Source organism: Rhizobium sp. M10, from assembly GCF_002531955.1.
Taxonomy (GTDB): domain Bacteria; phylum Pseudomonadota; class Alphaproteobacteria; order Rhizobiales; family Rhizobiaceae; genus Rhizobium; species Rhizobium etli_C.
In genome coordinates this window covers 55,635-112,131 of record NZ_NWTA01000006.1, presented here as the reverse complement: position 1 = coordinate 112,131, position 56,497 = coordinate 55,635, and the positions used below count along the sequence as shown (strand labels likewise).

Below are 56,497 nucleotides of genomic sequence, written 5' to 3'. Positions count from 1 at the left end.
ATGACGGGCAGCGGCACCTTGACGAAGGAGGGCACGTCCTTGCCTTGCAGCGCCTGCACGGCGGTATAGACGGAAAGCGCACCGAGCCAGTTCGGCTGCATCGTCGCCCAGCCCTTCAGGCCCTTCTCCTTCCAGAGTTCCAGGAACTGCCGGGCATTTTCGCCTGTCGTCGGTACCTGGTCGCGGCCCTGGCGCTCGAAGGCAAGGACGGACCCGGCCGACAGCGCGCCGCCGAGCGACAGCACGCCGTCGATTTCGGGATTGGCAAACAGCAGGCTGGTCATCGCTTCCTGTGCCGGCGCGACGTTATATTCGGTGTTGGTCTCGGTGATCACCTGCAGACCCGGATTGGCATCGAGCACCGGCTGGGCGCCCTTGCGGCGGTCGTCGCTGACCGAAATGCCGGCCGGGCCGTTCATGATGATGATCTTGCCCTTGCCGCCGAGCTGGCTGACCATCCATTTGGCCGCGGTCGCGCCCCATTCGTTGGAATCGGTGTTGATCTTCGCCGTCACCTTGTCGGTGTTCACAAGGCTGTCGAAATTGACGACGGCGATACCCTTGTCGCAGGCATCGGAAATGACGCGATCGAGCGCGTTGGAGGAGCCGGCGATGACGACGATGGCGTCGATATTCGCGTCGATCATCGACTGGATATGCTGGATCTGCGTCTGGGCGTTGCCCTGCGCGTCGGTGATCATCAGGTCCTTGACGAGGCCCGCCTTCTTCAGCTCCTCCACTTCGGCCGTGATGGTCCCTTCGGTCTGCTTCATCCAGGTCGGCACCGAATAGATGTTCGCCCAGCCGATCGTGTAGGGCGCCTTCCTGTCTCCCTTGATGCAATTGGCGGCGGCCGAGGCCGTGCCGGCCGAAAAGGCAAGCAGGGTGGCGGCAGCGGCAGCGCCGGCGAGAAGACGGCGGCGCAGTGAAACGGAAATGCTTTCTTCAAAAAAATTCTTCATGTCGATCCCCTTTTTGCGGCAGCGCTGGCGGCTTGCCATTTGTTATTGTCCGCTATATTGTACATATGATCTTTATACCGGACGAGCCGATCTTATGCCGATTTTTTTACCCCGCAAGAGGGGGTGGGAAGATTTCATTCGCGAGGCATGATGGGATCGATTGACAGATGCGGCAGACGGCTTGAAAAGCTTCGCCGGACAAGAACAGAGCCCGACAACAACAGGGCCTAACAAGCACGGGATTGACAGCGATGGATGCAGTTCAGGACGAAGCAGCCGGCAAGCGCGCCCGAGGGCTCGACCGCGCCTTCGAGATCCTCGACTTCCTGCGCCAGAAACGGCAGGCCTTGAAGCCGAATGAAATCGCCGCGCAGATCGGCGCGCCGCGCTCATCGGTCTACGAACTCGTCAACCTGTTGCTGAGCAATGGCATTCTCGAATTCACCGGCGGCGAGGGCCGCGTCTATCTCGGCCGCAAGCTTTATTTCCTCGGCGCCGCCTATGAGAACCATTTCGATTTTACCCGCGAATGCGAGGCGGCGCTGGACCAGCTTGCCGACGAGACGCGGGAGACGGCGCAGTTCTGCATGCTGGACGGGAACAAATATACGGTCGTGCGCATGCGCGAGGGCGCGCGGCCCTTCCGCATTTCGACCGATATTGGACAATCCGTGCCGATCCCGTGGACGGCGTCGGGCCGCCTGCTGGTTGCGCATCTGTCGGATCAGGACATCCTCAACTTCATTCCGCCGCAGGATTTCCGCCTGCCGGGCGGCGAATGGCTGGAGCCGCAGACCTTCATCGCCGAGGTGCGCCAGGCCGAGCGTGAAGGTCTCTTCACCTTCAACAGCATCGTCGACAGCTTCACCCATTGTTTTGCCGTGCCGGTGCGCGGCGAGGAAGGTCATGCAGCCGCAACGCTCTGCCTCGTTACGCCGCGCGACGACGGCATTGCCAACCGGGACCGCTACCTCGACTGCCTGAAGAAGGCCGCCGCCGGCCTGGAGCATGCCCCGGCCCGGCCAAGACGGGGCTGAGGCCTGGACAAACCAGGCATTGCCTCCGCCAGCGCGGACGTTGGTGGATGAACCGGTGCCCGGCGTCCGACATGGATATTTCCTGCTGCCGCTCCGATCGTCGATTTCCAGATTCACCCCGATCCCGCAAAACTATTCACTCCTCCCCCGAAATTACGAAATGAAGTTTCTCTATAAAATTTATAGAGAACGTAGGCTAGCGTCCTGAGAGCCAAACTGACCTCGGCCTTGAGCAGACCGGGCCATTGGCGGCAAACCGAAAGGACGCGAAATGACACGGAAAATCAGGCTTGGGGCATTTCTTCCGGGTGGCGGACAGCATGTTGCATCCTGGCGGCACCCCGACCAGCCGGTCGACGGCGCCACCAGTTTCGAGTTTCATAAACAACTCGCACTGACAGCCGAGCGCGGCCTCTTCGACGCCTATTTCCTTGCCGACAACCTGGCTGTCGGTTTCGGTGGCGCGCGTGAAGGCGGCAATGCCCGCGTTGCCGGCTTCGAGCCCGTCACATTGTTCTCCGCGCTCGCACCCCTGACCACCCATCTCGGCTTCATCGCGACGTCTTCGACCACCTACGAGGAGCCTTATACCACCGCCCGGAAATTCGCTTCGCTCGACCTGATCTCGGACGGCCGCGCCGGCTGGAACGTCGTCACCACGACAGGCGACCCGACGGCGCAGAATTTCAACCGCGATACCCAGCTTCCGCATGCCGAGCGCTATCGCCGCGCCGCCGAGCATGTCGACGTCGTCCGCAAACTCTGGGAAAGCTTCGAGGACGACGCCTTCATCCGCGACAAGGAGACCGGCGTGTTCTTCGACCCGGCGAAGCTGCACGACACCGACCATCGCGGCGAACATTTCAGCGTGCGCGGCCCGCTCAACGTGTCGCGCTCGCCGCAGGGCCATCCGGTCATCGTGCAGGCCGGCCAGTCCGACGACGGGCGCGGGCTTGCCGCGGCAACGGCCGAGGTGATCTTCACCGCCCATCAGCACATCGAAACTGCCCAGGAATTCTATCGGGATATCAAGGCGCGCGCCCGTGGGCTCGGCCGCAATCCCGATCACATCCTGGTCATGCCGGGCGTTTCCGCCTTCGTCGGCAGAACCGAAGCGGAGGCGCGGGAGAAGTACGACCGTCTGACGTCACTCATCGTCGAAGAGGATGGGATCGGCCTCCTCAATGGCCTGACCGGCGGCACGCTCGACCTGCACGGCTACGACCTCGACGGGCCGCTGCCGCCGGCGCCGCCGACCGAAGGCATGAAGAGCCGCCAGGCGCTCATCCGCCAGATCGCCGACGAAAACAATTTCACCATTCGCCAGCTCTATCAGTGGATCGCATCCGCCCGCGGTCACTACACCATCGTCGGCACGGCCGAACAGATCGCCGACACGCTCCAGCAATGGTTCGACAACGAAGCCGCCGACGGCTTCAACATTCTGCCGCCCTGGCTGCCGACGGCGCTCGACGATTTCGTCGATCTGGTCATCCCGGAATTGCAGCGCCGCGGCCTGTTCCGCACGGCCTATGAAGGCAGGACGCTCCGGGAAAATCTCGGTCTGCCCTTCCCGAGCAACCGACGGGCTGCCGGACGTGCAGCTCTCCAGGCAGCAGAGTGAGGAGCGACCCATGGCCTATGAAATCAACCAAACCCTCCCGAGAAGCCTCGGCCGCCTGAAGAGCGGCGAAAGCAATAGGCCCACTTTGGCGTCGCATGTGCGCGGTGTGCTGGCATCGCTTCTGCCGCGCTACGGTCTGCTCATCGCCTTCCTCCTGCTCTGGCAGCTGTCGAGCACCAGGGGCTGGATCAATCCGGCCATCTTCCCGCCTTTGAACGTGATCCTGTCGGCTCTCTGGACCAACCTCGCCAATGGCGCGCTGCTCGATGATATCGCCGTCAGCCTGCAGCGGTCCGGCACCGCCTTCGCCTTTGCCGTCGTGGTCGGCATTCCGCTCGGCCTGTTCATGGGCCAGTTTCGGGCCGTCGAGCAGGCGCTCGATCCGATCCTGCAGCTCTTCCGCCAGACCTCGGCGCTGGCGCTCTATCCGGTCTTCATCCTGCTGCTCGGCCTCGGCGAAACGTCGAAGATCTTCGTGATCTTCTGGGCGACGCTGTTTCCGGTGCTGCTCGCCACGATCGGCGGCGTCAAGGAGGTGGACAGGAAGCTTATCGAGATGGCGCGGACCTATGGCGCCGGACCGCTGACCATCTTCCGCCGCGTCATCCTGCCGGCCTCGGTGCCTGCGATCTTCGTCGGGCTGCGCCTCTCGGCGACGACGGCGCTTTTGCTACTGATCGCCGCCGAGATGATCGGCGCCAATAAGGGCATCGGCTTCCAGGTGATGAACGCCCAGTACAATTTCCAGATCCCGCTGATGTTTGCGGCGATCCTCCTGCTCGCCTTCCTCGGCCTTGCCGCCAATGCCTTGCTCGTCCTCCTGCAGCGCCGCCTCTGCCGCTGGTCGCAGCCGAACGCCTGATTTCTTCCTCCGATTTTTCTTTTCCGAAAGGACTTTCCATGACGTTCCATCCCCGCAACCTTCTCCTGCCGGCCGTGATCGCTCTCGGTCTTGCCACGCCGGCCGCTGCCGCCGACGCAGTGACGCTGCGCTACCTCGCGAGCCAGGGCGGCCTTGCCGCCCATGAACTTGCCGACGCGCTCGGCTATTTCAAAGACACCGGCATCACGTTTGAGAATGTCGGCTATGCCCAGGGCGGCCCGGCCTCGCTCATCGCTCTTGCATCCGGGGACGTGGAGATCGGCAGCGCCGCCACCTCCGCCGTGCTGAATTCGATCATCGGCGGCAATGATTTCGTCGCCGCCTATCCGTCGAACGGCATCAATGACGAGGTGCAGTCGACCTTCTACGTGCTGGAAGACAGCCCGATCAAAAGCATCAAGGACATTGCCGGCAAGAGCATCGCGGTCAACACGCTCGGCGCCCATCTCGATTACACCATCCGCGAAGCCCTGCATTCGGTCGGCCTGCCGAGCGATTCCGCCAACCAGGTCGTCGTTCCCGGGCCGCAACTCGAGCAGGTGCTGCGCTCCAAGCAGGTCGATATTGCCGCCTTCGGCTATTGGCAGACGACCTTCGAGGGCGCGGCGCTCAAGAACGGCGGCCTGCGTGCGGTCTTCGACGATACCGACGTGCTCGGCGACATTGCCGGCGGCTTCGTGGTCCTGCGCCGCGATTTCATTCAGCAGCATCCCGAGGCAGCGAAGATCTTCGTCGAGCAGTCGGCCCGCGCCCTCGACTATGCCCGCGAACATCCCGAGGAAACCAAGAAGATCCTGGCCAAGGCCCTGACCGAGCGTGGCGAGAACCCTGACATCGCGCAGTATTTCCGCGGCTACGGCGTGCGCGCCGGCGGTCTGCCTGTTGAACGCGACATCCAGTTCTGGATCGACGTCCTGGTTCGCGAAGGCAAGCTGAAGCAGGGCCAGTTGGCGGCCAAGGACATTATCTTCACCGCCGACGCCAAGCCGGCCAGCAATTGAGGATCCATGATGAGCCTCGCCCAGGACATTCGCCGCGGAGAGGTGACGATCCGTCACCTCTCCAAATCCTACAAGCTGAACGGCAGCCATCTGCAGGTTTTGAAAGATATCAACCTCCACATCCGCTCCGGCGAAAGCCTCGCCATCGTCGGCGCCAGCGGTTCGGGCAAGACGACCTTGCTCCGGGTTCTGGCCGGTCTCGAAGAGTCCGATACCGGTGAGGTGCTCGTCGACGGCAAGGCAATCCGCGGCGTCGGCGCGGAACGCGCCGTCATCTTCCAGGAGCCGCGCCTTCTTCCCTGGCTTGACGTCCTCGGCAATGTCGCCTTCGGGCTGGGAACAAGAGGTCTCAGTCGCGAGCAGGCGAGGGCGCGGGCGCGTCACTACGTCAAGCTCGTCGGCCTGCAGCAATTCGAGGCGGCCTATCCCCGGCAACTGTCCGGCGGCATGGCACAGCGCGTCGGTATCGCCCGGGCGCTTGCCGTCCAGCCTGAGATCCTGCTGCTCGACGAACCGCTCGGCGCGCTCGATGCGATGACCAAGATCGGCATGCAGCAGGAACTCGCCCGGATCTGGCGCGACGAGGACGTGACGACCATTCTCGTCACCCATGATCTCGAGGAGGCGATCTATCTCGCCGACCGGATCCTTATCCTGCCGCGGGAGAAGGGGGGCGAACCTCGCCTGATCGACATCGATCTGCCGCGCCCGCGCGACCGCAGCGCACCGGAATTTGTCCGGCACCGCGAGGAGCTGCTGAACCTGTTCGGGCTGCATTGAAGGCTGCTTGCCGCCGCCTTCGCAAGGGCTATACGATCCAGGGATCGATGAGTTCGATCCCGAACCCCTCGAAATCTCTGGTGTTGCGCGTGGCGAGAGTGAGATCGTGAGCAACTGCGGTTGCAGCGATCAGTCCGTCCATCGACGACAGGCCGCGGCCGCTCCGCTTCGCGCGGCCCATAAGGTCACCCCAGGCCAAGGCAACCGGCTCGTCCACCGGGATAATGCGGCGCTCGAAGCGTTGCGGCAGGTCCCGGGCAAGCCATTCGGCCAGCGCGTCGCGTTTTCGTCCGTTGTCCATCAGGGCGATACCACGCCGGATCTCCGCGATCGAGATGATGCTGACGAAGGAGCGATCCTCGTCCAGCTGATCCAGCCACGCCAGGACGCGCATATCGGGGTTCGGCCTCGTCACCTCGGACAGGACGTTGGTGTCCAGCAGAAGCCTCACAGCTCGGGATCACGCGGTTCGTCGCGTTGACGCTCGAGATCCAGATCGGCGCCACGCAGCGGCGAACTCATCAGGAATTCGGCAAGCGTTCCCTTGCGCGCAGTCTTGCGCTGCCATTCCTCGGCGGAGACGACGACGACGCTCGGCTTGCCGTTTCGGGTAATCGTCTGCGGCGCGGATTGGGCGCGTTCGATAACCTCGGAAAGCTTCGCCTTTGCGCTGGCAACGGTCCAGCTTTCATCGCCTTGTCGCGAGGGCTGCATGCTCAACTCCTGACTAGAATGACCATGCTGACTATATAAGCCGAAACTGCAAACCTGGCAAGCGGCGCGGCTATTTCGGCTTGCTTCTCGCTCCTGCGGTTAGATAGGGCCGGCGGTCCAGTTCCGCGGACCGCAAGGAACTGCGCAGCCGCAGCAGATCCTTGCGGGCGATCAGGCCGCACAGTTTTCCCGTTGCCGGATCGACGATCGGGATACGGCCACTGTCCGTCGACAGCATCAGGTCGGCGATGAAGGCGACCGTATCGTCAGGATGCCCGACGGGAACGGAATCATCCGTGACGGTTTCACCCAGCGTCTGGGCGGCGAGGTCGGGCTTGCCCTGCCAAAGAAGGGCATCGGCCCGCGAGACGATGCCGGCCAGTTTGCCCGTAGCATCGACCACCGGATAAATCCGGTGCGTCTTCTCTTGCGAGGCGAAGAAATCGCAGGCCTCGCCGACCGTCATGGTAACGGGAAGCGTATCGACATCGCTGATCATGATCTCCCTTGCTCGGGAAAGTTCGAACGGATCGACGCCATATTCGCGGGTGATGTGCTGTCCGCGGCGCGCAATTTTTTCGGTGAGGATCGAGCGGCGCAGCAGCAGCACCGTGACGGCATAGGCCACCACCGTTGCGGCGAGCAGGGGAACGAGCGTGCTGACGTCGCCGGTGATCTCCATCGCGAAGAAGGTCCCCGTCAGCGGCGCGCGCATGGTTCCGCCCATCATCGCCGCCATTCCGAGCAGCGCCCAGAAGCCCGGATCGTTGCCCGGCATGATCATCCCGACCAGCCACCCGAGCGCGCCGCCGAAGATCAGAAGCGGCGCAAGCACGCCGCCCGAAGTGCCAGACGAGAGGGCAAACAGCCAGATGATGGTTTTCACCAGCAGGATCGACAGTACTGCCGGCGCGAGCAGCCGGTTGTTGAGCAGGCCGTCGATGATGTCGTAGCCGACGCCCATCGCCCTGGGTTCGATCAGGCCGCCGAGGCCGATGACGAGACCGCCGAGCATCGGCCACCACATCCAATGGATCGGCAAAGCCTCGAACAGATCCTCGATCCGGTAGAGCAACGTCGTCAGCAATCCCGACTGCAGTCCCGATATGATGCCCATCGCCGCGCAGGCGAAGATTCCCCACCAGGGCAAGGTCACCTGGAAATGGGTCGGGAACAGGGGACCTGTGCCGAAGAGCAGCGGACGCCAGCAGATCGACACGCAGGCGGCAACCGCAACGGGGATGAAGCTGCGCGGTTTCCATTCGAACAGCAGCAGTTCGACCGCCAGCATGACCGCGGCGATCGGCGAGCCGAAGATCGCCGTCATGCCTGCGGCCGCACCGGCAACGAGCAGCGTCTTCCGCTCGGCGGCACTCATGTGAAAGAATTGCGCGAACAGCGAACCGATCGCCCCGCCGGTCATGATGATCGGCCCTTCGGCGCCGAAGGGCCCGCCCGTTCCGATCGAGATTGCCGAGGACAGCGGCTTCAGGACCGCGACCTTCGGCGACATCCGGCTGCCGCCGATCAGGATGGCTTCGATCGCCTCGGGAATGCCGTGGCCGCGGATTTTTTCCGACCCGAAACGGGCCATCAGTCCGATGGCGAGCCCGCCGAGCGGCGGCACCAGCACCACCCACAGCGAACGCGGCACGGTAGCCAGAGAGGCGGGCTCGATGCCGATCTCTCCGAACCAGACGATATTGGTCACAAGCGCGATCAGGCTGACGAGACACCAGGCCGCAAAGGCGCCTGAGGTGCCGACAATGACGGCCATTCCGACCAGCAGGAGAACCCGCCTGTCGGTGGTAAAATCGCCGGCCTCGCGCCGGGAAAGACCGCCGGTGAAATCATGCGGCCGGTTGCTTGGTTGATGCTGCGCCATGGAAGCCTCTGCTACGCGGAAACGGGTCGGTTTGAGCGAGGTCATTATATCGTAGTACGATATAAATCAATCGACGAATGTTGGAAGGCGAAAATGTCTCGGCAGGTGCCTGACTTGACCGGCTTGCGGCTGCCCATCTATTCGAGATCGGCAATAATGCGCGCAAGGATCGCCTCCTGCGAACCAAGCGGCAGAGGAGAATGAGTGTGAAGAAACCCCCGCCGCCGCTGAGACAGGAGGATTACGAGGCGCTCGCCGACCTCAGGTTCGCGCTTCGCCAGTTCATGGACTTCAGCGCCTCAGCCGCCCAGTCGGAAGGACTGCCCGTGCAGCAGCATCAGGCGCTGCTGGCGATCAAGGGGCAACGCGGCGGCGAAGCGATGACCATCGGCATGCTGGCCGAGCGGCTGATCATCGCGCCGCATACGGCGACCGAACTCGTCGGACGGCTGTCGGATGCCGGGCTGGTCGAACGCCATGCCGATCCGGCCGACAGGCGCCGTCAGACGCTGCTCCTGACCGAGAAGGCCGACGAACTTCTGACGAGGCTGAGCGCCGTCCACCTGTCGGAGATCCGGGTGATGGCGCCAAAGCTGATCGAGCTTCTGCTCGAGCTTCAGAAGACAGCGCCGAAAGCGGAATGAACGCGGCCGCGGCGCGGGCGGTCCTCACACACTCTCGACGACCAGCGGCTGAATCACGGGCTGGCCGCGGCGGTCACGCAAAACTTCGACATCCACGCCATAGGTCTGCGCGATCAGCGACGGCGTGACGATCGATTGCGGATGACCGCTCGCCTTCATCGCGCCATCCGCGATCACCAGCAGGTTGTCGGCATATTGGCAGGCCAGATTGAGATCGTGCAGCACGACCACCGTGATCCAGCCATTGGCGCGGGTTTCCCGGCGCACCAGGTCGAGCAGCGCGATCTGGTGCTTCAGATCCAGGGCGCTGACGGGCTCGTCCAGCAGCATGACCTTCGGGGCGCGCATCAACACCTGCGCAAACAGCGCCATCTGCCTTTGCCCGCCGCTGAGCGACGCGATGTCGCGCCCGGCGAGATGGGCGATTCCCGCCTGCGAAAGCCGCGTCATCGCCATGTCGAGCGTTTCGTCGTCGATGTGCAGCGACAGCCGGCCAAGCCGCCCGAGCACCACGACTTCGAGAACGGTGAGCGCGATATCGGCGGCCGTGTCCTGGGGCATATAGGCGAAGCCCTCACGCCACGACTTCAGCACCCGCGCGCTTGTGCGTCCGGCAGAAAGGCTGTCGCGCCCAAGCGTCAACCTGCCCTCGGCGAGCGGCAGGTCGCCGAAGAGCCCCCGCAGAAGCGTGGTCTTGCCCGTGCCGTTGGGGCCGATGACGGCGTGGATCTTGCCGGCCTCCAGGCTGGTGTCGATACCGGAGACAATTCTTTGACCGCTGCGCTCGATGGCGATGTTTTCGAGGCGGATCATGCGCCGGACCTCTTCGGCGCAAAGATCAGCCACAGCAGGAACGGCACGCCGACGATGGCGGTAACGATACCGACCGGAAACAGCGCACCTGGAATGATCGACTTCGACACGACGGAGGCTGCCGACAGCATCAGCGCGCCGCTGACCACAGACATCGGCAGAAAGAAGCGCTGGTCCTCGCCGACCGTCATGCGGGCGATATGCGGGGCGACGAGACCGATGAAACCGATCACGCCGACGAAGCTCGTGGCGGTCGCCGTCATGATCGCAACGATGACGAGGACCTTCATGCGCAAGAGCCGGACATTGACGCCGAGGCTGGCGGCCCGCATCTCGCCCATGCGCAAGGCCGCCAGCTTCCAGGAATCCGCCATCAGCATGGCGCAGCAGACGAAGGTGACGGCCGCGGTCAGGCCAAGCGTCGGCCAGGTCGCTTTCGTCAGGCTGCCGAACAGCCAGAACAATATCTGCTGCGACAGCTCCGGCGAGGACAGGAACTGGATGAGCGACAGAAGCGACTGGAACAGGAAGAGAAGGGCGATCCCGCCGAGAATAATGGTTTCCGCCGTCATGCGGCGCATCGAAGCGAGCGTGAAGAGGAAGAGCGCCGCCAGCATGGAGAAGACGAAAGCGCCGAGCGGCACGGCGATCATCGTATCGAGGCCGAAACCGCCGAGCGCCAGAACAAGTGCCGCCCCGAACCCCGCCGCAGCCGCCATGCCGAGCGTATAGGGGCTTGCCATCGGATTGTTGAGAAGCGTCTGCATCTGCGCGCCTCCGGCCCCGAGTGCCGCGCCGACGGCAAGCGCCATCAGCGCCATGGGCAGACGCAGGCCGCGAACGATGGCGTCCGTCATCGCCGCCCGCTCGCCAAGTCCCGTGAGCGAGCGCACCACTTCTGCCGGCGACAGCAGCGACGGGCCCGTGGCGATATCGAGAACGAGGCATACCGCCATCAGCAATACGAAAATCAGCAGGCTGCGCCAGCGCCTGCGCTCGCGCAGCCGGTGCGCGCCGATCGCTTCGGCATTGCGGGCGGTCACTGTCATGGGAAAACTCTCGATTGGAAACGAGCGCCATCGGACATGGCGCTCGCAGAGATTGGCCGGCCAGGATCAACCCTTGACGGCGATGGCGAAGGTGCCTTCCGGAGCCACCGGCAGATACTTCTTGTAATAGCCGAGATAGTCGGCAACCGGGTCGACGTCTTTGAACTGCTCCGGATAGAGCTGCTTGGCGATATACTGCACCATCGCAAAATCCGAGAGCGTGCGGGAGGCGCCCTGATAAACGCCGAAGAGCCGGCCGTCCTTGACGGCGGGCAATTCGCTCCAGCCCTGCCGGGTTTCGAAAGCCTTGAGCTTGGCGCGAGCCTCGTCGGCCTTCACGCCCTGTCCCATCGGCAGGGCGGTCTCGCTCTTGTTGTTCTCGCGGCCGGAAATGAAGATCGCATCGGGTTTGGACGCCAGGACCTGCTCCGGATTGATCGGCCCCCACCATTCGACGAAGGGCGCGGCGATGTTGTCCCCGCCGGCTGCGGTGGACATGGCGCCCCACATGTTCTTGCCATAGGTGAAGGAATATTCCGCCGGCCCCTTATTGCCGAATTCGACATAGACCTTCGGCTTCGGCTTGCCCGATGCGGCGACACGGGCCGCGATGTCCTTCAGCGCGCCGGCGTAGAAATCGGCGATCTCCTTGCCGCGGACATCCTGGCCGGTCAGTTTACCGAACAGCACGGTCGAGGCGACATGGCGCTCGATCGTCTGGGCGTTATAGTCGACCACGACAACAGGAATGCCTTGCTGTTCCAAGCGATGGGCGTCCTGACCGAGTGCCTGGTACTGCCAGTCGGCAAGGATGACCAGGTCGGGATTGAGGCTCAGCACTTTCTCGATGGAAAAGGTCTGCGCTTCCACTTCGCCGACATCGGCGATATCACCGAGCGAAGGGCGGTGGGCAAGGTGCATCTTCCAGTTGGCGGGAACCCAGCCCTCCCATGCCTCGCGGGAAATCCCGACGACGGAGTCATAGGCTTTCTCGCCGCCGACGGCCATGTAGTCCTCGAAATAGAAGCCGAGAACGACGCGCTTGGCCGGAAGATCGACCTTCACTTCACGGCCGATCACATCAGTGATCGTCTTCTGCTCCGCCATGGCAGAGGGGGCGAAGAAAACTGCGGAAATTGAAACAAACGAGGCAGCCAGCCAGCCGGTTGCGGATCTAAAATTCATGATGACCTTCCATCAGTTAAATACGAGGTCGAGTTATTAAAGGTGATGAAATAAATCAAGTTATTTATCGACCGGCCCTCACCAGGAAAAACATAAGTTCCGGAACTGGAAAATATCGGTGCGCATCATCCCGATCGGCACGCGGCGGCGACGTCATACTGACCGCCGCCGCCTGACGTTTCAGCGCAAAAGCACCTTGCCGAGACGATGGATATGAGCGGCACCGATGCCGCAGCAGCCGCCGATGATCGTCGCGCCGGCCTCGGCCCAGGAGCAGGCAAAACGCGAATAGGCGTCGTCGTTCAGATCGTCGCGGGTGTCGTGCAGGCCTTCATTGGCGGCCGATGCGCCCTGTTCCCCTTCGAAGGCGTTGGCATAGACGCCGATTTCGATCCGAGCCTCCGCCTTGCGGAACACGCGCGCCGCCGTCTCGACGGCGCCTCGCATGACTTCAGGCTTGCTGCAATTGAACAGGAAGGCTTCGGCACCTGACGAAACCGCCCAGGAGGCCGCCTCCTCGACGCTTTCACGGGAGCGGAGCTTCGGCTCACCGCTTTCGATGTCCGCCTCGTCATCCGCCAATGTGAACGAGATCCAGAACGGCTTGCCCGATGCCGCCACCGCCTTGCGGACGGCCTCGCCCTCGGCGATCAGGCTCAGGGTCTCGCCGAGCCATATGTCGACGAAGGGGTCGAGGTTTTCGACCAGCACCTTGAGATAATTCTGCACCCGTTCAGGCCGAAAATTCTGCGGCTCGTAGGAGCCGAAGATCGGCGGCAGCGAACCGGCGACCAGCACCTTGCGACCGGTGACGGAATCGGCCGCCTCGCGTGCTAAGCGACCGGCAAGACGGATCAGCGCCGCCCCCTCCGTCTGGAATCGGTCTTCGCCGATATGGAAGGGCACCAGCGCATAGCTGTTCGTCGTGATGATCTCAGAGCCGGCATCGATGAACTCCTTATGCACCTCGCGGACGATATCCGGCGAATTGATCAGCGCCAGCGCCGACCATTCCGGCTGCTTCAATTCGGCGCCGAGCCGCAGCAATTCGCGGCTCATACCGCCATCGAGAATTCGTGTGGTGCTCATGAAGAGATCTCCATTCAGGCTGTCGCGCCGTTACCGGCGGCGGGCTTTTAAAGACAAAGTGAGAAACGTCCGTCCGCCTAACGCCGGACCGGCACTTGCGCTTCGAGACCTCGAAAGACGCGGGCGATGACGGCGGTCAGGGCGAGATAGAAAAGGGTGACGACAAGCAGCGGCTCATAGACCAGCAGCGTGTCCTGGCGAACCTTGTTGGCCACGGCATAGAGATCCATCACCGTCACCGTGAAGGCGAGCGGCGTCGCCTTCAGCTGCATGACGATCTCACCGGCAATCGTCGGCAGGGCGATGCGGATGGCGCGCGGCAGCCAGATACGGCGGGTCAGCTTCCAGGGCGACAGGCCGAAGGCCCGGCCGGCTTCGAGCTCGCCCTTGGGAACGGCAAGCAGGGCGCCGCGCAAAACCTCTGCCTCATAGGCCGCATAGTTCAGCGTGAAGCTGACGGCGGCGAAGAAGAAGCCTTCGCGCAGGATCGGCCAGAACAGGCTCTGGCGGATGCCGGGAACCATCGGCAGCAGCGAGCCGACACCGTAATAGAGAAGCCACAGCTGGATCAGCAGCGGTGTGCCGCGAAAGAAGGTGCAGTAGCCGCGGGCAAGCAGCCGCGTCAGCCTGCCGCCGCTGACCTGCGCGAAGGCGAGACCGATGGCGATGATGAAGCCGAACGTCACCGAGATGACCAGCAGCGACACCGTCTGCCAGGCGCCGGTCAGAAGCAGCGGCCAGTAGGACGAGATCCAGGTGAAACTCATGGGGCGCGGCTTTCTTCAGGCAAGGCGCGGCTGTCCCCGCCGCACCCGCCCCTCGATCAGCTTGAAAGCGAGGTTGGAAACGAGCGTGATGGCGAGATAGAGAAGGGCGGACGCGAGGAAAAACACGAAGTAGTGTTTGGTGCTCGCCCCGGCGAGGCGGGTGGCGAGCGCCAGTTCCTGGTAGCCGACGACCGCGACCAGCGCGCTGTCCTTGGTGATCGACATCCACAGATTGGCAAGACCCGGCAGCGCGTTCGGCAAAAGCGCCGGCAGCAGGACGCGGCGGAACCGCAGCATCGGTCGCATGCCGAAGGCCTTGGCGGCTTCGATCTGGCCGGCGGGAATGGCGAGGATTGCGCCGCGCAGCACCTCCGTCATATAGGCGCCCTGCACGAAGCCGAGCACGGCGACGGCGGCGACGAAGCCGTTCACATTGACCGGCGGCAGCTCCAATGCCGCCAGCAGCCGGTTGAGGCCGTCGGTGCCCGCATAATAGAGCCCGACGATCAGGATCAGCTCGGGAACCGCGCGGATGACAGTGGTGTAGAGATCGAGCAGCAGGCGGAGCAGGCGATTGCCGGAAAGCTTTCCGAGCGCGCCGCCGGTGCCGAGCAGCAGGCCGATGGCGAAGGCGCAAGCCGAAATGGCAACCGTGGAGACTGCACCTGTCAAGAGAACGCCGCCCCATCCCGGAGGATAGGGAGACAGCAGGTCCAGAATGCCTTGTTGCGCGGTCGCCATCGCCGAGACTGCTTACTTCGCGCCGTAGATGTCGAAGTCGAAGTATTTCTTGGTGATGGCGTCATACTGGCCGTTGGCGCGAACCGCAGCGATCGCCGCATTCAGCTTGGCTTTCAGCTCCGTATCTTCCTTGCGCAAACCGCCCGAAACGCCGGCTCCGAGAATTTCCTTGTCGTCGGCGACATCTCCCATCTTGGCGCAGCAATCCTTGCCGCCGTCGCTTTTCAGGAAAGCGTCGAGCGCCAGCGAATCGCCGAAGACGTAGTCGATACGGCCGGAGGCGAGATCCTGGAACGCCTCGTCGAGCGTCTGATAGGTCTTTTCGTCGGCAGCCTCGGCGAAGTATTTCTTGTAATATTCAGACTGAATCGTCGACACCTGAATGCCGATCGTCTTGCCCTTCACGTCGTCGGCCGTGGCGCCCGCCTTCTGGTCCTTGGGACCGATCAAAGTGCTCGGCGTGTTGTAGTACTTGTCGGTGAAGTCGATCACCTTCGAGCGTTCCGCCGTATTCGACATCGACGACCAGATCACATCGAACTTCTTGCTCTCAAGAGCCGGAATGAGACCATCCCAGGAAATGTCGACGATCGCGCACTTCTCCTTCATCTCCGCGCAGACGGCGTTCATCAGGTCGATTTCCCATCCGTGCCACTGACCCGAGGCGTCCTTGGCGAAGAAGGGCGGATAGGATTCGTTCATGACGCCGAAGCGGACTTCAGCCTGCGCGGCGATCGCGGAAAGCGCAAGTGCCGCGCCGGCAAAAAGCGTGGGGAGCAGTTTCATTCGCAGGATTCTCCTGGTTCGTGTGTTGTCGATGATGGCTGGTGTGGATCAATGGGCGCTGAGGCGGGTGAATTCCCGGCAACGGGCGCTGGCCGGCGCCCCGAAAACCTGTTCAGGCGGCCCTTCCTCCTCGATCCGTCCCTGATGCAGGAAGAGGACGCGGCTCGAGACATCCCGGGCGAAGCGCATTTCATGCGTGACGATCAGCATGGTCCGGCCTTCCTCGGCGAGATCGCGGATGACCTTCAACACCTCGCCGACCAGCTCCGGATCGAGCGCCGATGTCGGCTCGTCGAACAGCATGACGGCGGGATCGACGCAGAGCGCCCGCGCAATCGCTGCGCGCTGCTGCTGACCGCCGGACAGGAAAGCGGGATAGGCGTCGCGCTTGTCGAACAGCCCGACCTTGTGGAGCAGGGCTTCCGCCTTTTCGATCGCCTCGCGCTTTGACATGCCCATGACATGCACCGGCGCCTCGATGACATTTTCCAGCACGGTGCGATGAGCCCAGAGATTGAAGCTCTGAAAGACCATGCCGAGCCCGGTCCGCAGCCTCTCGATCTGCCGCCAGCTCTGCGGCTGCAGCCGCCCGCCGCGGCCGACTTTCAGCGCGACGTCCTCGCCGTTGACGGCGATGCGGCCGCGATCCGGCGCTTCCAGGAAATTGATGCATCGAAGGAAGGTGCTCTTGCCGGAGCCCGACGAGCCGATGATCGAAATCACGTCGGACTTGTGGGCCTCGGTCGAGATACCCTTGAGAACCTGTTGCGAGCCGAAGCTTTTATGGAGATCTTCGACGCGAAGAGCAGGAAAGGGCTGATCCGACATGCATGGGTCCGGCTGAACTGAGTTTGCAAAGGATAATGATAAAATAACGCGGCTTTTTCGCGCAATTATCACCTCTTTTGCATATTTTGTGCAAAATAATCTTCCTCACGCATCGAATGCGGCAGAAACTATGAAATGCCATAATGGAATTGGACTGGACAATGGAACAGCTGGATCGTTTTGACCGTGACATTCTCGATATCGTTCAGCGCGACTGCCAGCTGAAGGCCGAAACGATTGCCGAACGGATCGGGCTGTCGGTCTCGGCCGTGCAGCGGCGATTGAAACGGCTGCGCGAAGAGGGGATCATCAAGGCCGAGGTCGCCATCGTCGATCGGAAGGCGACAGGAACATCGATGGTGTTCATCGTCGGCATGGAAATCGAGCGGGACAATTACGACGCGTTGGCGAAGTTCCGCGTCTGGGCCGAGAAGCAGGATCATATCCAGCAGGTCTATTACGTCACCGGCGCAGTCGACCTGATCGCGATCGTCACCGCCCGCGACGTCGAGCATTATGACGACATCGCCGCCCTGATCATGGCTGACAATCCGCAGATCCGCCGCATGCACACCAATGTCGTGCTGCGCGACGTCAAGCTCGGCCTGTTCGTGCCGCTCGAATAGCTCCGGACAAGCCGCTGGACTCGCCTTCGGCAAAGGGCATAATTCCGGGCGCAAATTTCGGGAGGAACGATCCTTGACGTTACGACACCAGATCATCGCATTGGCGATCGTCCCGCTCGTCATCTCAATCCTTGCGATCACCGCCTTCATCACCTGGCAATCGGCAAACCTCGCCAAGAACAGCATCGATACGTTCGAGCAGAACATGCTGAAGACCAAGGAAGCCGAGATCCTCAATCTGACCAATCTTGCCCTCTCCGCCATCCAGACGATCTACGAGAAGGCCGGGGCCGACGACGAAGCCGCCAAGCAGCAGGTGGCGGCAATCCTGACTTCGCTCGACTACGGCAAGGATGGCTATTTCTTCGTCTATGATTATGACGGCAACAATATCGTCCATCCGCGCCAGAGCTTTCGGCATGGGCAAAATTGGCTCGACCTGACCGATCCCGATGGCGACAAGGTGATTGCCGAGCTGATCGCCACGGCAAAGGCGGGCGGCGGCCTTCACCAGTACAAATGGCAGAAACCTTCGACCGGACAGATCGCCGACAAGCTCTCCTTCGTCGTCAGCCTCGACAAATGGCACTGGGTCGTCGGCACCGGCGTCTACCTGGACGACGTCTTCGCCCAGAGTGCCGCCGCCAACAAGGTGATGCGCGCCAATATCAAGCGAACCTTCGTGATCGTCGCGCTGATCGCCGTGCCGTCGGTGCTCGTTGTTTTCACCACCTGCATGCTGCTGACCTTCCACGAGCGCCGCATGGCCGACAGCCGACTCAAGGAGCTGACGCAGCGGGTGATCGACACCCAGGAAGAAGAGCGTACACGGCTGGCGCGCGAGCTGCATGACGGCATCTCCCAGACCCTTCTCGGCGTACGTTATGCGATGGATCTCGCCGGCCGCAAGGTCCGGACCAATGTCGACGAGGCGTCGCTGACCATCGATCGCGGCGTCGAGGCGCTGAACGGCGCCATCAAGGAAATCCGGCTGCTCTCGCATGATCTGCGCCCGCGCGTGCTCGACGATCTCGGCCTGACGGCTGCGCTGGAGGCGCTCTGTCATCACTTTGCCGAACGGACGGGGATCGAGACGAAGATCGACGCCTCGGGCTTCGCCGGCACGCTGAAGGCGGAAGCCAGCACCGCCCTTTATCGCGTCGCTCAGGAGGCCTTCAACAATGTCGAGCGGCATTCGGGCGCCTCGAAGCTCTCGGTCAAGCTCTGGAGCGACGGCGGCCGCGCCCGCATGACCATCTCCGACAACGGCACCGGCTTCGACGGCGCCAGGGATGGCGCCTCCGGCGGCTCGGGCCTCGGCCTGCGCAACATGCAGGAGCGGATGGCGCACTTCCGCGGCCTGCTGCTCATCAACAGCAGCGAGGCCGGCACGACGCTGACGGCAATGATGCCGAGATCGGCCAATCTGCCCGCCGGCAAGCAGGCGGAAGCCGCATGACGGAACGCCCGAAAATCAGGGTGCTCCTGATCGACAACCATCCGCTGGTGCTGGACGGGCTGAAAGCCGTGCTCGAAACATTCGATCATATCGAGGTCGCCGGCACCGCCGGCCTCGCGCAGACCGGGCTCGATATCGCCCGGCAGCTCCAGCCGCAGGTGGTGCTGATGGACATCAACATGCCGAAGCTCAGCGGCATCGACGCGATCGAACTGTTCAGGAACGAACTTCCGCAGACCCGCGTGGTGATGCTCTCCATGCATGACAGTCGCGAGTATATCTCCTCTTCAGTCATGCGCGGCGCCGCCGGTTATGTTCTGAAAGACGTCTCCACCGAGGAGATCGTCGCGGCGATCGAAACGGTCGCGGATGGCGGCACCTATTTCTCCTCCGGCGTCTTCGACGCGCTGATGGGGGAACGGGTGGAGGAGGGGAGCGACCCCTTGACGCCGCGCGAACGCGACACGCTCGGGCTGATCGTTGCCGGCCGGAGCAACCGCGAGATCGCCGAAGTGCTCGGGATAAGCTCTGCCACGGCGGAAACCCATCGCAAGAACCTCAAGAAGAAACTTGGCATTGCCACCACCGCGGGCCTCATACGCTATGCACTCGACCATGGCATCGCCTCGAAAATCGACGCGAATTCGCGCCTACCCACTTCTGGGTAGAGCCCGGTATTTCGGCTCTGTGCCCATCTTGTGGGGATAAAACCGACGCCCTAGGACTCCATTCGCGGCTTGCCAAGCGCCAAGCCGTTGGGAGGAATTCACATGCGTTACATCAGCTTCCGATTGGCCGGAAAAGCTCGAGCGACCCGAACGGGGTCTGCTGCCGCCGCCGGCTGACAGACCTGCCTTCCACGCCGACAACTGGAACATGGCGACCGCCCCGCGGCGCCTGAAAGGTACTCCGACATGGAAAAACCACGTAGCAAGGCAGCGCTCTGGCTGCTGATCATTCCGTACATAGGTCTGCTCTGGCCGCCATTTTACAATCTCCGCGAGCCGTCGCTTTTCGGCTTTCCCTTCTTCTACTGGTATCAGCTTCTCTGGGTGCCAATCACCGCGACGCTGACCTGGATCGCCTATCGGAGTGTTCGCCATGACGACTGACATCAACGGCACGGCGCTCGCCGTCTTCATCTTCTTTTTCGCCCTCGTCACCGTCATGGGCTTCGTCGCCAGCCGCTGGCGCAAGCCCGAGACGCTCGCCCATATCGATGAATGGGGCCTCGGCGGACGCAACTTCGGCACCTGGATCACCTGGTTCCTCGTCGGCGGCGATTTCTACACCGCCTATACCGTCATCGCCGTCCCGGCGCTGGTCTATACCGTCGGCGCCTACGGCTTCTTCGCGCTACCCTATACGATCGTCGTTTATCCCTTCGTCTTCATGGTCATGCCGATCCTGTGGAAACGCGCCAAGGATTTCGGTTATGTGACGGCCGCCGACGTCGTCCACGGCCAATATGGATCGCGCGGCCTCGAACTCGCGGTCGCGGCAACAGGCGTCATCGCCACCATGCCTTACATCGCCCTCCAGCTCGTCGGCATGACGGCGGTCTTGAAGGCGCTCGGACTGCATGGCGAACTGCCGCTGGCGATCGCCTTCATCGTGCTGGCGCTCTACACCTATTCGGCGGGCCTGCGCGCCCCGGCGCTGATCGCCTTCGTCAAGGACATCATGATCTATATCGTGGTGATCGCAGCCGTCGCACTCATCCCGTCGAAGCTCGGCGGCTATGCCAATGTCTTCGCCTCGGCCGATGCGGCCTTCCAGGCCAAGGGCTCCGGCAACCTGCTGCTCGGCGGCAATCAGTATGTCGCCTATGCCACGCTCGCTCTCGGTTCGGCGCTCGCGGCCTTCATGTATCCGCATACGCTGACCGGCATCTTTGCCTCCAACAGCGGCAAGACGATCCGCAAGAATGCGATCATGCTGCCCGCCTATACGCTGCTGCTCGGTCTTCTGGCGCTGCTCGGCTATATGGGCCATGCCGCAAACCTGAAGCTCGACAGCGCCAATGATGTCGTTCCGACCCTGTTCAAGACCTTGTTTTCGGGCTGGTTCTCCGGCTTCGCCTTTGCGGCGATCGCGATCGGCGCACTGGTGCCGGCGGCGGTGATGAGCATCGGCGCGGCCAATCTCTTCACCCGCAATTTCTGGAAGGCCTATGTCGACCCCAAGGTCAGCGATGCGGGCGAAGCCAAGGTCGCGAAGGTGACGTCGCTGGTGGTGAAGGTCGGCGCGCTGCTCGTCATCATCTTCCTGCCGACGCAGTTCGCCCTCGATCTGCAGCTGCTCGGCGGCATCTGGATCCTGCAGACGCTCCCGGCCCTGGTCTTCGGCCTCTACACCAACTGGTTCCGTGCACCCGGGCTGCTTGCCGGCTGGTTCGTCGGCTTCTGCGGCGGCACCTACCTGGTCTGGGACGCCGGCTGGAAGCCGCTGCACCTGATCAGCCTCGGCGGTGAACCCTTCACCGTCTATACCGGACTGCTGGCGCTCGCGGCAAATATCGCCGTTGCCGTCGTGGTCAACGCCCTGCTTCCGGCCAAGGTCCCGGCTCGGGCGTAAGATAAAAACACGAAGGGCAGCAAACGCTGCCCTTCGCTACTTTATTTTTCAGCAGAACCCTCTGCGGTTTAAAACTCTTCCCAATTGCCGGCCAATGCTGCGTTCCCCTGGGTCGCATTCCCCTGGAACGACTTGCTCACTCTGGCAACCATCTGGCGAGCCGGCGAAGCCACGGGCTGAGCATGCTGCGCCGCGGGGGCCGGCTGCGATATGCGCCTCGATGTCACCGCTCCGCCAATGTTGAACTGGCCCAGGAGCTGGAACAGCGCATCGGCTTCCTTGGCGAGTTTGTGAGCGGCGGCTGTGGCTTCTTCGACCATGGCGGCGTTCTGCTGCGTGCCCTGGTCCATCCTGTTGACGGCGGTATTGATTTCTTTCAGCCCGGTCGCCTGCTCCTGCGAGGCGCCGACGATGGCGCCGACATTGCCGTCGACCTGCTGCACCTGTACCGCAATCTCCTGCAGGGCCTTTCCGGTTTCGCCAACCAGGGCGACGCCGTTTTTCACATGGCCGTTCGACGCGTTGATCAGCTCCTTGATTTCCTTTGCCGCCTTGGCGGAACGCTGCGCCAATTCGCGCACTTCCTGGGCAACGACGGCAAAGCCCTTGCCGGCTTCACCGGCGCGGGCCGCCTCGACACCGGCGTTCAGCGCCAGCAGGTTGGTCTGGAAGGCGATCTCGTCGATGACGCCGATGATGCTGCCGATCTCGGTGGCCGACGATTCGATCTTGCCCATGGCATCGACCGCGTCACGGACGACGCTGCCCGAGCGCTCCGCATTGTCCTTCGTCTTGCGGACGAGCTGGCCAGCCTCCTGAGCCCTGCTGCTGGAGTCGGCGACGGTGGTTGTGATCTCTTCCAGGGCAGCGGCGGTCTCCTCGACGGAGGCGGCCTGCTGCTCGGTCCGCTTGGCGAGATCGTCCGAGGCAGAGCGGATCTCCTGTGCGCCGGCCGCAATGGCGCTGGCGTTCTCGGCCACCTTCTGCATGGCGGCGCGGAGCTTTTCGACGGCGGAATTGAAGTCGGCCCTGAGTTTTTCCAGGGATGGGATGAACGGCGTGCCGATCTGCTGCGTGAGATCGCCATCGGCCAACGCCTGCAATGCACTGCCAAGCTGGCCAACGGCCCGGTCCGTCTGCTCGGCAAGGGTGCGGCGTTCGTCGGCATCCTGTTCGAGCCGATGCCGTTCAGCGACGGCCCGCCTGGCTTCCGCATCGGCTTCCCGCTCCGCCTTTGCCGAAATGGCGTCGCGCAATCCCGCCACGGCGCGGGCAAGCTTGCCGATCTCGTCGCCGCGCGCTTCGAGGCGACGGTCGCCATCGAGATTGCCCTCCGCCATCGCTTTCAGCGAAAGCTGCAGTTTTGCCAGCGGACCAACGATCGTGCGTGCGGTAATGACCGCCGCCAGGACGGAAAGGAGCGCCGCGATGCCCAGCGCGGTCAGGACGATCGGCTTGAAGCCGCTCGCCGTGCTGCGGACGTCGCCGCCGATCGATTTGTTCAGTGCTTCCTGGTAGTCGATGAATTTGTTGATGGCGCCGAGCCAGGCAACGAAGTCCGGCCGGGCCTGTTCGAGCAGGATCTTGCGGGCAGCCTCGCCGTCGCCCTTCTCCTGCAGCGCGATGATCTGGGCGACCAGGGGATTGGTTTTCGCCTGGATGTCGGCGATCTCCTTCAGGATGGACTTCTCCTGGTCCGTTGCGCCGGCCGGCGATGCGACCATATCGGCCATGCGCTTTTCGTTCTCGGCATAGGAAGCCGCGAGCTTTTCGATCAGTGCCTCGGCCGCCTTGCGTTCATCGGCGGAGGTCACCAGGGTCACGTCGCGAATGGCAATCGCCCGGTCGTGCACGCTGCCGCGAAAATTGATGGCGAACCGCTGCTTGACGCTATTGACGTCGTTGATCGTTTCGAGATTGCTGTTGATCTCCGCGACCTTGACCGTCGAATAGATGCTCAGGCCGGCCATCAGCAAGATCAGGAAGCTGAAGCCAAGGGCGAGACGCACTGCGACCCCGAAATTCTGAATGCTCTTCATTACCGCTCTCCATCGTGTGGGAGGTTTATCCTAGATGTCTTGGCCGCCGGGATCGCTTGTCGCATCTCGTTCAGATGTGGATTCCGCTGTCCCGATCGCACCCTGCAGAAGCTCTCCGCCCGCGGAAACTTGCATGCCGACGCCCGCGCCTGTTCCGTGAACGGCGCCAACGCGTCCGAGATGCGAGGCCTGCGTCACGGGAACAACGTCAATTCATGCAAGATTTCGGGTGCCCGGCCCGCCGTCATGGCGCAGGTAACGCTCCCTTGGAACGTCGCTCCGATAGCTTAAAAATAAGGTGATATATTTTAGAGAATGTAAACGACGCCGAGAAGGCATGGTTCTGCTACGTTTTTTGGATATTTCATCTGCATTCTTGCGCAAAAGGACTAATTTTCGCACAGGGAAGAATATGCGAAGTTGCTGTATGGAAAAGACGCATATCGTCTGTTGCAAAAAAGACCGCTGAATGTTCGCGTAAGCGGTGCCCGAATAATGATTTGCGGAAGCGCGAGCCGATGTTCGTCGCTTGTTAAGCGAAACTCTTTGAGAATTTTTTAGAAGTTCTGATGGACGATACGCTCGGAAAAAATGGGGCAGAGGTGGCACCACAGGCGTCTTCCAAGTCACGGCAGAATGAGAACCTGACGGCGCGCTGGCAGGTGCTGCTCGAGAGTGCCGTGCGTCTGGATTGGGAATGCCGCACCGGCGAAGCGCTCGAGGTTGGCGAGGCCACCTATGAAGCCGCGCTCGAGGCAGGTGATGTTGCCGGAGCCTTGCGCGCCTCGCATCGGCTGGCGCTCATTCATTTCAACAAGGAGAGCTTGGCTGAGGGCCTGAAAATATGCATTCGCGCCGAAACTTGGCTCCGCTATTGCCAGGACCAGGCTGCCATCATTTCCCTGCAGTCGATCCATGGCGGCCTGCTGGTGGCCCTCGGCGATCTGGAAACCGGCTTCGCCCTTCTGACCGATTGCCAGAAGCGCACCAAGTCCTGCACGGATCCGCTCGCCAACTGGCGGGCACGCACGGCCTATGCGGTGGCATTGTTTGACACGAAGGACTTCGATCGCGCGACCGAGGCCGCCGCCGAAAGTCTGGGCTATGCGGAGACGAGCGGTCTGGCAAAAGGCTCCGTGCTGATTGCCCGCTCGATTGCCAGCCGCATGGCGGCACGCGCACTCGGCGAGCATCGCCTGGCAGGGCGGGAGATCGACAACACCCTTCTTGCCCGCACGGAAGATCAGTTGCGGTCGATTCTGACCGAGGCTCAGGCGGAAAACCTGCCCTATGAGATTGCCGAGTGCCATTGCTATCTCGGGCTCCTGGCATGGACGCGCGGCGAAGATGCCGCGGCGGCCGCCCATTATATCGCCGCCATCACCGCCTCCCGGGTCGCAGAGGACGAGGTGCTGCTGGCGGAAACTTCCTACTGGTACGCCTATCTTCTGGCCGGGCAGGGCGCTTTCGGCGAAGCCGTGTCGCTGCTTGCAGCCATCGAGGCGATGGAAGTCGCTCTGGCCACGCCCCGCATGAAACTGCGTCATTTCGACATGCGCTTCCGGATTGCCGAAATGGCCGGCGACTGGAAGGCGGCCTTCGACTATCACAAGATCTATCATGAGATGGTGATCGAGGATTATCGGCGACTTGCCTCGGCGCGTGCCTATACGATGAAGCTGGCGCTCGACCTAGAGACGATGCGCCGCAAGGAAGACAGCGCCCGGCTGGAGCGTGAGCGCCTGCTGGAGGAAAATCTGCGGCTTGCCGCCGAACAGCGCGAGGCGGTGCTGGCATCGCGCACCGATCCGCTGACCGGCCTCGGCAATCGCCGCGAATTGCAGCTCAGATGCAGGGATTGGGCCGAATCCGGTGTGACCCATGCGGCGTTGCTGCTGTTCGACATCGACCACTTCAAACGCATCAACGACATCTTTTCTCATGCGACGGGCGACATGGTTCTGCGTCAGATTGCCGGATTGCTGGGCGATATCGGACCGGAAGGCAGCCTGGCGATCCGCATGGGCGGCGAGGAATTCCTGCTTCTGCTTCCCGGCACGGCAGCCGGCGACGCCTTTGCCGATGCCGAGCGGTTGCGCCTGCGGGTGCAGGATCATGACTGGTCGGCGGTGACCCCGAAGCTTGAGGTCACCTGCTCCATCGGTCTGGCGGATTGGTCTTTGACCGACAGGCTAGAGGCTGCATTGCATATCGCGGACGCAAACCTTTACGCCGCCAAGAATGCCGGCCGCAACCGCTGCGTGGCGACGGTAGCGTAACGCTTGGTGCTCGCCGGTTGCTCCGCCTGATGTCAGGCGACGCGCGGTGGATATTCGTTGGCGGCGAAAACGTGATGATGCACTTTGCCGGTGAAAAGCTTCAGAAGCTCGCCAGTGACCTCCCGGCTCTGAAACCGCACGTCGGAGAGAAGTGCTGCGTTCACGGCCTCCATGTGAGGATAGCGAATGGCCAGAGCCATGGCATAGACCGGCGCGCCTTCGTCGCGTTCGACCCCGTCCAGCACGCGGATTTCTTCGGCTCCGGGAAATTTCGTCCACAAAGGGACAAGCCGCTGTCTCACAAAGTCGCGAAATTCCTCTTCCCGGCCGGGATGGATTTCGCCTTCAAACAAAGCATAACGAATGATCATAGGTTCTCTTTTCCAAAACTCGAGGGAGCTGGGTCGATGTCGGGTGACTGAGGGGAGGGAGGGCGTATCGGTCGATACGCCCTCGGGAAGGCTTATTTGCCCCAGATTTTCTTATATTGATCGCGGTAACCGTTATCGGGATCGAAGCTGTTCTTCGGCCCGCCGTCGAATTCGACATTCTCACTGGTTACCACGTGCAGCGGCGACACATAGCCCGACCATGGGGCGCCGGCGAAAGCGCGGTTCAGTTCGTCGACCAGCTGCCAGCCCTGCAGGTTGAGCGGCTCGGCGACGGTGACGGCCTGGAACTGCTTGGCGCGGATACGCTGATAGGCGCTCTCCGAACCGTCGCCGGCCGCGACATTCACCGGCTTGCCGTCACCGGCAATGCCGGCCGACGCGAGCGAAGGTCCCATGAAATCGTAATAGAGGTCGTTGATCGCCAGGGAATGCGTCCACTTGGCGCCGTATTTCTGCAGCAGCGACGTCGTCAGCTGCGGCATGCGTTGGGAGGTTTCGGCGATCGGCGTGTCGACATATTCCAGCACGGTGCCGCCGAGATCCTCGATCTCCTTCTTCATGCGGTCGGCCTTGGCGATCGCGATCGCATAGGTCGAGTCGGTGAAGATGATGACACCCGGCTTGCCGCCGGCATCGGCGAAGGCCCAGTCCGCCGCGGACTTCGAGACTTCCATCGCATCGGTGGTCACATTGGCGAATACCCCGACCTCGGGAACCGGGCCGACCGCCGAGGCGGCGTGCCAGGACACCATCGGAATGCCGGCCGCCTTGGCCGCTTCCATCGCCGGCTTCTGCTCGACGGCGTCGAAACCGTTGATGATGATGCCGTCGGGCTTCAGCGCCATGGCTTGGCCGAAGGCCGCCGTCCGTCCGCCGATCGAGCCGGCGCCGTCAAGCGCCTTCACCGTCCAGCCCAAGGCGCCCGCCGCTTCCTGAACGCCGTTGACCACGCCGAGGATGCCGCCGTTCTTCATATCGGCGGCAAGAATAACGATGTTCTTGCCGCTCGCACCCTTCGGGCCGCTCGTCGGGCCATCCCAAGCGCTCACCTTGGACGCATACTTGTCGACCACGGCCTTGGCGTCGGCCATGGAATCGGCCATTGCCGGCACGCTGAGCAGAAGGGCGACGGTTGCGACCGTTGCCTGCATTAAAGTCCTGCGCTTCATGTTCACTCCTCCATTTTGTTTGTTCTGGAACACCGGCTGAGCCGGCATCCTCATTTGGATGCGGGTGTGATCCTCCTCACAGCTCCGCGCTTGCGCTGGGCGTAACCTGCTATGCCAATGGCAATCAGCAGGGTTACGCCGTTGAACAGCGGTTCGACGAAGAACGATCCGCCGAATTGCTGAATCCCCGATATGCCGACCGCCAGGATGATGACGCCGATCAGGGTGCCCCAGACATTCACCCGCCCCGGCTTGATCGTCGTCGATCCGAGGAATGCGCCGACAAGCGCCGGCAGCAGATATTCGAGGCCGACGCTCGCCTGGCCGATGCGCAGCTTCGAGGCGAGAAGGACACCGGTCAGAGCCGCCAGCAGACCCGAGGTGATGAAGGCCCCCATCACGAATTTGCGGACCGGAATGCCGTTGAGGGCCGCGGCCTTGGGATTGGCGCCGATGGCGTAGAGATAGCGGCCGATCGGCAGGTATTCGAGCACGATCCACATGCAGATCGCGATCAGGAGCACGTAGAAGCCGGTGATCGGCAGGCCGAACAGCATGGTGCCGTTCAGCGCATAGAAACCTTCCGGCAGGACGCCGACCACCTGTCGGCCGCCGGTGTGCCAGAGGGCAAGCGCGTAGAGCACCGTTCCGGTGCCGAGCGTGGCGATGAAGCTATCGATCTTGGCGACCTCGACCAGCAGACCGTTGATGAAGCCGGTGAGAACGCCGAGTGCGAGCACGATGACGACGGCGACCGGCCAGGGCAGGCCGTAGACCGTCTGCAGGCTGATGGCGAGAATGTGCCAGAGCACGATGCCGTAGCCAACGGTCAGATCGATGCGCCCCGACGCCATCGGGATCATCGCGGCGAGCGACAGCAGCGCGATGATCGCCTTGTCGGAGACGATCGAGCGGACGTTCAGCACGGTCGGGAAGGTATCGGGCAAGAGGATCGAGAAGAGCACGATCAGGCCGACAGTCAGGATCACCAGCCCGTAAACCGGGATCAGGCGTCCGATCTTCTGGCCGGTGGACAGGCCGGCCATTTCGCTCTTGGTCGGCTCCAGCGCAGTGGATTCAATGGATTGCATGGCTGTTCTCCCGATGGCTCAAGCCGCTTCCGAGGCGGAGGCGGCGGTGATGACCGCCTCCGTCGTCAGAGCGCTTCCACTCAGTTCGCTGACGATTTTGCCGCGCGAGAAAACCAGCGCGCGGTGGCAGATATGGGCAATTTCCTCGAAATCCGTCGAGACCACGACGACCGCCAGACCGGCTTCCAGCGCCTGGGTGATCAGGCGGTAGATCTCGGCGCGCGCGCCGATGTCGACGCCGGCGGTTGGGTCTTCGGCAACCAGCAGCTTGCGGCCGGTCGCCAGCCAGCGGCCGACGACCACCTTCTGCTGGTTGCCGCCCGACAGCGCTTCCGCCGGCAGATCCGGATCGTTCGGCCTGAGGCCGACGGAATGGCCGATCGCATGGGCAAGATCGGCTTCGCCGCGCGGCGACAGGAAGGAGAAAAGCCCGCGGCCGACGGCGGCCGGATTGAGGTAGGTGTTTTCCCGAATGGAAAGCGACAGCGCGACGGATTCCTCCGTCCGGTCACGGGCGATCAGACCGATGCCCGACGCCATGGCCTGTCGCGGGCTGGAAAGATCCGGCGCCTGGTCATGCAGCAGAACCGAGCCGTTGAAGGGCTCGCAGCCGAACAGCGCCCGGCCGATCCGCTCCTGGCCGGCGCCGCGCAGCCCGGCCAGGCCCAGCAGCTCGCCCTGACGGATCTCGAAGGAGATCGGGCTCGTGCCGGCGCAGACGAGGTCGCGGACTTTGACGATCGCTTTGCCGGGCTTGATCTCGGTCTTCGAAAACAGACTGTCGCCGCTGCGGCCGATGATCATCGTCACCAGTTCGTCGGGGGTGGTCTCGCTGACCGGCTTCTGTCCGACCATGCATCCGTCGCGCAGCACGGCGACTCGATCGGCGATGCGGAAAATCTCGTCCAGCCTGTGGGAGACGTAGATCATGCCGACGCCGCGCTCCTTCAGGGGGCGGATCGCATTGAAAAGCCGATCGACTTCGTCGGCGGGAAGGCTCGCCGTCGGCTCGTCGAGCACCAGAACATCGGCTTCGACGGCAAGCGCGCGGGCGATGGCGACGAGCGATTTTTCGGTGCGCGACAGGGCCGAGACCCGCGTCGTCGGATCGAAGTCGCAGCCGACCAGTTTCAGCGCTTCCTTGGCCCGCGCCTGCGTCCTTCCCCAGTCGATCAGGCCGCCGCGCATCGAGAAGCCCTGCGACAGGCCCATATTCTCACCGACCGTCATCCACTCGATCAGACCGAGATCCTGGTGGATGAAGGCGACCGGCTGCCGCTCGTTCGGTTTCGGCGGGCGATGATGGTAGCTCTGGCCGCGAAAGAAGATGTCGCCGTTATCCGGCCTGTAAATGCCGGCAAGCGTCTTGATCAGCGTCGATTTGCCGGCGCCGTTTTCGCCCAGCAGCGCAAGGATCTCGCCCTCGCGCAGATCGATCGAGACGTCACGCAGCGCCTGCGTGCCGCCGAAGCTCTTGGTGATCGATTGGAACTCCAGCAGTCTCTTGGCTTCCACTGTGGCTCCTCCCAAAGCTGCAGCTGTCCTTACGAAAAGATGTTATCGATAACATTCCACAGTAGTCAAGCGGAAAGTGACAATCCCCAACTCCGCCAGATGACGTCAGCCGGCGCGAAATCCGTCGAGGAGATGCATCATCTCGGCAGAGTCCTTCGGCCCAAGGCCGGCGGCGCAAAGCAGGCGGTGAATCTCCACCACCGCACCCGTCATCGGCAGCGGAGTCTTGGTCTTCAGCGCAAAGGCCTGAAGCGAATCCAGATCCTTCAGCATATTGTCGATCCTGCCCGTCGGCGAGAAATCGCGGGCGGCGAATTTCGCCATGAATTCCTGCAATATCCGGCTGTCCGCCCGGCCGCCGGCAAGCGCTGCCGGAATTGCGGCCGGGTCGACGCCGCCGGCTTCCGCGAGCTTGACGGCTTCGGCGATCGCCTGGAACAGCACGGCACAGAACAGCTGATTGATCAGCTTGGTGGTCTGACCGGCGCCGGAGGCGCCCATCAGCGTATAATTGGCGGCAAGATGCCGCATCACCACACGCGCCCGCTCGAAGTCCTCGGGGTTGCCGCCGGCCATGATCGTCAATTTGCCGCCGAGCGCGCCGGGTACGCCGCCCGACAGCGGGCAATCCACCCATGCCATGCCGGTTTCCGCACGCAGCCGTTTCGCCATGTCGGCCGTCTCAGTGGGGTCGATGGAGGACATGTCGATCAGCAGCTTGTCGGCGATTGCCGCCGCCGCAACCCCCTTCTCGCCGAAGACGACGGCGCGCACGATGCTGGCGTGATTGAGGCTGAGAATGCAGAATTCCGACGCCGAGACGGCAGTCGCCACGGAGCTCGCCGCGTGAGCGCCCTTTGCCGTCAATGCTGCGACCTTTTCGGCATCGAGATCGAAGACCGATACTTTGTGGCCGGTTTCGATCAGCCGTGTGACGATCGCCGTTCCCATGATGCCGGCGCCGATAACGGCGACATCTGCTCTATAATCATCCTGCATGAAAACCTCCCTTGTCGGCCGCGCCCAGCCCCTCACAAGCCAGCGCCACCATATCATCCAAAGCCCTATCGATCGCCACCGTTACCACACCGGCTTCACCGGTCGGCGGCTCCAGCGTCTGCAGCTGGCTGTCGAGCAGCGACGCCGGCATGAAGTGGCCCTGGCGGGCCTGCATCCGCGACAGCAGCAGATCGCGCGAGCCCTCCAGGAAAACAAAGGCCAGGCGCCCGCCAGCCGCCTGTCTCAACCGGTCCCGATAGCTGCGCTTCAGCGCCGAGCACGAAATAACCAACCCCCGCGACACCCTTTGCGCGGTCTTTATTTCCTCGCCGATCCGGTCGAGCCAGGGCAGGCGGTCGGCGTCGGTGAGCGGTATGCCTTTCGCCATCTTCTCGACATTTGCCGCGGGGTGGAGTTGGTCGCCCTCCACAAATCGCACGCCGTTTCGAGCGGCGATTCCCGCTCCAACCGAGGATTTGCCGCAACCGCTCACGCCCATGACCACGACCGCCAGAGGCAACGCTTCTTTCTCGCTCTCCATCGTCGTGTCTCGGTCAGAGGCAGGTCGTGATGCCGCCATCGACATAAAGCGTGTGGCCGTTGATGAAAGACGAGCCGCGGCCCGAGAGGAAAACGGCGGCACCCACCAGTTCCTCGACATTGCCCCAGCGTCCGGCCGGCGTCCGCTTCTCGAGCCAGGACGAGAATTCGGGATTGTCGACGAGCGCCTGGTTGAGCGGCGTCTTGAAATAACCCGGCGCGATCGCATTGATCTGCAGACCGTGCTTGGCCCAGTCGGCGCACATGCCGCGCGTCAGGTTGCGCACGGCGCCCTTGGTCGCCGTATAGGGGGCGATGCCGGGACGAGCCAGTTCGCTCTGCACCGAAGCGATGTTGATGATCTTGCCCTGACCGCGGGCGATCATGGCCTTGGCGGCTGCCTGGCCGACGTAAAACACGCTCGAAATATTGGTGGTCAGCAGTAGCTCCCATTTGTCCGCCGGAAAGTCTTCCAGCGGCGTGCGAAACTGCATGCCGGCATTGTTGATCAGGATGTCGAGCGGGCCGATATCGGCCTCGATCGCATCGATGCCCGCTTTGGCGGCGTCCTTGCTGGTCACATCGAAGATGGCCGCATGCGCCGACAGGCCTTGAGCCTTGAGGCTCTCTACGGCCCGTTTGACGCTTTCGGGCGTGCGGCCGTTGATGACGACCTCTGCGCCATGCTGCGCCAGGCCCTCGGCCAGCGCATAACCGATCCCCTGGCTCGAGCCGGTGATCAGGGCAAGCTGCCCGGTCAGATCAAACAGGTTCTTCATGCAAGTAACTCCTCCGGTGTCGCTGCGAATGACGGCTTATACCGCCACTTCAGGTGAAACTCACTTGACATCGCTTTTCCGGATTATATGTTATCGATAACATAATCAACTGTCAAAATGCGGGACGGAGACGGAATGCCTGAGGTAGAGATCTTGATGACCGGAGCCTACCCGGAATGGGATATGGTCGATCTGGAGGCGAAGTATCGCGTTCACCGCCTGTGGGAAGCGACCGATAAGCAGGAATTGATTGCAAGGGTCGGCAAGAATGTTCGCGCCATTGCGACGCGTGGCGAACTCGGCGCCTCCGCCGAACTGATGAAACAATTGCCGAAGCTGGAGATCGTCTCCTGTTATGGCGTCGGCACCGATGCCATCGACCTCTCCTATGCCCGCGCCAACGGCATTCGTGTCACCAATACCCCTGACGTGCTGACCGAGGACGTCGCCGATATCGCCATCGGATTGCTGCTTGCCACGGCGCGGCAGATTCCGCAGGCCGATGTTTTCGTCCGCGCCGGCCAGTGGGGCAATGTCGCCATGCCGCTGGTGACCCGCGTCGCCGGCAAGAAGGTCGGACTTGCCGGCATGGGGCGGATCGGCAAGGCGATCGCCAGGCGGGCCGCCGCTTTCGGCTGCGACATCGCCTATTTCGCCCGCAATGAGCACAAGGATGTCGCCTACGCCTACCAGCCGGATCTTGTGGCACTTGCCGATTGGGCCGATTTTCTGATCGTCATCGTCCCCGGCGGGCAGGCGACGATGAAGATCATCAATGCCGAGGTGCTGAAAGCGCTCGGCCCCAACGGCATGTTGATCAATGTTTCGCGCGGAACGACGGTCGACGAAGAGGCGCTGATCGCGGCCCTCCAGGACGGCACCATCCAGGCCGCCGGCCTCGACGTCTTCCTCAACGAACCGAAGATCGATGCGCGTTTCCTGACGCTTCAAAACGTGGTGTTGCAGCCCCATCACGGCTCCGGTACCGTCGAGACTCGCAAGGCCATGGGCCAGCTGGTCAGAGACAATCTCGCCGCGCATTTTGCCGGCAACCCGCTTCCAACTCCCGTCGTGTGAGGGATTCGCTATGAAAGCCATCGTCATTCATGCCGCCAAGGATCTCAGGATCGAGGAGCGCGAGCCGGAGGCTGCGGGAGAGGGGCAGGTGGAAGTCGCCATCGAAGCCGGCGGCATTTGCGGCTCCGACCTGCATTATTACAATCATGGCGGCTTCGGCACCGTTCGCCTGCGCGAGCCGATGATCCTCGGCCACGAAATCGCAGGCACGGTCAAGGCGCTGGGTGCCGGTGTGAGCGATCTTGCCGTCGGAGACCGTGTTGCGGTGTCCCCGAGCCGGCCGTGCAATCATTGCCAATATTGCCTGAAGGGACAGCAGAACCACTGCCTCAACATGCGATTTTACGGCAGCGCCATGCCGATGCCGCATATCCAGGGCGGCTTTCGCCAGCGGCTGGTGGCGGAGCGCTGGCAATGCCACAAGGTCACTGAGGGCATTTCCATTCACGAGGCCGCCTTCGCCGAACCCTTTGCCGTAACGCTGCATGCGGCCAGCCGCGCCGGATCGCTGCTGGGCAAACGGGTTCTCGTCACCGGTTGCGGCCCGATCGGGATGCTGGCGATTGTTGCCGCGCGCGTTCTCGGCGCCCGCGAAATCGTCGCAACCGATGTGACCGACAGCGTTCTGGCGATCGCCCGCACCAGCGGTGCGGATCGGACGATCAATGTCGCCACGCATGCCGCTGAACTCGCCGCTTACGGCGCCGACAAGGGATATTTCGACGTCATGTTCGAAGCGTCGGGCAATGAGCGCGCCGTGCGCGCCGGTCTGGAGGCGCTGAAGCCCCGCGCCGTTCTCGTGCAGCTCGGCCTCGGCGGCGATGTCTCCATCCCGCAGAACATGATCGTCGCCAAGGAAATCGAGATGCGCGGGACGTTCCGCTTTCACGAGGAATTTGCGCTTGCCGTCGAACTGATCAACGCGCGCCGCGTCGATCTGAAACCGCTGCTGACAGGGGTTTTTGCCATCGACGAGGCCGTCGCCGCCTTTGAATTGGCCAGCGACCGCAGCAAGTCGATGAAAGTCCAGATCGCCTTCTGACAAGGCGCCGATTATGGGCGCCGATTATCGGGCGCCGCGCTCCGTGCTTTCGCGCAGGACGACCCTGTAGCCGGTCAATGTGATCTCGTCGCCGGTCGCCTCGCCGCCCGCCTGCAGGGCATCCAGCAGGCGGGCAGCGGCCTGGCGGCCGATGCCGTAACAGTCGACATTGATCGTGGTGATGCTGGGATGACAGATCGACGAGATCTCGTAGTCGCCGAAGCCGGCAATGGCGATATCTTCAGGCACGCGCATTCCCCTGCGCTTGCATTCCATGATCGCGCCGAAGGCGGACAGGTCGGAGACGCAGAGAACCACTTCCGTGTCCGGCCAGCGTTCGAGGAGGCTCACCACCGCCTGGCCGCCCTGTTCCATCGTGATCGGCGGCACCCCGAAGGAAATCGCCCGCCCTGGTCCCAAGCCCAGTTCTTCGACAGTCTTCAGGAAACCGCTTCGCCGCTGGCTGCCGCGCGTATCGCGCGCCGTTGTACCGCCGATATAGCCGAACCTCCGGTAGCCCTGGCTCGCAAGCGCCCGCACCAGCAGGGACATCGCCTCGCTGTTGGAAAAGCCGACGACATGATTGATCGGTTCTTCCGGAATTTCCCAGGTTTCGACCACCGGAATACCGGCCTTATCAAGCATGCGCCGCGCCCGGTCGGTATGCGAACCGCCTGTCAGGATGATGCCTTCGGGGCGCCGGCGCAGCATCGCCTCGATCAGCTTTTCCTCTTTTTCGGCGGAATAATCGGTATAGCCGAGAAGGAGCTGAAGGCCGGTATTTTCCAAGGCATCGGTGATGCCGCGTGCGGTGTCGGAAAAATTCGAATTGTTGATGGAGGGCACGAGCGCCGCGATGAAGCCGCTGCGCCGAGAGGAAAGGCTGCCGGCGGAGAGATCGAGCACATAACCGAGCGCATCGACGGCTTCCATGATGCGCTTCCGGGTCTCTTCGGAAACGCTCGCATCCTGGCGAAAGGCGCGCGAAACGGTCATGGCCGACACGCCGACATATTTGGCGACTTCGGCCATCGTCAGCTTTTGGGCGTCTCCTCCCTTGAGACGTCTGCCTTTTGACTCATCCTCGTCTTTCACCGGCTCCGCTTTCAAACAGCTTCCACGTTGGGCAACTCAGGACACGATAAAGTTATCGCTATCATCGCACAATCAATATTATTGCAGGACTGCCGCGTTCCACAGTTCGTCGATCTCTGTACGAAGGGTGAAAAACAAGGCAGGATGATATCGATAACAATCTGAAGTGAGGGACATCATGTTCGGAGAAATCGAGGGTACGGGGTTCGAAGTGCTCGACCCACGCTTTGAAAGCTGTTTCGTCGGCCATGCCCGCGTCGAGCGGCTTTGGACGGGTGGCCGCTGGCTGGAAGGGCCGGCCTGGTTTGCCGCCGGACGTTATCTGGTCTTCTCGGATATCCCCAACAATCGCATGATGCGCTACGACGACACCAGCGGGCAGACGTCTGTCTTCCGCTCGCCCAGCAACAATTCCAACGGCAACACGGTCGACAATCAGGGACGGCTGATCACCTGCGAGCATCTGGCGCGCCGTGTCACGCGAACGGATTTCGACGGCGGGATTACCGTGCTGGCCGATCGCATTGCCGGCAAACGGCTCAACTCGCCCAACGACGTCATCGTCAAATCCGACGGAACCATCTGGTTCACCGACCCGAGCTACGGCATCCTCCACGATTATGAGGGCGACTACGGCGAAGAGGAAATCGGCGGATGCCACGTCTACCGGCATGATCCGGTAACAGGTACGACCGATCGGATGACGTCCGATTTCGTCAAGCCGAACGGGCTGGCCTTTTCTCCCGACGAAACGGTGCTTTACATCGCCGATACCGGGGCATCGCACGTATCCGGCGGTCCGCGCCATATCAGAAAGCTCGCCGTGTCCGATGACGGCAAGCTGACCGACCTCGGCATTTTCGCCGAATGCACCGCGGGTTTTTTCGATGGTTTCCGCGTCGACCGGAAGGGAAGGATCTGGACGAGCGCCGGAGACGGTGTGCACGCTTACGATCCGGATGGGACACTGCTCGGCAAGATCCATATTCCCGAGATCGTCTCCAATGTCGCTTTCGGCGGCGAGAAACGAAACCGCCTCTTCATCACCGCCACCACGTCGCTCTACGCTGTCTATCTCACGGCCAATGGGTCGAGGCTGGGATAGAGCGGGCTGTCGTTCCGTTCTCCGTTGAAGCGTTATGTTATGTGTGGTCGACTGTCGCTAGTAAACCCCTAGGCCCACAACAAAATCAGTCCACAACCTGTGTCGATGCACACAAGGCTCAGTTTATAGGCTGATTTTATTAATTGCTTATCAGCCTATAGACTGATATCTAGTTATCCTAGATCAGTCTGTGATATGATTTCGGTAAAAAGGTTTCAGTGATGAAAGGCGAAGTGCGAAAACGAGCGCGGAAACGGCTTGATGAACGCCTTCATGCACTGCAGCCTGTGGAGAACTTCAGAGCGCCCCCTAAAGGATGGGTTCGCGCATTGCGAGACGCACTCGGCATGACCGGAGCGCAACTCGGTTCCCGGATGGGGATCCGGCCGCAGACAGTGGAAGCGATCGAGAAGTCGGAGGCATCAGGAACGATCCAACTTAGCACCTTGCGCCGCGCAGCCGAAGCGCTCGACTGCACGCTTGTCTACGCACTGGTCCCGAATACGTCGCTCGAGGCTGCACTCAACGGCCGGGCAAGAAAGATCGCGTTGCGCGAACTTCAGCGGGTCGCGCATACGATGCGCCTGGAGGCACAGGGCACCGATGACGCCGATCTTGAATCCCGTATCCAGGCCTACATCCGTGACCAGCTTTCCGAGCGCGATCTCTGGTCAGAGAAATGACCGACCTCTTCCAGGAACCCGAGGATGCAACACCGCTTGAACCGCAGGAACGCGAGGGTCTGCTTCAAAGCTGGATCACGCATCGAAACGACCTCAACGAGGCCGAACAGGAGAACATCGTCAAGGGCGCAGCCTGGGGCCGCGGACGACGACGTATGCCGGTCCACAAGGTGCTGACGGAAGACTTTATGCGCACATTGCACCGACGCATGTTCGGCGAGGTCTGGCAATGGGCAGGTCGCTTCCGGGCGACGGAGCGGAACATTGGTATTCAGGCCTACCGCATCCCGGTCGAGCTCGCGGCTTTGCTTGCCGACGTGCGATACTGGATCGAGCATGACACCTTCGCTGCGGACGAGATTGCAATCCGATTCCACCATCGTCTGGTCGCCATCCACCCGTTCCCAAACGGCAACGGGCGCCATGCGCGACTGACGGCCGATCTTCTCGTGGAAAGACTGAAGGAAGAACCCTTCAGTTGGGGGAGCGGGAGCCTCAGCGACATGGGCGATCTACGCATGCGCTATGTCGCAGCACTTCAGGCCGCCGACAACCACGACATCGGTCCCTTTCTCGAGTTTGCCCACAGCTGAACGCGAAGCTCCTCGCTCCACTGAAAATCCAGCTTAATCTTCAAACGCCCAGCAACAGAGGCCGCCCTCCCAGGCGGCCTCTGCTTCGCAATGCTTCTCTTTCATCATTGACCGAGGCCGTCAGCCAATCGGATGAGTCCGAGGAAATCCGATCTGTAGCCGAAGGAATCCGTCCCCCGCGATGCCGCAGCGAGATCGCCAATCGCCTGATAGGAATAGGCATCGAGGGCGCTGGTGCGGCTCAGTTTCTGGCCGAAGGCGGCGACGGCCACCGAGAAGCGGACATCCTGCGGAGCGGCGTCAACGGTGGCGACCGTATTGCGGTCCTCGACTGGCGTGGTGATGAGGGCGCTCCTGTCCTCGCCCGGCCGCTTGTAGCGCATCTTGACGAAGGCAAGCTCGCCCTGATGCGCGCTGCCCGATGTCTCGGCCAATGCCTTATCGGCGGCGCCATAACGCAGGTCGTCATTCATGACCGCGGGACTTCCCTTGGGCGTGATCTCATAGATCGCCGTGACGCTGTGGCCGGAGCCGATATCGCCGGCATCGACGCGGTCATTGCTGAAATCCTCGCGTTTGAGAGCCCGTGTCTCGTAGCCGATCAGCCGGTATTCGGCGATCCGTTCCGGGTTGAATTCGACCTGGAACTTGACGTCCTTCGCGATCGGAAACAGCGTCGATCCGGCCTCTTCCACCAGCGTCTTCTGCGCCTCCGCCAGCGTGTCGATATAGGCGGCGCTGCCATTGCCGTTCTGCGCCAGCGTCTGCATCAGGGAATCGTTGAGATTGCCGCGGCCGAAGCCGAGAACAGTGAGGAAGATGCCCTCCTTGCGTTTGTCCTCGATGATGCGCTTCAGATCCTCGTCGCTCGACGGGCCGACATTGAAGTCGCCGTCCGTCGCCAGCATCACCCGGTTGACGCCGTCCTTGACGAAGGCCTTTTTGGCAAGATCGTAGGCCGCCTCGATACCCTCGGCGCCGCCGGTCGAGCCTCCAGCCTCCAGCCTGTCGATTGCCGAGAGGATCTTCGATTTCTCCGCCACCCGCGTCGGCTCGAGCACCGTGCCGGCATTGCCGGCATAGGTGACGATCGAGACGGTATCGTCTGGCTTCAGCCGGTTGACCAATAGACGGAAGGCGCTCTTCAGCAGCGGCAGCTTGTCCGGCTCGTCCATCGAGCCCGACACGTCGATCAGGAAGACGAGATTGGCGTGCGGCGCAGTCGCCGGCGCGATGTCATAACCCTTGATCGCCACATGCATCAGTTCCGTGTCGTGGTTCCACGGCGTCGGCAACACCGTCACTGTCGCCTTGAAGGGCTGGTCAGCCTTGTCGGGACGCGGCCAATCATAGGGGAAGTAATTGATCATCTCCTCGACGCGCACCGATTGCGGATCGGGCATTGCCCCGCCGGTCAGCGACCGGCGGACGAAGGAATAGGAGGCGCTGTCGACATCGGCGGAGAAGGTCGAGACCGGATCGGCCGCGACACTCTTGATCGGATTTGCCGCCGCATTGGCGAAGCGTTCGCGGCCGGGATCGACTTGAACCTGCATACGGCTTTCCGTCGGCGGAGCAGGCGAGGGGGCGACGGCCATCGGCTCGGCTGCCTGCTGATTTGGGGCGACGATACCCTGCGCGACAGAGCGCTTGGCCCCTTCGGACATTGTACGTCGCTTATTTAAGAGGGCGGAGACGTCGTCCGAATTGAGATCAGATTTCCGCGCCGCGATCGCCTGCTCCTTGTCCTGCAAGGCTTGAGCGCTGTCGGCCGCCGTGGATTGAGGCAGCCGGCTCTCTTCGGTAACCGCTTCGGAAAGCGCGGGCGCGGCCGGCCGGCCAGTCGGTATTGGCACTTCATTTTTCGAAACAGTGCCCTCGATCCTTTCCTTCTCGACGATCGGTTGGTTGCGGGTCAGCTCGAAGGTGAGATAACCGGCGGCGGGAATGACGAGCAGCGTCGCAAGGGCTGAACCGGCGAGGAATTTCTTATTCACAGCAGGGCTCCATATCCAGTTGATGATGGAGCTTGGACGCCGGCCTTTCGCATTTCCTTGGGCTGCCGCTGCATTATTTTCTGCGCTGTCGAAGGCCTGCATCGCCGCGGCAAGGGCGCGTGCACGCGCCTGCGGATCGGCTGCCGGCGGCGCGAGGCGGGAGAGCTTTTCGAGTTCCTTGTCCATCATACCTCCTCCTTGCCGAGCATGGCCTTCAGCCTCTTGCGCGCCTCGTGGACCTGCCAGGACACGGTCGCCTCCGAGCAGCCCATGACATCGGCGGCCGCCGAATGGCTGAGGCCTTCGCCATAGACGAGCAGCACGGCGTCGCATTGCCGTTCCGGCAAAGCGCGCACGGCCGCCCATAATTCGCTCGACAGCTCGTCGTCGCTTCCGCCCGGCGCATCCTGCTGCGGTTCGGCCGCGTAAGCGCGGAATGTCTGCTCTTCCCGCGCAAGCTTGCGTCTATGGTCGCGGGCGGCGTTGAGCGTCAGCGTGTAGAGCCATGTCCTGAAGCGGCTGGCGCCGCGAAAGCCACGGATGGCCGCGCCGAGCTTGACGCAGACCTCCTGGGCGATATCGTCGGCGTCGGTGGAACTGCCTGACCATCGCCATGCCGTCGCGTGAACGAAATCATAATGGCGCGAGACCAGTTGCCCGAAGGCCTCCCGGTCACCCCCCTGCGCTCGTTCTATGAGCTCCGCATCCAATGCGCACCTACCCCCAAGCTATCAAGCAAGATGCTATTTCGGGATTGAGACGTTTCTCCGATGGCTTTCCTTGGGTCGACGCCAAAAAAATTTTTGCGAATTTGAATTGGGCTCAAAATAATCGAGCGCCGCGACATAAACGGGTCGCTGCCGGACAGATCGGTTCCATCGCAAAGGCGCAAGATGACGGCAGAGTCGGCCAGGGACATGGATCTGCATGTTCCAAATCGAAAGGACCCTCAATGTCCGCTCCAACGCCTGTCCCCACCGAAAAGGGCATCCTGCAATTTCTCGCAATTTGCGATGCTTTTTATCCGCCGGATGCGATTGAGGCATCGGTCGAACAGCAGCGGCATTGGTACGATGCTCTTTGCGCGCGCTTCGACCGTCCGCTGCCCCCGGATATGATCTTTGCGGACGGCATGGTTCAGCGCGTACCGATCCGGCGCTACCGTCCGCGCAAAATCGTTACCCGCACCATTCTGCTCTATCTTCATGGCGGCGGTTTCGTCGCCGGTTCGCTTGAGAGCCATCATGCCATCTGCGCCGAGATCGCCGATTTCGCCGGTGCGGAACTCGTCTCGGTCGATTATCGGCTCGCGCCCGAATATCGCTGGCCGGCGCAGACGGATGACGGTTTTGCCGTGCTGAAACATCTGCTTTCCGCCGGGAGCAAGGTCGTGCTGATCGGCGACAGCGCCGGCGGCAATCTTGCGGCCGGCCTTGCCTTGCGCGCGCGCAATGAGGAGCTATCAGGCGTCGTCGGCCAGGTGCTGATCTACCCGGCGCTCGGCGGCGACCTTGCCGCAGGTTCCTACGTCGAAATGGCTGCGGCACCCGGCCTGACAACGGCGGATGTCACCTATTATCGCACGATCCTGCAGGCGCCTGACAACAATGAGATCGCCGAGCCGCTGCAGGCGCCGTCGCTTGCCGGGCTGCCACCGACCTTCATCACGGTCGCGCACTTCGATCCGCTCCGCGACGACGGCCGGCAATATGCCGCCCGGCTGGCTGCGGAGGGCATCGAGGTCTCGTTCCGGGAGGAGCCGCAGATGGTGCATGCCTGGCTGCGCGCCCGCCACATGAGCGATGGCGCCAAGGACGGCTTCCGCGCGGTCTGCGAGGCCGTCAGGCATTTTGCGACCGCCTGACGATCACATCAGGTCGCGGGCGATCTTCTTTTCCGCGAAGACCTTTTCGAAGATCTGCACGTCATCCTCGAAAGCCGTGACGATGGCGCTGATGATCCAATCGGTCGCCGTGCAGGCAATCCGCGCAGTTGCGACGGTGCGGACGAACCAGCCGGGACGGCGCATGTCGCAGGTCCAGGTCGAAATCCCCGTCATCGACAGCGGATCGCCGGGCGAGATCGACCAGACTTCCTCCCGCAACTGCCGGGTCGACAGGCCGGTCTCAGGATGTTCGGTGAGCCCGGTATCCTCATGAATGCGATATTTCGTGCGGTTCGACGAAAGATCACGGACGACCTGTCGCTTGGTCGCGGCGGCGGCATGCTCGATATATTTCGGCAAAGGATCGGGATTGGCCGGTTCGTCGATTTCAATCCTCTCGTGTTCGCCGAGCATCGGCAGCCCAAGACCAAGTGAGGCGATATCGACATCGATCCCCCCGTCTTCCGGCGGCGGTAGGATCATCGGCCAATAGGCGGTGGAAAGCGAAAGGCGGATGCGATGTCCCTTGCGGAAGCGATAGCCGCAGGCATCGAGCACGAGCCGGATCGACACTGTCTCGCCCGCGGTCAGCGGTTTCGGATCGGCGTTGCCGTCGCGATGGCTGAGGTTGACGACGCCGAAGGCGACCCGCGTCGCCGTGCCGTCGGGATGAACATCGACGAGCCGGGCGCAAAGATTTCCGCTCTTTGCCCGGGAGCGCAGTGCAAGCGTCAGCACCGGCCGGCCGAGATAGTCGTGATCCCGCGCCAGCGGCATCGTATCGAAGACCAGCGAGCCGGCATCGTCAAAGCGTTGATCGATCGCCATTTCGGCATCGGGCTTCAGCGTGAAATATTCACCCGATGCCGTGCCGGTATCGAGGGGAGAACTCAGATAGACGGGATGCTCCGGCGCATGCGGGATCGGCATGCCCTCCGTCAGCCTGCCGAATTGCTCGACATAGAAGCATTGCATCTTCGGCGGCGACCAGCTGTCTTTCGCCACCCAGAAACCCGGATCGCTGTCGCGGCGGAGAGCCGGGCGGATAGCATCGAGAATATAGGCGCGCGCCTGCGGCAGGCGGTCGATGCCATTGTCCTCGCCGCGCAGCCATTTGTTCCACCAGGCGATTGCTTCGGCATGGAAATCCGTGCGCGGTTTCGGCCAGGCGAAATGCGGGTATTTGTGCACCCAGGGGCCGATCAGCGCTTTTGCCTTGTCGCCCAAGCCCTCGACCGCCATGAGCGGCGTGTTGCGATAGCCGTCGGCCCAGCCGGCGATGACAAGCGTCGGGATCTCGACGCGGGAAAAATCCTCCGAAATCGAGCCGTGACGCCAGAAATCATCGCGCCGCTGATGGGTCAGCCACGCCTCCATGAAGAAGGGTTCGCCTGCCAGGCGCTCGATCCACATCTCCTTCCAGCGCTCGCCGACAAGGGCGGGATCGGGCGGGCGCGACTGGTAGCCGAGCATCGTCGCCGCCCATGAGAGCTGGGCGGAGAGATGGCAGCCGTTCTTGTAGTGGATATCGTCATTATAGCGATCAACGGTCGAGGCGATCGAGATGACGGCTTTGAGCGCCGGCGGGCGCAGGGCTGCGACCTGCAGGCTGTTGAAGCCGCCCCAGGAGATGCCCATCATGCCGACCGCGCCGTTCGACCAGGGCTGCGCCGCAATCCAGGCGATCAGCTCGCAGGCATCGGCAAGCTCGCGTTCGGTATATTCGCCGTCGATGACGCCGTCGGATTCGCCCGATCCGCGGATATCGACGCGCACGCCGGCAATACCGGCGGCGGCGAACACCGGATAGGTCGACTCATCGCGGGGGCTGGTGCCGTCGCGCTTGCGATAGGGCAGGAATTCGAAGACGGCTGGAACCGGGTCTTCCGCCGCGCCGTCGGGCATCCAGATGCGCGCCGCAAGCCGCGTTCCGTCCTTCAGCGTGATCCATTCATTCTCGATGGTAGTGAAGCCGCGCGACGTCATGTCTGTTCCCTCTCAATGACCGGCGCTTTCCATCCGCCGGGTCGCAAGCACGCGTTCCAGCCAGCCGATTTCCATTTCCGGCACCGATTTCAGAAGCAGATCGGTGTAGTCGTCGAAGGGCGGCGATAGCGCCGTCGATTTCGGCCCGAACCGCACCAGCTTGCCGCGATGCATCACCGCCACGCTGTCGGCGATCGCCCGCACGATCGCGATGTCATGGGTGATGAAGACATAGGACAGTTGCTCTTCTTCCTGCAGCCGCAGCAGCAGTTTGAGGATGCCCTCCGCGACCAGCGGATCGAGCGCCGAAGTCGGCTCGTCGCAAAGGATGAGTTCGGGTTTGGCGGCAAGGGCTCTGGCGATCGCCACCCGCTGCTTCTGACCGCCGGAGAGTTCGGCCGGATAACGATCGACGAAGCCGTTGCCCATTTCGATCTGGTCGAGCAGCTCCTTCACCCTGGCGGTCTTCTCGGCGCCTCTCAGGCCGTAATAGAAGGTCAGCGGCCGGCCGATGATGTCGCGCACCGTCTGGCGCGGGTTCATCGCCGTATCGGCCATCTGATAGATCAGCTGGATGCGCCTGAGATCGTCGTTCGGCCGGCTCTTGAGACCGGGCATCAACGGCTTGCCGGCAAAGACGACACGCCCGCTGCTTGGCGGCAACAGGCCGGTGATGACGCGCGCCAGCGTCGATTTACCGGAACCGGATTCGCCGACGACGGCAAGCGTCTGCCCCTTCGGCACATGCAGCGAGACATCGTGCAGCACCTTGAAGCCGTTGGAATATTCGGCGCTGACATTCTCCACCTTGAGAAGGGCCGCCGATTGGTCGGCGGCTTCATCGCGATAGGCCTGCCTGACATTGACCAGGGCGCGGGTGTAATCCTCGCGCGGCGCCTCGATGATCTGCTGGACACTGCCATATTCCACCTGCTTGCCATGGCGAAGGACCATGATGTCGTCCGAGATCTGGGCGACGACGGCGAGATCGTGGGTGATGTAGAGTGCGGCGGTATGCGTCTCCTCGATGGCGTGCTTGATCGCCGCCAGCACGTCGATCTGCGTGGTGACGTCGAGCGCCGTGGTCGGCTCGTCGAAGACGATGAGTTCAGGGTTCGAGCAGAGCGCCATCGCCGTCATCGCGCGCTGCAGCTGACCGCCGGAGACCTGGTGGGCGAAGCGCTCGCCGAAGGTTTCCGGATTGGGCAGGCCGAGGACGCGGAACAGATAAAGCGCCCGTTTGCGCGCCTCCTCCCGGCTCATCAATCCATGTTTGACCGAGGCTTCGATCACCTGGTCGCCGAGCCGGTGCGCCGGGTTGAAGGCGGCTGCCGCCGATTGCGCGACGTAGCAGACCCGGGCGCCGCGGATTTTCCGGATGCCATCCTTGCCGAGCGTCAGAATATCGGTGCCGTCGAGCCGCACCTCGCCGCCGGTGATTTCGGCGCCGCCGCGGCCATAGGCGAGCGCGGAGAGGCCGATCGTCGACTTGCCGGCGCCCGATTCTCCGATGAGTCCGAGAACCTTGCCCTTCTGAAGGTCGAAGGAGACACCATCGACGATGGTTACGCGCTTCGGCGCTTCGCCGGGCGGATAGCTGGTCGCTTCGATCTTCAGATTGCGGACGGAAAGAAGCTCAGGCATCGCCGCGCCCTCCCTTGAGGCTGGATGTGCGTTTCAGAAGCCAGTCGACGACGAGGTTGACGCAGATGGCAAGGGTCGCGATCGCCGTGCCCGGCACCAGTGCGGCTGAAATGCCGAAGATGATGCCGTCCTTGTTGTCCTTGACCATGCCGCCCCAATCGGCCGCCGGCGGCTGGATGCCGAGGCCGAGGAAGGACAGGGTGGAGAGGAAGAGGATCGAGAAGGCGAAGCGCAGTCCGAACTCGGCCAGCAGCGGTGACAGCGTGTTCGGCAGGATCTCGCGGAAGATGATCCAGAGCTTGCCTTCGCCGCGCAGCTTCGCCGCCTCGACGAATTCCATCACCGCGACATCGAGCGCCACGGCGCGGCCGAGACGATAGACGCGGGTGGAATCGAGGATCGCCATGACGAGGATCAGGACGATCATATTCTGCGGCAGGACCGCGAGCACCACGAGCGCGAAGATCAGCGTCGGGATCGACATCATCAGATCGTTGAAGCGCGAAAACACCGTGTCGATGATGCCGCGCGAGACGGCTGCCGTGAAGCTCAGGATGACCCCGAGCGAGAAGGAGATGATGGTGGCGGCGGAAGCGACGAGCAGCGTCGTGCGCGCGCCGAAAATCAGGCGCGAAAGGATATCGCGGCCGAGATTGTCGAGGCCGAAGATATATTTGTCGTCCGGCAGCTGCCAGACGTCGCCGACGACCTGGGTCTCGCCGTAAGGTGCGATCCAGGGTGCGAAGATCGCGAAGATGAAGGCGATGGCGATGCCAGCCATGCCGATCCAGGCGGTGATGGGGATGTCTCTTGCTCTCATCGCGGATGCCTCAGTCGGGGATTGGCGACGATCGCGAGGATATCGGCCATCATGTTGAGGAAGATGTAGACGGCCGCGAAGATCAGGCCGCAAGCCTGCACGACGGGCATGTCGCGCACCGTGACCGCATCGACCATATATTGACCCATGCCGGGATAGACGAAGACCACTTCGACGACCACGACGCCGACCACGAGATAGGCGAGGGTCAAGGCGACGACATTGATGATCGGCGCGAGCGCATTGGGAGCGGCATGCTTGACGATCGAACGGAAGGCGCTGAGGCCCTTCAGCTCCGCTGTCTCCATATAAGCCGACGACATGACGGAAAGGATCGCCGCCCGCGTCATGCGCATCATGTGCGCGAGCACAACGAGCACCAGCGTCGCCGTCGGCAGCGCGATCGCCTTCAATCGCTCGACGAAGCCCATGCTGTCATAGACGGTCGCCGGAAAGGTCGCCATGCCGAATTTCACCGCGAAGAAGAGGATCAGCAGGTAACCGATGAAGAATTCCGGCAGCGAGATTGCCGCCAACGAAATCACGTTGATGATCTTATCAGGCATGCGGTTGCGGAAGTGCACCGAGACCATGCCGAGGCCGACGGCGAGCGGCACTGAAATCACCGCCGCGAACCCCGCCAGAAAAAGCGAGTTGCCGAGGCGCTTGCCGATCTGTTCGCTCACCGAATTCTTGCTGGCCCAGGAGGTGCCGAAGTCACCCTGGACGGCGTTGCCGAGCCATTCGACGTAGCGCGTCGTCACCGGGCGATCGAGCCCGAGATCCTGGCGAATATTGGCGACGGCCTGCGGCGTCGCCGACTGGCCGAGATAGGTGGTGGCAAAATCGCCGGGCAGGGCTTCGAGCCCACCGAAGATCAGGATGGAAACGGCAAAAAGCAGAATAATGCTGAGCACGAAACGCTCGAGGATGAGGGCAAGCAACGGAAAACGCTGCCGGAACCTCAAGCCCGGCAAGATCTTGCTTGGGGCAGGGTTGGTCATGGCGAGGGCCTTTGGCTAAAACGTCGGGGGGACCGCGGGTTTCTTCCCACAGTCCCAGCTTCGTCGAAGATCGGAGGGGCGTTGCGCCCCTTGCCATCAGGTCTCCAGCCAGACGCGCGTCGCGACGTAACCGTTCGACATGTCGTTACCGATGTCGTGGACATAGCCCTTCACCTGCTTGGTGGAGGCGTTCACGAAGTCGTTGAACATCGGCAGGATCAGCCCGCCCTCGTCGCGCACCATCATCGCCATGGTGCGATACATATCCTTGCGCTTGGCTTCATCAAGCTCGGAGCGGGCCTCCAGCAAGAGCTTGTCGAAGTCGGGGCGCTTGAAGCGGGTGTCGTTCCAGTCCGCCGTCGAGAGATAGGCGGTGGAATACATCTGGTCCTGCGTCGGCCGGCCGCCCCAATAGGAGGTCGAGAAGGGCTGGACGTTCCAGACATTGGTCCAGTAGCCGTCGCCCGGTTCGCGCTTGACCTCGATCTCGATCCCGGCCTTCTTGCAGCTTTCCTGATAGAGGACCGCGGCATCGACGCCGCCGGGGAAGGCGACTTCCGAAGTGCGCAGAAGAACTGAGCCGCTATGGCCCGACTTCTTGTAATGGAAGGCCGCCTTGTCGGGATCGTAAACGCGCTGCTCGATACCCTCGGGAAACAGCGCATAGGTGGCGTTGATCGGAAAGTCGTTGCCGACCTTGCCGTAACCGCCGAGGATCTTCTCCACCATGGTCTCGCGATCCATCGCGTATTTCAGCGCGAGGCGCAGGTCGTTATTGTCGAACGGCGCCTTGTCACAATGCATGATGAAGACGTAGTGGCCGCGGCCGGCGGTCGAGAGGATCTCGACATTGGGCGCGCGTTTCAGGAGGTTGACCGTCTTCGGGTCGACGCGGTTGATATAGTGCACCTGGCCGGACGACAGCGCCGCGATGCGGGCGGTCGCATCGTTCATGCCGATGATCTCGATCGAGTCAACATAACCCCGGTCGCTGCGCCAGTCGTCCTTGTTCTTCTCGAAGGTGGCGCGAACGCCCGGTTCGAAGCTCGTCAGCTTGTAAGGGCCGGTGCCGATCGAGGCGAGGGGATCGTCGACGCCGCCATTCGGCTGGATGACCAGATGATAGTCGGAGAGCAGCAGCGGCATGTCGGCATTACCTTCGCTGAGCGTCAGCACGAGGTTGCCGCCGTCGGCCTTGATCTCCTTGATCGAACCGAGGACACCGAGCGCCCCGGATTCCGACTTCGCATCAGTGTGACGCTTCAGCGTCGCAACGACGTCGTCGATCGTCAGCTCCTTGCCGTCGTGGAACTTGACGCCCTTGCGGATCTTGAAGGTCCAGGTCACCGCGTCTTTCGAGGGTTCCCAGGATTCGGCAAGTGCGGGCACGGCGGCACCCGTCAACGGGTCGGATTCAACAAGCATGTCGCCCCAGCAGCGGCCGACGCAGAACATGAACTGCGACAGGAATTTCGCCGGGTCCTTGGAATCGGTGGCGGCACCGCCTTCGAGACCGAGCTTCAGATGGCCGCCGCGCTTCGGTTCGGCGGCTTCGGCACTTTCGGTGAAGAGCTTGTCGGCGACGGCAAGCGTGATACCGGCCGCCATGGCGCGTCCCATGAATTCGCGGCGGCTGAGCCCGCCCGCGGTGACGCGGCTTGCAAGATATTTGGTATAGTCGTTCATTCCCCAGTTCCTTCTTTATGGTGCGTTGACAGAACTTCCGGGCAGGATCGCAGACGGTTTCCTCTCCGCCTCCGGTGCCCGCATCATGCGGGAAAATGCTGCGGTTGCTGCCGCCTCTTCACTGTCCTTTCCAAATCGGGTTTCGCTTTTCGGCGAAGGCGCGGGCGCCTTCCAATTGATCTTCGCTCGAATAGAGCCTGTCGACGGTCGCAAACTGCCGCTTGGTGATCTTGTTCATGGCAGTCTGGAACGTCGAACCCTCGGCTTCGCGCACGATTTCCTTGATGGCCGCATAGACGAGCGGCGGCCCGCTTGCGAGCAGGCGGGCGAGCTCCCAGGCTCTCTCCATCAGCCTATCGGCCGGCAGGACCTCGTTGACGAAGCCCCAGCGATGCGCCTCGTGAACGTCGAGCCAGCGTCCCGTCAAAAGCATGTCCATGGCGATGTGATAGGGAATGCGCTTCGGCAGCTTGATCGAGGCGGCATCGGCAACCGTGCCCGAGCGGATTTCCGGCAGGGCGAAACTCGCGTGTTCGGCGGCGATGATCAGGTCGGCCGAAAGGGCGATCTCCAGACCGCCGCCGCAACAGATACCGTTGACCGCTGCAATGACCGGCTTGTTGAGGTCGCGCAGTTCCTGCAGCCCGCCGAAGCCGCCGACGCCGTAATCGCCGTCGACCGCATCACCTGATGCAGCAGCCTTCAGGTCCCATCCGGCACAGAAGAATTTTTCACCCGCACCCGAGACGATGGCGACGCGCAATTCAGGATCGTCGCGAAAATCCCGGAAGATCAAGCCCAAGGCACGGCTGGTCGCAAGGTCGATGGCGTTCGCCTTCGGCCGGTCGATGACGACTTCGAGCACGCCGTCGTCATGTCGCGTGCGAATATGGTCGCTCAACCTATGCTACCTCCTTCGCCGTATCAGGACATCGACCGCGGCAACGCCGCGCCCTTCGGGAAGAACCATCAGAGGATTAATGTCCAGTTCCTCCAGGCATGACGCGTTCTTTACGACATAATCTGCCGCTGCTGAGATAACGGCGACCGCCGCTTCGACGTCGCCTCTTGGCCGTCCGCGATAGCCATTGAGCAATTTCGCGAGTTTGAGGCGCGAAATCGCCGTGCGAATCTCGGTTTTCGTTGCCGGAAGCGGCAAAATGACCGAGTCCTCAAGCAATTCAACGAAGATTCCGCCCGCTCCCAAGGTCAACGACAATCCGAAGACCGGGTCGCGGACGGCGCCGACAATGAGCTCGGCGACCGGCGGATCGATCATTTTTTCGACGAGATAACCGGCATTCGGCGGCATTTCCGCCGCCGCTTTCGACACGGCTTCAATATCCCATAGGTTGAGCGCCACAGCTCCGGCCTCGGTCTTATGCGCAATGCCGAGGCCCTTCAATACGACAGGGAACCCGAGCCGCTCGGCCTGTTCGGCGGCTTCACGTGGAGAAAAAGCCTGCAGTCCCCGGGGAACAGGGAGACCGCAGGCTGCAAGCTCCGCCTTCGCATCTGCTTCCGTCAGCGTCTCGATCTCACCGTCTGAGGACGGCACATCGAGCAATGGCGGGGGAGGCGGGGCTTGCCAGGCTTGACCGATGCCGGCTGCGACTTCCGCCGCGATGATGGCTTCGTCGATGCCTGAGAAAGCGGCGATGCCATTGGCCATCAGCCGCTTGGCGATCGGTTCCGGCATGTTCTCCGGAAGGGTCGCGAGAAGGCCGGCCAGCGCACCGGTGGCAGAGGACGCGGCGATAACCGCATCCGCCGTCATGACCCATTCGGACGCATCGCAGCGGTCGCCGCGCGGAAAGTCGAGGACGACGAGATTGAGAGCATAACCGCCTTCGAACATGGCGCTGAAGGCTTCGGTCTGGCGAGCGACATCACCCCAGACAAAGGTGTGGTAGTCGAGCGGGTTGGAAAGCGTCACCATCTCGCCAAGCACCCGCCGCAGACGTGGCAGTTGTTGCGGCTGCAGCGCAGGGAATTCGACATTGCGGCCGACGGCGGCGTCCGCCATCAGCGAAGCCTCGCCGCCCGAGCAACTCATCGACGAGATCGAATGGCTCGCGAGCGGGCCGGCGACATGCAGAAGCTTCAGGGTTTCCAGCAGCGCCGGCAGGGTCTGGACACGGCCGATGCCGAGGCGGGCGAGCACGGCATCCGCGACCGCATCGCTGCCGGCAAGTGAGGCGGTATGCGACACCGCCGCCCGTTTTGCCTGCTCCGACCGGCCGACCTTCAGCACGACCACAGGCTTCCTCGACTGCCGGGCGATGGCAGCAAGCCGTTCGAGGGAAGCGAGATCGCCGAAACCTTCGACGTGAAGGCCGATCACCGTCACACGCGGATCGTCGATCAGCGCGCAGGCGACATCGGCAAGCGATGTCTGCGCCTGGTTGCCTGCCGTGACCATATAGGCGATCGGCAGGCCGCGGGTCTGCATGGTCAGGTTGATGGCGATATTGGAGGACTGGGTGAGGATCGCGACGCCTTTTTCGATTCGGCGCATGCCGTGCTGGTCGGGCCAGAGCAACGCACCGTCGAGCCCGTTGATCAGCCCGTAGCAGTTCGGCCCGAGGATCGGCATGCCGCCGGCTGCCGAAAGCAGGGCCTGCTGCAGTTCGGCGCCATCGGCAAGCTCCGCCATGGCCTCGCTGAAGCCGGACGCATAACAGACCGCACCGCCGGCGCCGGCCTCTGAAAGGCCGCGCACGATCTCGACGGTCAGCATCCTGTTGACGCCGACAAAGGCAGCGTCCGGCGCCGAAGGCAGATCGGCGACGGAGCGATAGCAGCGCCGCCCGAGCACCTCGTCCAATTTGGGATGAACGGGCCAGATCTTGCCGGCAAAGCCCATGCGGTCGCACTGCTCGATTACCCGGCGCGCCTCGCGGCCGCCGAAGACGGCGATCGTTTGCGGTCTGAGCAGGCGGTCGAGCGGGCTAGACGTCATCGGCTCAGGCTCCCAAAGGCCGGAGCAGGTCGCGGCTGATGATATGCCGCTGAATTTCCGAGGTGCCATCCCAGATGCGCTCGACGCGCGCATCGCGCCAGAAGCGGGCGAGCGGCAGGTCGTCCATCAGGCCCATGCCGCCGTAGATCTGGATCGCCTCGTCCGTCACGCGGGCCAGCATTTCCGAGGCGTAGAGCTTGGCAGAAGCGATCTGCCGGTCGGCGGCTAGGCCGGCGTCGAGCCGCCAAGCGGCTGAAAGCGTCAGCCACTCGGCCGCGTCGATCTCGGTGATCATATCGGCAAGCTTGAACGACACGCCCTGATTGGCGCCGATCGGCCTGCCGAACTGCCTGCGCTCGGCGGCATAGGGCAGGGCCATCTCGAAAACCCGCCGCGCCCGGCCGACGCAGGTGGCGGCAACCGTCAGCCGCGTGCCGTAGAGCCATTGATTGGCGATATCGAAGCCGCGATGCACCTCGCCCAGCACCTGGGCCTGGGGGATCCGGCAATCGGTAAAGCTGAGGGTCGAGTTATGGTAGCCGCGATGCGAAACGGAATCGTAGCCTTTCAGGATCTCGAATCCCGGCGTGCCGCGATCGACGAGAAAGGCAGTGATCTTCTTCTTGATGCCCTTCGGCGTTTCCTCCTCGCCCGTTGCGGCAAAGACGATGACGAAATCGGCGACATCGGCATGCGAGATGAAGTGTTTCGTGCCGTTGAGGACGAAGTCGCCGCCGTCGCGGCGGGCGGCGCATTTCATGCCGCGCATATCGGAACCGGCGTCCGGCTCGGTGATGGCGAGCGCGTCGATCTTGTCGCCGCGCACCGCCGGCAGCAAATAGCGCTCGCGCTGCTCGCCCTCGCAGGCCATCAGGATGCCGGAAGGCCGGCCGAAAAAGACCGTCAGGCCCAGCGAGCCGCGCCCGAGTTCCCGCTCGACCAGCGTGAAGGTGACATGGTCGAGGCCGGCGCCGCCGACCTCCTCGGGGAAATTGCAGGCGTAGAAGCCGAGATCGATGCACTTGCGCTGGATCTCGCGCCCAAGCTCCGGCGGGACGATGCCGGTCCGCTCGACCTCGTTCTCATGCGGATAGATCTCGGTCTCGACGAAGGCGCGGACCGTCTCGACGATCATTTCCTGTTCCTGGCTGAGACCGAAATCCATACCGTCCTCCTACCGTTTCTGGCCGACGTGACGGCCAGCGCCCTCGGGCAGCGCCAGTTCCGCATGGGACGCGGCAAGCGCCTTTACCCTGTCGAGCACCGCGGCCGGCGCCGCCACCGCCTTGCCCGCCTTGCTGTCGACATGCAGCAGCATCTGCTCGGCGGTTGCGATGAGCTCGCCCGTCGCCGTGTCGTGCAGGGTGTGGAAGACATGCAGCCGTTTCTCGTCGGCGGTCAGGACCTGGCAGGCCGAATGGATCGCCTGCCCGAGCTTCGCCTCGCCGAGATGGCGGATATGGCTTTCCACCGTGTAATAGCTGTGCCCCGCCTCGACATAGGCAAGGTCGACGCCAACAAGGCGCAGCAGCGCATCGGACGTATCGCCGAACACCTGAAGATAGCGGTGCTCGGTCATATGGCCGTTATAGTCGACCCAGGCCGGGCTCACCTTGGTTTCGACAAGCCACAGCGGCTTCGAAGGATCGGCCGGCATGGTCTCGCCGCCACCGCGCACCCAGAGCGATTGCTCAAAATCCTTCAGCAGCTTGCCGGCGCCCCAGCCCTTGCCGCCATCGCCGCCCTTCAGCGCCTGCAGGATGCCGACGAGATTTTCGTCGCGTATGCGCTCAAGCTGGCGGATCGAAAGGCCCGCCGCCTGTTCGTCGGATTGCCGGCCGATCTTTTCGATCAGCGCATCGTCGAGATCGACGACATCGGTGAGCTTGGTCCATGGCCAGGCGAGGCAGGGACCGAACTGGGCGAGGAAATGGCGCATGCCGGCCTCGCCGCCGGCGATGCGGTAGGTCTGGAACAGGCCCATCTGCGCCCATCTCAGGCCGAAGGAATAGCGAATGACGTCGTCGAGCGTCTCGACGGTGCAGATATCGTCGTGAATGAGCCAGAGCGCCTCGCGCCAGAGCGCTTCGAGCAGCCGGTCGCCGACGAAGGCCTCGATCTCCTTGGCGATATGGACGCCCTTCATGCCGATCGGCGGCAGTCTTTCCATCGCCGCCCGGATGGTTGCCGCCGACGTCTTCTCGCCACCGACGATTTCGACGAGCGGCAGCAGGTAGACCGGATTATAGGGGTGAGCGACGAAGAGGCGTTCGGGATGCTTCATGTCGCGCTGCAGATCGGTCGGCAGCAGGCCCGAGGTGGAGGAACCGATCAGCGCATCCTGATGCGCCGCGGCATCGATCTCGGTCAGGACACGGCGCTTGAGATCGAGCCTTTCCGGCACGCTTTCCTGGATCCAGTCGGCGTCCGTGACGGCTTCCGCCAGCGTCTCGCAGAAACGGAGCCTGCCGCGCGGCGGCAGCGGCGCGCCGGTCAACATGGCATAGGCTTTTTCGGCATTGGCGATCACCTCGCCGACGATGCGGCCTGCTTCCGGATGCGGGTCGAACACGTCGACGTCGATGCCGGCCAGCAGGAAACGGGCGATCCATCCGCCGCCGATGACGCCGCCGCCGATACAGGCCGCCTTGCTGATCTTGGTCATGATATCCTCAGCGCTTCGTCAGCTTCAGCTTGTTGCGCACATCTTCCGGTCCGATGATCCGCGCCCCCATGCCTTCCACCACCTGCACGGCCTTTTCGACGAGCTGCGCATTGGTGGCGAGCTGTCCTTTGCCGACGAAGAGATTGTCCTCCAGGCCGACGCGCACATTGCCGCCGGCGAGAACCGCCGCGGCCGGATAGGCCATGGCGTTGCGGCCGATCGAAAAAGCCGAGAAGGTCCAGCTCTCAGGCACATTGTTGACCATCGCCATGAAGGTGTTGAGATCGTCGGGCGCGCCCCAGGGAATGCCCATGCAGAGTTGGATCAGCACCGGATCTTCGATCAGGCCTTCCTCGGCAAGCTGCTTGGCGAACCAGAGATGACCGGTGTCGAAGGCTTCGATCTCCGGCCGCACGCCGAGATCCGTCATCTTTTTCGCCATCGCCCGCAGCATGGCCGGCGTGTTGGTCATGACATAGTCGCCGAGGTTGAAGTTCATCGTGCCGCAGTCGAGCGTGCAGATCTCCGGCAGGCATTCGGCGACATGGCTGACGCGCTCGCTGGCACCCGCCATATCAGTGCCTTTCGGATTGAGGGGCAGGGGGCTTTCGACATCCCCGAAGATCAGGTCCCCGCCCATGCCGGCCGTGAGATTGAGGACGACGTCGATATCCGCCGAGCGGATGCGCTCGGTGACTTCCCTGTAGAGATCGTTGCGGCGGCTGGCGGCCCCCGTTTCCGGATCGCGGACATGGCAGTGAACAACGGCCGCCCCAGCCTTGGCGGCGTCGATCGCGGAATCCGCGATCTGCTTGGGAGTAATGGGAACATGGCTGGATTTGGAAACCGTATCGCCGGCGCCGGTGACAGCGCAGGTGATGAAGACATCGCGGTTCATCGCTAGAGGCATGATTTTGTTCTCCCCGTCTTGTCAGGCATTACGCGACAGGTTTGCCGACGATGCTTTGCATTTTCGGTGCCATTCGATACATTATCGGAAACGGGAGATGGGCTTTGCTGCAGCGATCGACGGAACGGCTCGATATCGATCTTCTCGTCCTGCCGGAGACGAACCTGATTCTGATCGCGTCGGTCATCGAGCCGCTGCGCGGCGCCAACCGCATCGCCGGCAGCGAACTCTATCGCTGGCGGCTCTTGACGCCGGACGGAGCGCCGGTCCCGACCACCAGCCATATCGCCATCCCGGCTGAGGGCACTTTCCGGGCGACGACAGAGGAGACGCCGCTGTTCGTGCTGGCCAGTTACAACTGGCGTCGCGGCGCCACGCCGGCGCTGAAGATGCAGCTCTCGCAGGCAGCCCGCTACCGCACCATCATTGCCGGCATCGAGTCCGGCACGTGGCTGCTCGCCGAAGCAAGCCTGCTCGACGGACTACCGGCGACCGTCCACTGGGAAGACTACGAGGATTTCGCCCTGGCCTATCCCGAGGTGAGGGCCGTCAAGGATCGTTTCGTCATCGACGGCAAGCGGCTGACAACATCAGGTTCGCTGCCGACCGTTGACCTGATGCTGGAGGTGATCCGGCAGCGGCAGGGTTATTCGCTGGCGCTCGAAGTCAGCCGGCTGTTCCGTTACGAGCAGCCTTCCTTCCACGCCGACGAAATGCTTTCCGCCGCGTCGGCGGGACTGCGCCTGCATGACCCTCGCGTGACGCAGGCGGTGCATCTGATGGAAGAGCATATCGAGCAGCCGCTGGTTTTGGCCCGGCTCGCCCGCAGGGTCGGCGTCAGCGCCCGCCATCTGCAGGACCTCTTCCAGCAGAGCATCGGCGCGCCGCCGCATGTGCATTATCTGGCGCTGCGTCTGAACACGGCCCGCCGCAAGGTGATCGAGACGACGGCCTCCTTTGCCGACATCGCGGCGGCGACAGGCTTCAATTCGGCCTCGGCCTTTGCGAGAAGCTACCGGGCGAGTTTTTCTGAAAGCCCGTCGGAGACGCGGCGCCGCTTGCACCGCCGCGTCATATCATCGGCACCGAC

Annotated in this window: 53 protein-coding genes (3 of these 53 cut by a window edge); 19 read left to right on the top strand and 34 right to left on the bottom strand. The window is 62.7% G+C overall.

Going from position 1 to position 56,497, the window contains the following annotated elements:
* A protein-coding gene (locus tag CO671_RS11975) for an ABC transporter substrate-binding protein (RefSeq protein WP_097606306.1) crosses the window boundary here: on the bottom strand, positions 1 to 962 show its 5' portion. Its footprint begins 115 nt before the window's first position; the window shows 962 of its 1,077 coding nt (coding positions 1-962); it begins with the start codon at positions 960 to 962; its stop codon lies off the left edge, out of view.
* Positions 963 to 1,213: 251 nt separating this feature from the next.
* Here CO671_RS11975 and CO671_RS11970 point away from each other — a divergent pair, with 251 nt between their 5' ends.
* The 5 genes from CO671_RS11970 to CO671_RS11950 all read left to right on the top strand — a co-directional run bounded on the left by CO671_RS11970 (position 1,214) and on the right by CO671_RS11950 (position 6,287).
* Positions 1,214 to 1,999: an IclR family transcriptional regulator gene (locus CO671_RS11970; RefSeq protein ID WP_097606095.1), complete on the top strand. Its 786-nt coding sequence runs from the start codon at positions 1,214 to 1,216 to the stop codon at positions 1,997 to 1,999.
* A gap of 271 nt (positions 2,000 to 2,270) precedes the next feature.
* Positions 2,271 to 3,623: an LLM class flavin-dependent oxidoreductase gene (locus CO671_RS11965; RefSeq protein ID WP_097606094.1), complete on the top strand. Its 1,353-nt coding sequence runs from the start codon at positions 2,271 to 2,273 to the stop codon at positions 3,621 to 3,623.
* Positions 3,624 to 3,633: 10 nt separating this feature from the next.
* Positions 3,634 to 4,485, top strand: a complete 852-nt coding sequence (locus CO671_RS11960) for an ABC transporter permease (RefSeq protein ID WP_097606093.1) — start codon at positions 3,634 to 3,636, stop codon at positions 4,483 to 4,485.
* Positions 4,486 to 4,523: 38 nt separating this feature from the next.
* Complete coding sequence (locus CO671_RS11955; protein ID WP_097606092.1) at positions 4,524 to 5,507, top strand: ABC transporter substrate-binding protein; 984 nt, start codon at positions 4,524 to 4,526, stop codon at positions 5,505 to 5,507.
* Between the two features lie 9 nt (positions 5,508 to 5,516).
* The gene (locus CO671_RS11950; protein WP_097606305.1) at positions 5,517 to 6,287 is read left to right on the top strand and encodes an ABC transporter ATP-binding protein; all 771 of its coding nucleotides are present in this window, start codon (positions 5,517 to 5,519) and stop codon (positions 6,285 to 6,287) included.
* Between the two features lie 28 nt (positions 6,288 to 6,315).
* Here CO671_RS11950 and CO671_RS11945 read toward each other — a convergent pair whose 3' ends face one another.
* From CO671_RS11945 to CO671_RS11935, 3 genes are all read right to left on the bottom strand, one after another.
* Positions 6,316 to 6,738 (bottom strand): type II toxin-antitoxin system VapC family toxin, encoded by a 423-nt coding sequence (locus CO671_RS11945; RefSeq protein ID WP_097606091.1) that lies wholly within the window; start codon positions 6,736 to 6,738, stop codon positions 6,316 to 6,318.
* Positions 6,735 to 7,001, bottom strand: coding sequence for a type II toxin-antitoxin system Phd/YefM family antitoxin (locus tag CO671_RS11940; RefSeq protein WP_097606090.1), 267 nt, complete (start codon positions 6,999 to 7,001; stop codon positions 6,735 to 6,737). Before CO671_RS11940 ends, CO671_RS11945 begins: the two co-directional genes overlap by 4 nt.
* Positions 7,002 to 7,071: 70 nt before the next feature.
* A complete protein-coding gene (locus CO671_RS11935) occupies positions 7,072 to 8,886 on the bottom strand; it encodes a chloride channel protein (RefSeq protein WP_097606089.1) in 1,815 nt (604 codons plus the stop codon).
* A gap of 206 nt (positions 8,887 to 9,092) precedes the next feature.
* Here CO671_RS11935 and CO671_RS11930 point away from each other — a divergent pair, with 206 nt between their 5' ends.
* Entirely contained in the window at positions 9,093 to 9,530 is a 438-nt protein-coding gene (locus CO671_RS11930; protein WP_097606088.1) for a helix-turn-helix domain-containing protein, read from the top strand.
* A gap of 24 nt (positions 9,531 to 9,554) precedes the next feature.
* Here the strand turns inward: CO671_RS11930 and CO671_RS11925 are convergent, their stop codons facing one another.
* From CO671_RS11925 to CO671_RS11890, 8 genes are all read right to left on the bottom strand, one after another.
* Positions 9,555 to 10,343, bottom strand: a complete 789-nt coding sequence (locus CO671_RS11925; protein ID WP_097606087.1) for an ABC transporter ATP-binding protein — start codon at positions 10,341 to 10,343, stop codon at positions 9,555 to 9,557.
* Positions 10,340 to 11,392: an iron ABC transporter permease gene (locus tag CO671_RS11920; protein WP_097606086.1), complete on the bottom strand. Its 1,053-nt coding sequence runs from the start codon at positions 11,390 to 11,392 to the stop codon at positions 10,340 to 10,342. Before CO671_RS11920 ends, CO671_RS11925 begins: the two co-directional genes overlap by 4 nt.
* 66 nt (positions 11,393 to 11,458) lie before the next feature.
* Entirely contained in the window at positions 11,459 to 12,577 is a 1,119-nt protein-coding gene (locus CO671_RS11915; protein WP_097606085.1) for an ABC transporter substrate-binding protein, read from the bottom strand.
* A gap of 180 nt (positions 12,578 to 12,757) precedes the next feature.
* Positions 12,758 to 13,666: a homocysteine S-methyltransferase family protein gene (locus CO671_RS11910; RefSeq protein ID WP_097606084.1), complete on the bottom strand. Its 909-nt coding sequence runs from the start codon at positions 13,664 to 13,666 to the stop codon at positions 12,758 to 12,760.
* Between the two features lie 77 nt (positions 13,667 to 13,743).
* The gene (locus tag CO671_RS11905; RefSeq protein ID WP_009983832.1) at positions 13,744 to 14,433 is read right to left on the bottom strand and encodes an ABC transporter permease; all 690 of its coding nucleotides are present in this window, start codon (positions 14,431 to 14,433) and stop codon (positions 13,744 to 13,746) included.
* 15 nt (positions 14,434 to 14,448) lie between these two features.
* Complete coding sequence (locus CO671_RS11900) at positions 14,449 to 15,174, bottom strand: ABC transporter permease subunit (protein WP_097606083.1); 726 nt, start codon at positions 15,172 to 15,174, stop codon at positions 14,449 to 14,451.
* Between the two features lie 12 nt (positions 15,175 to 15,186).
* Positions 15,187 to 15,960 (bottom strand): transporter substrate-binding domain-containing protein, encoded by a 774-nt coding sequence (locus tag CO671_RS11895; protein ID WP_097606082.1) that lies wholly within the window; start codon positions 15,958 to 15,960, stop codon positions 15,187 to 15,189.
* A gap of 48 nt (positions 15,961 to 16,008) precedes the next feature.
* The gene (locus CO671_RS11890; RefSeq protein ID WP_097606081.1) at positions 16,009 to 16,788 is read right to left on the bottom strand and encodes an ATP-binding cassette domain-containing protein; all 780 of its coding nucleotides are present in this window, start codon (positions 16,786 to 16,788) and stop codon (positions 16,009 to 16,011) included.
* 161 nt (positions 16,789 to 16,949) lie between these two features.
* On the opposite strand from CO671_RS11890, the gene CO671_RS11885 reads away from it, so the two are divergent.
* The 5 genes from CO671_RS11885 (at position 16,950) to mctP (ending at position 21,450) form a co-directional block, all read left to right on the top strand.
* Positions 16,950 to 17,414 (top strand): Lrp/AsnC family transcriptional regulator, encoded by a 465-nt coding sequence (locus tag CO671_RS11885; RefSeq protein WP_097606304.1) that lies wholly within the window; start codon positions 16,950 to 16,952, stop codon positions 17,412 to 17,414.
* A 73-nt stretch (positions 17,415 to 17,487) separates the two neighbouring features.
* On the top strand, positions 17,488 to 18,873 hold the full coding sequence (locus CO671_RS11880) for a cache domain-containing protein (RefSeq protein WP_097606080.1): 1,386 nt from the start codon (positions 17,488 to 17,490) through the stop codon (positions 18,871 to 18,873).
* Positions 18,870 to 19,541, top strand: coding sequence for a response regulator transcription factor (locus CO671_RS11875; RefSeq protein ID WP_010028382.1), 672 nt, complete (start codon positions 18,870 to 18,872; stop codon positions 19,539 to 19,541). The genes CO671_RS11880 and CO671_RS11875 overlap by 4 nt, the downstream gene beginning before the upstream one ends.
* A 246-nt stretch (positions 19,542 to 19,787) precedes the next feature.
* Positions 19,788 to 19,985, top strand: coding sequence for a DUF3311 domain-containing protein (locus tag CO671_RS11870; RefSeq protein ID WP_007539443.1), 198 nt, complete (start codon positions 19,788 to 19,790; stop codon positions 19,983 to 19,985).
* Positions 19,975 to 21,450: a sodium:solute symporter family monocarboxylate transporter gene (gene mctP, locus CO671_RS11865; RefSeq protein ID WP_097580872.1), complete on the top strand. Its 1,476-nt coding sequence runs from the start codon at positions 19,975 to 19,977 to the stop codon at positions 21,448 to 21,450. Before CO671_RS11870 ends, mctP begins: the two co-directional genes overlap by 11 nt.
* Before the next feature lie 68 nt (positions 21,451 to 21,518).
* Here the strand turns inward: mctP and CO671_RS11860 are convergent, their stop codons facing one another.
* Positions 21,519 to 23,489, bottom strand: coding sequence for a methyl-accepting chemotaxis protein (locus CO671_RS11860; protein WP_097606079.1), 1,971 nt, complete (start codon positions 23,487 to 23,489; stop codon positions 21,519 to 21,521).
* Between the two features lie 569 nt (positions 23,490 to 24,058).
* On the opposite strand from CO671_RS11860, the gene CO671_RS11855 reads away from it, so the two are divergent.
* Positions 24,059 to 25,768 (top strand): GGDEF domain-containing protein, encoded by a 1,710-nt coding sequence (locus CO671_RS11855; protein ID WP_245424974.1) that lies wholly within the window; start codon positions 24,059 to 24,061, stop codon positions 25,766 to 25,768.
* Positions 25,769 to 25,800: 32 nt separating this feature from the next.
* Here the strand turns inward: CO671_RS11855 and CO671_RS11850 are convergent, their stop codons facing one another.
* The 7 genes from CO671_RS11850 to CO671_RS11820 form a co-directional block, all read right to left on the bottom strand.
* Positions 25,801 to 26,139, bottom strand: a complete 339-nt coding sequence (locus CO671_RS11850) for a hypothetical protein (protein WP_097580874.1) — start codon at positions 26,137 to 26,139, stop codon at positions 25,801 to 25,803.
* Between the two features lie 92 nt (positions 26,140 to 26,231).
* Positions 26,232 to 27,329 (bottom strand): substrate-binding domain-containing protein, encoded by a 1,098-nt coding sequence (locus CO671_RS11845; protein ID WP_097606078.1) that lies wholly within the window; start codon positions 27,327 to 27,329, stop codon positions 26,232 to 26,234.
* 50 nt (positions 27,330 to 27,379) lie between these two features.
* On the bottom strand, positions 27,380 to 28,420 hold the full coding sequence (locus tag CO671_RS11840; protein WP_097606077.1) for an ABC transporter permease: 1,041 nt from the start codon (positions 28,418 to 28,420) through the stop codon (positions 27,380 to 27,382).
* An 18-nt stretch (positions 28,421 to 28,438) separates the two neighbouring features.
* Positions 28,439 to 29,935, bottom strand: coding sequence for a sugar ABC transporter ATP-binding protein (locus tag CO671_RS11835; protein WP_097606076.1), 1,497 nt, complete (start codon positions 29,933 to 29,935; stop codon positions 28,439 to 28,441).
* Positions 29,936 to 30,040: 105 nt separating this feature from the next.
* Positions 30,041 to 30,934, bottom strand: coding sequence for an NAD(P)-dependent oxidoreductase (locus CO671_RS11830; protein WP_097606075.1), 894 nt, complete (start codon positions 30,932 to 30,934; stop codon positions 30,041 to 30,043).
* Positions 30,924 to 31,475: a gluconokinase gene (locus CO671_RS11825; protein ID WP_097606074.1), complete on the bottom strand. Its 552-nt coding sequence runs from the start codon at positions 31,473 to 31,475 to the stop codon at positions 30,924 to 30,926. The genes CO671_RS11830 and CO671_RS11825 overlap by 11 nt, the downstream gene beginning before the upstream one ends.
* Positions 31,476 to 31,488: 13 nt before the next feature.
* Positions 31,489 to 32,253 (bottom strand): SDR family oxidoreductase, encoded by a 765-nt coding sequence (locus CO671_RS11820; RefSeq protein WP_010029976.1) that lies wholly within the window; start codon positions 32,251 to 32,253, stop codon positions 31,489 to 31,491.
* A gap of 135 nt (positions 32,254 to 32,388) precedes the next feature.
* Between CO671_RS11820 and CO671_RS11815 the strand changes: the two genes are divergently transcribed.
* Positions 32,389 to 33,330: a 2-hydroxyacid dehydrogenase gene (locus CO671_RS11815; RefSeq protein WP_097606073.1), complete on the top strand. Its 942-nt coding sequence runs from the start codon at positions 32,389 to 32,391 to the stop codon at positions 33,328 to 33,330.
* A 10-nt stretch (positions 33,331 to 33,340) separates the two neighbouring features.
* Positions 33,341 to 34,372: an L-idonate 5-dehydrogenase gene (locus CO671_RS11810; RefSeq protein ID WP_097606072.1), complete on the top strand. Its 1,032-nt coding sequence runs from the start codon at positions 33,341 to 33,343 to the stop codon at positions 34,370 to 34,372.
* Positions 34,373 to 34,396: 24 nt separating this feature from the next.
* Here the strand turns inward: CO671_RS11810 and CO671_RS11805 are convergent, their stop codons facing one another.
* Positions 34,397 to 35,467 (bottom strand): LacI family DNA-binding transcriptional regulator, encoded by a 1,071-nt coding sequence (locus CO671_RS11805; protein ID WP_097606302.1) that lies wholly within the window; start codon positions 35,465 to 35,467, stop codon positions 34,397 to 34,399.
* A 178-nt stretch (positions 35,468 to 35,645) separates the two neighbouring features.
* Here CO671_RS11805 and CO671_RS11800 point away from each other — a divergent pair, with 178 nt between their 5' ends.
* The 3 genes from CO671_RS11800 (at position 35,646) to CO671_RS11790 (ending at position 37,848) form a co-directional block, all read left to right on the top strand.
* On the top strand, positions 35,646 to 36,572 hold the full coding sequence (locus CO671_RS11800) for an SMP-30/gluconolactonase/LRE family protein (protein WP_097606071.1): 927 nt from the start codon (positions 35,646 to 35,648) through the stop codon (positions 36,570 to 36,572).
* A gap of 221 nt (positions 36,573 to 36,793) precedes the next feature.
* Complete coding sequence (locus tag CO671_RS11795; RefSeq protein ID WP_097606070.1) at positions 36,794 to 37,255, top strand: mobile mystery protein A; 462 nt, start codon at positions 36,794 to 36,796, stop codon at positions 37,253 to 37,255.
* Positions 37,252 to 37,848 (top strand): mobile mystery protein B, encoded by a 597-nt coding sequence (locus CO671_RS11790; RefSeq protein WP_097606069.1) that lies wholly within the window; start codon positions 37,252 to 37,254, stop codon positions 37,846 to 37,848. The genes CO671_RS11795 and CO671_RS11790 overlap by 4 nt, the downstream gene beginning before the upstream one ends.
* 104 nt (positions 37,849 to 37,952) lie before the next feature.
* Here CO671_RS11790 and CO671_RS11785 read toward each other — a convergent pair whose 3' ends face one another.
* Together CO671_RS11785 and CO671_RS11780 are read right to left on the bottom strand one after the other, a co-directional pair.
* Positions 37,953 to 40,034: a VWA domain-containing protein gene (locus CO671_RS11785; RefSeq protein WP_097606068.1), complete on the bottom strand. Its 2,082-nt coding sequence runs from the start codon at positions 40,032 to 40,034 to the stop codon at positions 37,953 to 37,955.
* Entirely contained in the window at positions 40,031 to 40,555 is a 525-nt protein-coding gene (locus CO671_RS11780; protein WP_097606067.1) for an RNA polymerase sigma factor, read from the bottom strand. The genes CO671_RS11785 and CO671_RS11780 overlap by 4 nt, the downstream gene beginning before the upstream one ends.
* A gap of 242 nt (positions 40,556 to 40,797) precedes the next feature.
* Here CO671_RS11780 and CO671_RS11775 point away from each other — a divergent pair, with 242 nt between their 5' ends.
* A complete protein-coding gene (locus tag CO671_RS11775; protein WP_097606066.1) occupies positions 40,798 to 41,709 on the top strand; it encodes an alpha/beta hydrolase in 912 nt (303 codons plus the stop codon).
* A gap of 3 nt (positions 41,710 to 41,712) precedes the next feature.
* Here CO671_RS11775 and CO671_RS11770 read toward each other — a convergent pair whose 3' ends face one another.
* The 10 genes from CO671_RS11770 to CO671_RS11725 form a co-directional block, all read right to left on the bottom strand.
* Positions 41,713 to 43,716: a CocE/NonD family hydrolase gene (locus tag CO671_RS11770; RefSeq protein WP_097606065.1), complete on the bottom strand. Its 2,004-nt coding sequence runs from the start codon at positions 43,714 to 43,716 to the stop codon at positions 41,713 to 41,715.
* Between the two features lie 12 nt (positions 43,717 to 43,728).
* The gene (locus tag CO671_RS11765; RefSeq protein WP_097606064.1) at positions 43,729 to 45,360 is read right to left on the bottom strand and encodes an ABC transporter ATP-binding protein; all 1,632 of its coding nucleotides are present in this window, start codon (positions 45,358 to 45,360) and stop codon (positions 43,729 to 43,731) included.
* Positions 45,353 to 46,180 carry an ABC transporter permease gene (locus tag CO671_RS11760; RefSeq protein ID WP_097606063.1) on the bottom strand — a complete coding sequence of 276 codons (828 nt, stop codon included), beginning with the start codon at positions 46,178 to 46,180 and terminating at the stop codon, positions 45,353 to 45,355. Before CO671_RS11760 ends, CO671_RS11765 begins: the two co-directional genes overlap by 8 nt.
* Positions 46,177 to 47,184: an ABC transporter permease gene (locus CO671_RS11755; RefSeq protein ID WP_097606062.1), complete on the bottom strand. Its 1,008-nt coding sequence runs from the start codon at positions 47,182 to 47,184 to the stop codon at positions 46,177 to 46,179. The genes CO671_RS11760 and CO671_RS11755 overlap by 4 nt, the downstream gene beginning before the upstream one ends.
* A 96-nt stretch (positions 47,185 to 47,280) precedes the next feature.
* On the bottom strand, positions 47,281 to 48,870 hold the full coding sequence (locus CO671_RS11750; RefSeq protein ID WP_097606061.1) for an ABC transporter substrate-binding protein: 1,590 nt from the start codon (positions 48,868 to 48,870) through the stop codon (positions 47,281 to 47,283).
* A 118-nt stretch (positions 48,871 to 48,988) separates the two neighbouring features.
* The gene (locus CO671_RS11745; protein ID WP_097606060.1) at positions 48,989 to 49,771 is read right to left on the bottom strand and encodes a carnitinyl-CoA dehydratase; all 783 of its coding nucleotides are present in this window, start codon (positions 49,769 to 49,771) and stop codon (positions 48,989 to 48,991) included.
* A gap of 6 nt (positions 49,772 to 49,777) precedes the next feature.
* A complete protein-coding gene (locus CO671_RS11740; protein WP_097606059.1) occupies positions 49,778 to 51,832 on the bottom strand; it encodes an acetate--CoA ligase family protein in 2,055 nt (684 codons plus the stop codon).
* 4 nt (positions 51,833 to 51,836) lie between these two features.
* Positions 51,837 to 52,997, bottom strand: a complete 1,161-nt coding sequence (locus tag CO671_RS11735) for an acyl-CoA dehydrogenase family protein (protein WP_097606058.1) — start codon at positions 52,995 to 52,997, stop codon at positions 51,837 to 51,839.
* A gap of 9 nt (positions 52,998 to 53,006) precedes the next feature.
* Positions 53,007 to 54,497, bottom strand: a complete 1,491-nt coding sequence (locus CO671_RS11730; RefSeq protein WP_097606057.1) for a carnitine 3-dehydrogenase — start codon at positions 54,495 to 54,497, stop codon at positions 53,007 to 53,009.
* Positions 54,498 to 54,504: 7 nt separating this feature from the next.
* Positions 54,505 to 55,407, bottom strand: coding sequence for a 3-keto-5-aminohexanoate cleavage protein (locus CO671_RS11725; protein WP_097606056.1), 903 nt, complete (start codon positions 55,405 to 55,407; stop codon positions 54,505 to 54,507).
* Between the two features lie 104 nt (positions 55,408 to 55,511).
* Between CO671_RS11725 and CO671_RS11720 the strand changes: the two genes are divergently transcribed.
* Positions 55,512 to 56,497: the 5' portion of a GlxA family transcriptional regulator gene (locus CO671_RS11720; RefSeq protein ID WP_097606055.1), read on the top strand. Its footprint extends 4 nt past the window's final position; 986 of the gene's 990 nt are visible here — the first part of the coding sequence; its start codon is at positions 55,512 to 55,514; its stop codon lies beyond the right edge, outside the window.
* Positions 56,479 to 56,497 carry the final stretch of a LysR substrate-binding domain-containing protein gene (locus tag CO671_RS11715; protein WP_097606301.1) on the bottom strand. 854 nt of this gene lie beyond the right edge of the window, so 19 of the gene's 873 nt are visible here — the last part of the coding sequence; its start codon lies beyond the right edge, outside the window; the stop codon is at positions 56,479 to 56,481. The genes CO671_RS11720 and CO671_RS11715 overlap by 23 nt on opposite strands.

Bases quoted from the DNA above. Each gene is read 5' to 3' on its own strand.
- CO671_RS11970 (WP_097606095.1), top strand. From the start codon at position 1,214: ATGGATGCAGTTCAGGACGAAGCAGCCGGCAAGCGCGCCCGAGGGCTC.
- CO671_RS11965 (WP_097606094.1), top strand. From the start codon at position 2,271: ATGACACGGAAAATCAGGCTTGGGGCATTTCTTCCGGGTGGCGGACAG.
- CO671_RS11960 (WP_097606093.1), top strand. From the start codon at position 3,634: ATGGCCTATGAAATCAACCAAACCCTCCCGAGAAGCCTCGGCCGCCTG.
- CO671_RS11955 (WP_097606092.1), top strand. From the start codon at position 4,524: ATGACGTTCCATCCCCGCAACCTTCTCCTGCCGGCCGTGATCGCTCTC.
- CO671_RS11950 (WP_097606305.1), top strand. From the start codon at position 5,517: ATGAGCCTCGCCCAGGACATTCGCCGCGGAGAGGTGACGATCCGTCAC.
- CO671_RS11940 (WP_097606090.1), bottom strand. From the start codon at position 7,001: ATGCAGCCCTCGCGACAAGGCGATGAAAGCTGGACCGTTGCCAGCGCA.
- CO671_RS11935 (WP_097606089.1), bottom strand. From the start codon at position 8,886: ATGGCGCAGCATCAACCAAGCAACCGGCCGCATGATTTCACCGGCGGT.
- CO671_RS11925 (WP_097606087.1), bottom strand. From the start codon at position 10,343: ATGATCCGCCTCGAAAACATCGCCATCGAGCGCAGCGGTCAAAGAATT.
- CO671_RS11920 (WP_097606086.1), bottom strand. From the start codon at position 11,392: ATGACAGTGACCGCCCGCAATGCCGAAGCGATCGGCGCGCACCGGCTG.
- CO671_RS11915 (WP_097606085.1), bottom strand. From the start codon at position 12,577: ATGAATTTTAGATCCGCAACCGGCTGGCTGGCTGCCTCGTTTGTTTCA.
- CO671_RS11910 (WP_097606084.1), bottom strand. From the start codon at position 13,666: ATGAGCACCACACGAATTCTCGATGGCGGTATGAGCCGCGAATTGCTG.
- CO671_RS11905 (WP_009983832.1), bottom strand. From the start codon at position 14,433: ATGAGTTTCACCTGGATCTCGTCCTACTGGCCGCTGCTTCTGACCGGC.
- CO671_RS11900 (WP_097606083.1), bottom strand. From the start codon at position 15,174: ATGGCGACCGCGCAACAAGGCATTCTGGACCTGCTGTCTCCCTATCCT.
- CO671_RS11895 (WP_097606082.1), bottom strand. From the start codon at position 15,960: ATGAAACTGCTCCCCACGCTTTTTGCCGGCGCGGCACTTGCGCTTTCC.
- CO671_RS11890 (WP_097606081.1), bottom strand. From the start codon at position 16,788: ATGTCGGATCAGCCCTTTCCTGCTCTTCGCGTCGAAGATCTCCATAAA.
- CO671_RS11885 (WP_097606304.1), top strand. From the start codon at position 16,950: ATGGAACAGCTGGATCGTTTTGACCGTGACATTCTCGATATCGTTCAG.
- CO671_RS11875 (WP_010028382.1), top strand. From the start codon at position 18,870: ATGACGGAACGCCCGAAAATCAGGGTGCTCCTGATCGACAACCATCCG.
- CO671_RS11870 (WP_007539443.1), top strand. From the start codon at position 19,788: ATGGAAAAACCACGTAGCAAGGCAGCGCTCTGGCTGCTGATCATTCCG.
- mctP (WP_097580872.1), top strand. From the start codon at position 19,975: ATGACGACTGACATCAACGGCACGGCGCTCGCCGTCTTCATCTTCTTT.
- CO671_RS11860 (WP_097606079.1), bottom strand. From the start codon at position 23,489: ATGAAGAGCATTCAGAATTTCGGGGTCGCAGTGCGTCTCGCCCTTGGC.
- CO671_RS11855 (WP_245424974.1), top strand. From the start codon at position 24,059: ATGGACGATACGCTCGGAAAAAATGGGGCAGAGGTGGCACCACAGGCG.
- CO671_RS11850 (WP_097580874.1), bottom strand. From the start codon at position 26,139: ATGATCATTCGTTATGCTTTGTTTGAAGGCGAAATCCATCCCGGCCGG.
- CO671_RS11845 (WP_097606078.1), bottom strand. From the start codon at position 27,329: ATGAAGCGCAGGACTTTAATGCAGGCAACGGTCGCAACCGTCGCCCTT.
- CO671_RS11840 (WP_097606077.1), bottom strand. From the start codon at position 28,420: ATGCAATCCATTGAATCCACTGCGCTGGAGCCGACCAAGAGCGAAATG.
- CO671_RS11830 (WP_097606075.1), bottom strand. From the start codon at position 30,934: ATGCAGGATGATTATAGAGCAGATGTCGCCGTTATCGGCGCCGGCATC.
- CO671_RS11825 (WP_097606074.1), bottom strand. From the start codon at position 31,475: ATGGAGAGCGAGAAAGAAGCGTTGCCTCTGGCGGTCGTGGTCATGGGC.
- CO671_RS11820 (WP_010029976.1), bottom strand. From the start codon at position 32,253: ATGAAGAACCTGTTTGATCTGACCGGGCAGCTTGCCCTGATCACCGGC.
- CO671_RS11815 (WP_097606073.1), top strand. From the start codon at position 32,389: ATGCCTGAGGTAGAGATCTTGATGACCGGAGCCTACCCGGAATGGGAT.
- CO671_RS11810 (WP_097606072.1), top strand. From the start codon at position 33,341: ATGAAAGCCATCGTCATTCATGCCGCCAAGGATCTCAGGATCGAGGAG.
- CO671_RS11800 (WP_097606071.1), top strand. From the start codon at position 35,646: ATGTTCGGAGAAATCGAGGGTACGGGGTTCGAAGTGCTCGACCCACGC.
- CO671_RS11795 (WP_097606070.1), top strand. From the start codon at position 36,794: ATGAAAGGCGAAGTGCGAAAACGAGCGCGGAAACGGCTTGATGAACGC.
- CO671_RS11790 (WP_097606069.1), top strand. From the start codon at position 37,252: ATGACCGACCTCTTCCAGGAACCCGAGGATGCAACACCGCTTGAACCG.
- CO671_RS11785 (WP_097606068.1), bottom strand. From the start codon at position 40,034: ATGATGGACAAGGAACTCGAAAAGCTCTCCCGCCTCGCGCCGCCGGCA.
- CO671_RS11775 (WP_097606066.1), top strand. From the start codon at position 40,798: ATGTCCGCTCCAACGCCTGTCCCCACCGAAAAGGGCATCCTGCAATTT.
- CO671_RS11770 (WP_097606065.1), bottom strand. From the start codon at position 43,716: ATGACGTCGCGCGGCTTCACTACCATCGAGAATGAATGGATCACGCTG.
- CO671_RS11765 (WP_097606064.1), bottom strand. From the start codon at position 45,360: ATGCCTGAGCTTCTTTCCGTCCGCAATCTGAAGATCGAAGCGACCAGC.
- CO671_RS11760 (WP_097606063.1), bottom strand. From the start codon at position 46,180: ATGAGAGCAAGAGACATCCCCATCACCGCCTGGATCGGCATGGCTGGC.
- CO671_RS11755 (WP_097606062.1), bottom strand. From the start codon at position 47,184: ATGACCAACCCTGCCCCAAGCAAGATCTTGCCGGGCTTGAGGTTCCGG.
- CO671_RS11750 (WP_097606061.1), bottom strand. From the start codon at position 48,870: ATGAACGACTATACCAAATATCTTGCAAGCCGCGTCACCGCGGGCGGG.
- CO671_RS11740 (WP_097606059.1), bottom strand. From the start codon at position 51,832: ATGACGTCTAGCCCGCTCGACCGCCTGCTCAGACCGCAAACGATCGCC.
- CO671_RS11735 (WP_097606058.1), bottom strand. From the start codon at position 52,997: ATGGATTTCGGTCTCAGCCAGGAACAGGAAATGATCGTCGAGACGGTC.
- CO671_RS11730 (WP_097606057.1), bottom strand. From the start codon at position 54,497: ATGACCAAGATCAGCAAGGCGGCCTGTATCGGCGGCGGCGTCATCGGC.
- CO671_RS11725 (WP_097606056.1), bottom strand. From the start codon at position 55,407: ATGCCTCTAGCGATGAACCGCGATGTCTTCATCACCTGCGCTGTCACC.